General features: G+C 36.1%; 49 protein-coding genes (1 of these 49 only partly in view). 14 read left to right on the plus strand and 35 right to left on the minus strand.

What is annotated here, in order from left to right; all coding sequences use genetic code 11:
* Window positions 1–159 precede the first annotated feature (159 nt).
* Both CS937_RS04965 and fumC read right to left on the minus strand, forming a co-directional pair.
* On the minus strand, window positions 160–366 hold the full coding sequence (locus tag CS937_RS04965) for an alpha/beta-type small acid-soluble spore protein (protein ID WP_099157353.1): 207 nt from the start codon (window positions 364–366) through the stop codon (window positions 160–162).
* Between the two features lie 180 nt (window positions 367–546).
* The gene (fumC, locus tag CS937_RS04970) at window positions 547–1,932 is read right to left on the minus strand and encodes a class II fumarate hydratase (RefSeq protein WP_099157354.1); all 1,386 of its coding nucleotides are present in this window, start codon (window positions 1,930–1,932) and stop codon (window positions 547–549) included.
* Between the two features lie 308 nt (window positions 1,933–2,240).
* Here fumC and CS937_RS04975 point away from each other — a divergent pair, with 308 nt between their 5' ends.
* Window positions 2,241–3,158: a zinc dependent phospholipase C family protein gene (locus CS937_RS04975; protein WP_099157355.1), complete on the plus strand. Its 918-nt coding sequence runs from the start codon at window positions 2,241–2,243 to the stop codon at window positions 3,156–3,158.
* Between the two features lie 106 nt (window positions 3,159–3,264).
* Here CS937_RS04975 and CS937_RS04980 read toward each other — a convergent pair whose 3' ends face one another.
* Window positions 3,265–4,575, minus strand: a complete 1,311-nt coding sequence (locus CS937_RS04980; protein WP_099157356.1) for an MFS transporter — start codon at window positions 4,573–4,575, stop codon at window positions 3,265–3,267.
* Window positions 4,576–4,884: 309 nt separating this feature from the next.
* Window positions 4,885–5,118, minus strand: a complete 234-nt coding sequence (locus tag CS937_RS04985) for an IDEAL domain-containing protein (protein ID WP_099157357.1) — start codon at window positions 5,116–5,118, stop codon at window positions 4,885–4,887.
* 248 nt (window positions 5,119–5,366) lie between these two features.
* On the opposite strand from CS937_RS04985, the gene CS937_RS04990 reads away from it, so the two are divergent.
* Window positions 5,367–6,242 (plus strand): cation diffusion facilitator family transporter, encoded by an 876-nt coding sequence (locus tag CS937_RS04990; protein WP_099157358.1) that lies wholly within the window; start codon window positions 5,367–5,369, stop codon window positions 6,240–6,242.
* An 83-nt stretch (window positions 6,243–6,325) separates the two neighbouring features.
* Here the strand turns inward: CS937_RS04990 and CS937_RS04995 are convergent, their stop codons facing one another.
* From CS937_RS04995 to CS937_RS05005, 3 genes are read right to left on the minus strand one after another with little or no spacing between them, the layout of a single operon-like run.
* Window positions 6,326–6,856 (minus strand): GNAT family N-acetyltransferase, encoded by a 531-nt coding sequence (locus CS937_RS04995; RefSeq protein ID WP_099157359.1) that lies wholly within the window; start codon window positions 6,854–6,856, stop codon window positions 6,326–6,328.
* 43 nt (window positions 6,857–6,899) lie between these two features.
* On the minus strand, window positions 6,900–7,193 hold the full coding sequence (locus tag CS937_RS05000) for an AzlD domain-containing protein (RefSeq protein WP_099157360.1): 294 nt from the start codon (window positions 7,191–7,193) through the stop codon (window positions 6,900–6,902).
* A complete protein-coding gene (locus CS937_RS05005) occupies window positions 7,190–7,918 on the minus strand; it encodes an AzlC family ABC transporter permease (RefSeq protein WP_099157361.1) in 729 nt (242 codons plus the stop codon). Before CS937_RS05005 ends, CS937_RS05000 begins: the two co-directional genes overlap by 4 nt.
* Window positions 7,919–8,794: 876 nt before the next feature.
* On the opposite strand from CS937_RS05005, the gene nhaC reads away from it, so the two are divergent.
* On the plus strand, window positions 8,795–10,162 hold the full coding sequence (gene nhaC, locus CS937_RS05010) for a Na+/H+ antiporter NhaC (protein ID WP_099157362.1): 1,368 nt from the start codon (window positions 8,795–8,797) through the stop codon (window positions 10,160–10,162).
* 12 nt (window positions 10,163–10,174) lie between these two features.
* Here the strand turns inward: nhaC and CS937_RS05015 are convergent, their stop codons facing one another.
* Together CS937_RS05015 and map are read right to left on the minus strand one after the other, a co-directional pair.
* Entirely contained in the window at window positions 10,175–10,951 is a 777-nt protein-coding gene (locus CS937_RS05015) for a cobalamin-binding protein (RefSeq protein ID WP_099157363.1), read from the minus strand.
* A gap of 33 nt (window positions 10,952–10,984) precedes the next feature.
* On the minus strand, window positions 10,985–11,737 hold the full coding sequence (gene map, locus CS937_RS05020; protein WP_099157364.1) for a type I methionyl aminopeptidase: 753 nt from the start codon (window positions 11,735–11,737) through the stop codon (window positions 10,985–10,987).
* Between the two features lie 267 nt (window positions 11,738–12,004).
* Here map and CS937_RS05025 point away from each other — a divergent pair, with 267 nt between their 5' ends.
* Entirely contained in the window at window positions 12,005–12,196 is a 192-nt protein-coding gene (locus tag CS937_RS05025) for a YjcZ family sporulation protein (RefSeq protein WP_099157365.1), read from the plus strand.
* A gap of 48 nt (window positions 12,197–12,244) precedes the next feature.
* The gene (locus CS937_RS05030) at window positions 12,245–12,361 is read left to right on the plus strand and encodes a YjcZ family sporulation protein (protein WP_099157366.1); all 117 of its coding nucleotides are present in this window, start codon (window positions 12,245–12,247) and stop codon (window positions 12,359–12,361) included.
* A 101-nt stretch (window positions 12,362–12,462) separates the two neighbouring features.
* Here CS937_RS05030 and CS937_RS05035 read toward each other — a convergent pair whose 3' ends face one another.
* From CS937_RS05035 to CS937_RS05070, 8 genes are all read right to left on the minus strand, one after another.
* Window positions 12,463–13,221, minus strand: coding sequence for a (S)-benzoin forming benzil reductase (locus CS937_RS05035; RefSeq protein WP_099157367.1), 759 nt, complete (start codon window positions 13,219–13,221; stop codon window positions 12,463–12,465).
* A gap of 25 nt (window positions 13,222–13,246) precedes the next feature.
* A complete protein-coding gene (locus tag CS937_RS05040) occupies window positions 13,247–14,227 on the minus strand; it encodes a phosphotransferase enzyme family protein (protein ID WP_099157368.1) in 981 nt (326 codons plus the stop codon).
* Window positions 14,228–14,295: 68 nt separating this feature from the next.
* Window positions 14,296–15,666 (minus strand): dipeptidase, encoded by a 1,371-nt coding sequence (locus CS937_RS05045; protein ID WP_099157369.1) that lies wholly within the window; start codon window positions 15,664–15,666, stop codon window positions 14,296–14,298.
* A gap of 169 nt (window positions 15,667–15,835) precedes the next feature.
* Complete coding sequence (locus tag CS937_RS05050; RefSeq protein ID WP_099157370.1) at window positions 15,836–16,969, minus strand: bifunctional cystathionine gamma-lyase/homocysteine desulfhydrase; 1,134 nt, start codon at window positions 16,967–16,969, stop codon at window positions 15,836–15,838.
* A 23-nt stretch (window positions 16,970–16,992) separates the two neighbouring features.
* Window positions 16,993–17,913, minus strand: a complete 921-nt coding sequence (locus tag CS937_RS05055; RefSeq protein WP_099157371.1) for a PLP-dependent cysteine synthase family protein — start codon at window positions 17,911–17,913, stop codon at window positions 16,993–16,995.
* Between the two features lie 15 nt (window positions 17,914–17,928).
* Window positions 17,929–18,390: an S-ribosylhomocysteine lyase gene (locus tag CS937_RS05060; RefSeq protein WP_099157372.1), complete on the minus strand. Its 462-nt coding sequence runs from the start codon at window positions 18,388–18,390 to the stop codon at window positions 17,929–17,931.
* An 18-nt stretch (window positions 18,391–18,408) separates the two neighbouring features.
* Window positions 18,409–19,047 (minus strand): class I SAM-dependent methyltransferase, encoded by a 639-nt coding sequence (locus CS937_RS05065; RefSeq protein ID WP_099157373.1) that lies wholly within the window; start codon window positions 19,045–19,047, stop codon window positions 18,409–18,411.
* A 478-nt stretch (window positions 19,048–19,525) separates the two neighbouring features.
* Complete coding sequence (locus CS937_RS05070) at window positions 19,526–20,197, minus strand: YhcN/YlaJ family sporulation lipoprotein (protein ID WP_099157374.1); 672 nt, start codon at window positions 20,195–20,197, stop codon at window positions 19,526–19,528.
* A 169-nt stretch (window positions 20,198–20,366) separates the two neighbouring features.
* Between CS937_RS05070 and CS937_RS05075 the strand changes: the two genes are divergently transcribed.
* Window positions 20,367–20,603 carry a YhdB family protein gene (locus CS937_RS05075; RefSeq protein ID WP_099157375.1) on the plus strand — a complete coding sequence of 79 codons (237 nt, stop codon included), beginning with the start codon at window positions 20,367–20,369 and terminating at the stop codon, window positions 20,601–20,603.
* A 34-nt stretch (window positions 20,604–20,637) separates the two neighbouring features.
* On the opposite strand, the gene CS937_RS05080 is transcribed toward CS937_RS05075, so the two are convergent.
* The 6 genes from CS937_RS05080 to CS937_RS05105 all read right to left on the minus strand — a co-directional run bounded on the left by CS937_RS05080 (window position 20,638) and on the right by CS937_RS05105 (window position 28,215).
* The gene (locus CS937_RS05080) at window positions 20,638–21,741 is read right to left on the minus strand and encodes an anti-sigma factor domain-containing protein (RefSeq protein WP_099157376.1); all 1,104 of its coding nucleotides are present in this window, start codon (window positions 21,739–21,741) and stop codon (window positions 20,638–20,640) included.
* On the minus strand, window positions 21,738–22,466 hold the full coding sequence (gene sigI / locus CS937_RS05085) for an RNA polymerase sigma factor SigI (protein ID WP_176555781.1): 729 nt from the start codon (window positions 22,464–22,466) through the stop codon (window positions 21,738–21,740). Before sigI ends, CS937_RS05080 begins: the two co-directional genes overlap by 4 nt.
* Window positions 22,467–22,792: 326 nt before the next feature.
* Entirely contained in the window at window positions 22,793–23,509 is a 717-nt protein-coding gene (locus CS937_RS05090; protein ID WP_099157378.1) for a PRC-barrel domain-containing protein, read from the minus strand.
* 77 nt (window positions 23,510–23,586) lie between these two features.
* Window positions 23,587–24,423, minus strand: coding sequence for a S1C family serine protease (locus tag CS937_RS05095; protein ID WP_099157379.1), 837 nt, complete (start codon window positions 24,421–24,423; stop codon window positions 23,587–23,589).
* A 16-nt stretch (window positions 24,424–24,439) separates the two neighbouring features.
* On the minus strand, window positions 24,440–26,467 hold the full coding sequence (locus CS937_RS05100) for an ABC transporter ATP-binding protein (protein WP_099157380.1): 2,028 nt from the start codon (window positions 26,465–26,467) through the stop codon (window positions 24,440–24,442).
* Window positions 26,467–28,215: an ABC transporter ATP-binding protein gene (locus tag CS937_RS05105; RefSeq protein WP_099157381.1), complete on the minus strand. Its 1,749-nt coding sequence runs from the start codon at window positions 28,213–28,215 to the stop codon at window positions 26,467–26,469. Before CS937_RS05105 ends, CS937_RS05100 begins: the two co-directional genes overlap by 1 nt.
* Before the next feature lie 916 nt (window positions 28,216–29,131).
* Between CS937_RS05105 and CS937_RS19800 the strand changes: the two genes are divergently transcribed.
* A complete protein-coding gene (locus CS937_RS19800) occupies window positions 29,132–30,091 on the plus strand; it encodes a methyl-accepting chemotaxis protein (RefSeq protein ID WP_099157382.1) in 960 nt (319 codons plus the stop codon).
* A 412-nt stretch (window positions 30,092–30,503) separates the two neighbouring features.
* Here CS937_RS19800 and CS937_RS05115 read toward each other — a convergent pair whose 3' ends face one another.
* The 5 genes from CS937_RS05115 to CS937_RS05135 form a co-directional block, all read right to left on the minus strand.
* Window positions 30,504–30,758, minus strand: coding sequence for a hypothetical protein (locus tag CS937_RS05115; RefSeq protein ID WP_099157383.1), 255 nt, complete (start codon window positions 30,756–30,758; stop codon window positions 30,504–30,506).
* Window positions 30,759–30,994: 236 nt separating this feature from the next.
* A complete protein-coding gene (narI, locus tag CS937_RS05120; protein ID WP_425445449.1) occupies window positions 30,995–31,681 on the minus strand; it encodes a respiratory nitrate reductase subunit gamma in 687 nt (228 codons plus the stop codon).
* On the minus strand, window positions 31,678–32,232 hold the full coding sequence (gene narJ, locus CS937_RS05125) for a nitrate reductase molybdenum cofactor assembly chaperone (protein WP_176555755.1): 555 nt from the start codon (window positions 32,230–32,232) through the stop codon (window positions 31,678–31,680). Before narJ ends, narI begins: the two co-directional genes overlap by 4 nt.
* Window positions 32,233–32,262: 30 nt before the next feature.
* The gene (gene narH / locus CS937_RS05130; protein ID WP_099157385.1) at window positions 32,263–33,735 is read right to left on the minus strand and encodes a nitrate reductase subunit beta; all 1,473 of its coding nucleotides are present in this window, start codon (window positions 33,733–33,735) and stop codon (window positions 32,263–32,265) included.
* The gene (locus CS937_RS05135) at window positions 33,725–37,408 is read right to left on the minus strand and encodes a nitrate reductase subunit alpha (RefSeq protein WP_099157386.1); all 3,684 of its coding nucleotides are present in this window, start codon (window positions 37,406–37,408) and stop codon (window positions 33,725–33,727) included. The genes narH and CS937_RS05135 overlap by 11 nt, the downstream gene beginning before the upstream one ends.
* Before the next feature lie 348 nt (window positions 37,409–37,756).
* On the opposite strand from CS937_RS05135, the gene CS937_RS05140 reads away from it, so the two are divergent.
* The 4 genes from CS937_RS05140 to CS937_RS05155 all read left to right on the plus strand — a co-directional run bounded on the left by CS937_RS05140 (window position 37,757) and on the right by CS937_RS05155 (window position 42,701).
* The gene (locus tag CS937_RS05140; RefSeq protein WP_099157387.1) at window positions 37,757–38,800 is read left to right on the plus strand and encodes a TDT family transporter; all 1,044 of its coding nucleotides are present in this window, start codon (window positions 37,757–37,759) and stop codon (window positions 38,798–38,800) included.
* A gap of 125 nt (window positions 38,801–38,925) precedes the next feature.
* A complete protein-coding gene (locus CS937_RS05145) occupies window positions 38,926–40,437 on the plus strand; it encodes a spore germination protein (RefSeq protein WP_099157388.1) in 1,512 nt (503 codons plus the stop codon).
* 9 nt (window positions 40,438–40,446) lie between these two features.
* On the plus strand, window positions 40,447–41,568 hold the full coding sequence (locus tag CS937_RS05150; protein WP_099157389.1) for a GerAB/ArcD/ProY family transporter: 1,122 nt from the start codon (window positions 40,447–40,449) through the stop codon (window positions 41,566–41,568).
* A complete protein-coding gene (locus tag CS937_RS05155) occupies window positions 41,565–42,701 on the plus strand; it encodes a Ger(x)C family spore germination protein (RefSeq protein WP_176555756.1) in 1,137 nt (378 codons plus the stop codon). Before CS937_RS05150 ends, CS937_RS05155 begins: the two co-directional genes overlap by 4 nt.
* Before the next feature lie 96 nt (window positions 42,702–42,797).
* On the opposite strand, the gene CS937_RS05160 is transcribed toward CS937_RS05155, so the two are convergent.
* The 3 genes from CS937_RS05160 to CS937_RS05170 form a co-directional block, all read right to left on the minus strand.
* Window positions 42,798–44,006 (minus strand): quaternary amine ABC transporter ATP-binding protein, encoded by a 1,209-nt coding sequence (locus CS937_RS05160; protein WP_099157391.1) that lies wholly within the window; start codon window positions 44,004–44,006, stop codon window positions 42,798–42,800.
* Window positions 44,003–44,863 carry an ABC transporter permease gene (locus CS937_RS05165; RefSeq protein ID WP_099157392.1) on the minus strand — a complete coding sequence of 287 codons (861 nt, stop codon included), beginning with the start codon at window positions 44,861–44,863 and terminating at the stop codon, window positions 44,003–44,005. Before CS937_RS05165 ends, CS937_RS05160 begins: the two co-directional genes overlap by 4 nt.
* Before the next feature lie 89 nt (window positions 44,864–44,952).
* On the minus strand, window positions 44,953–45,954 hold the full coding sequence (locus CS937_RS05170) for an ABC transporter substrate-binding protein (RefSeq protein ID WP_099157393.1): 1,002 nt from the start codon (window positions 45,952–45,954) through the stop codon (window positions 44,953–44,955).
* Between the two features lie 591 nt (window positions 45,955–46,545).
* On the opposite strand from CS937_RS05170, the gene CS937_RS05175 reads away from it, so the two are divergent.
* Both CS937_RS05175 and CS937_RS05180 read left to right on the plus strand, forming a co-directional pair.
* Window positions 46,546–46,983: a MarR family winged helix-turn-helix transcriptional regulator gene (locus CS937_RS05175; protein ID WP_245835698.1), complete on the plus strand. Its 438-nt coding sequence runs from the start codon at window positions 46,546–46,548 to the stop codon at window positions 46,981–46,983.
* A gap of 13 nt (window positions 46,984–46,996) precedes the next feature.
* Window positions 46,997–50,128 (plus strand): MMPL family transporter, encoded by a 3,132-nt coding sequence (locus CS937_RS05180; protein ID WP_099157394.1) that lies wholly within the window; start codon window positions 46,997–46,999, stop codon window positions 50,126–50,128.
* 85 nt (window positions 50,129–50,213) lie between these two features.
* Here CS937_RS05180 and CS937_RS05185 read toward each other — a convergent pair whose 3' ends face one another.
* Complete coding sequence (locus tag CS937_RS05185) at window positions 50,214–51,284, minus strand: undecaprenyldiphospho-muramoylpentapeptide beta-N-acetylglucosaminyltransferase (protein WP_099157395.1); 1,071 nt, start codon at window positions 51,282–51,284, stop codon at window positions 50,214–50,216.
* Between the two features lie 118 nt (window positions 51,285–51,402).
* On the opposite strand from CS937_RS05185, the gene CS937_RS05190 reads away from it, so the two are divergent.
* Window positions 51,403–52,773 (plus strand): MATE family efflux transporter, encoded by a 1,371-nt coding sequence (locus CS937_RS05190; protein ID WP_099157396.1) that lies wholly within the window; start codon window positions 51,403–51,405, stop codon window positions 52,771–52,773.
* Window positions 52,774–53,308: 535 nt separating this feature from the next.
* Here the strand turns inward: CS937_RS05190 and CS937_RS05200 are convergent.
* From CS937_RS05200 to odhB, 3 genes are all read right to left on the minus strand, one after another.
* Window positions 53,309–54,499 carry a NupC/NupG family nucleoside CNT transporter gene (locus tag CS937_RS05200; protein WP_099157398.1) on the minus strand — a complete coding sequence of 397 codons (1,191 nt, stop codon included), beginning with the start codon at window positions 54,497–54,499 and terminating at the stop codon, window positions 53,309–53,311.
* Between the two features lie 526 nt (window positions 54,500–55,025).
* Window positions 55,026–56,315, minus strand: coding sequence for an NCS2 family permease (locus tag CS937_RS05205; RefSeq protein WP_099157399.1), 1,290 nt, complete (start codon window positions 56,313–56,315; stop codon window positions 55,026–55,028).
* Window positions 56,316–56,493: 178 nt separating this feature from the next.
* Window positions 56,494–57,671, minus strand: the 3' portion of a protein-coding gene (gene odhB, locus CS937_RS05210) for a 2-oxoglutarate dehydrogenase complex dihydrolipoyllysine-residue succinyltransferase (protein ID WP_099157400.1). The gene runs 82 nt beyond the window's last position; only the last 1,178 of its 1,260 coding nucleotides appear in the window; its start codon lies beyond the right edge, outside the window; its stop codon occupies window positions 56,494–56,496.

Below are 57,671 nucleotides of genomic sequence, written 5' to 3' on the forward strand. Positions count from 1 at the left end.
AACAGCTATTTTGTAATGATGCAAAATAGCTGTTTTTGTATAATTTTTATTTTGATGGAAATACTACCGTTAAATTATGTAAAATACAGAGGGATGTCTTAAAGACGATCCCTCTATATTTTGAATTAGGGGATGGGTCAAAACCCATCTCAAGCCATATTATTGAGGTTGTTGTCCGCCAAATTGTTGTTGTGCAGTTGCTACTAGACGTTTTGTGATTTCACCACCAACAGAACCGTTAGCACGTGAAGTAGTGTCAGCACCTAAGTTAACACCAAATTCTTGAGCAATTTCATATTTCATTTGATCAAGAGCTTGTTGAGCGCCAGGAACTACTAATTGGTTTGAATTGTTGTTGTTAGCCATGTTTATCACCTCCTGTAATCATATTGTTAGCATTTCATAAAAACTTATCACAAAATATTGTTGGTAAATTGTGCTTATAGATGAGAGCGTTTGATAGTAAGAGGATTTAAAGATATAAAAATGCTCATTACGCAATGGTAATGAGCATTTTTATATCTTATAGAATTATTGACATACTAGTTATTTAGGCTGTGTCATTTCTTTTGGATTAACATACTTATCAAACTCTTCTTCTGTTAATAATCCTAATTCAACAGCTGTTTCTTTTAACGTTGAGTTGTCACTGAATGCTTTCTTGGCAATCTTAGCAGCATTTTCATAACCAATATGTGGATTTAATGCTGTTACTAACATTAAAGAGTCATTCAAATATTTCTCAATTTGTTCATGGTTTGGCTCGATTCCCTCTACACAGCGTTCATTAAATGAAAGCATACTATCAGCAAGAAGACCACAAGATTGCAAGAAATTATAAGCAATAACTGGTTTGAATACATTTAATTCGAAATTTCCTTGACTTGCAGCAAACCCGATGGTTGCATCATTTCCCATTACCTGTGCTGCAACCATCGTAACTGCTTCACTTTGTGTTGGATTAACTTTCCCTGGCATAATGGAGCTACCTGGTTCATTTGCTGGGATTGTGATCTCACCTATCCCACAGCGCGGACCACTCGCTAACCAGCGTACATCATTTGCAATTTTCATTAGATCAGCAGCTAGTCCCTTCAATGCCCCATGAGCATAAACCGTCTCATCATGACTAGTTAAGGCATGGAATTTATTCGGTGCGGAAATAAAGCTTTTTCCTGTTTCTTCATTAACTGCCTCACAAACTTTTTCAGAAAACGCAGGATGAGCATTCAAACCTGTGCCTACTGCCGTTCCACCAATCGCAAGTTCTCTCAAATATGGTAAGCTTTCTGTGATCATGCTTTCCGACTTTTCAAGCATACGATGCCAGCCACTTATTTCTTGTCCAAGTGTTAAAGGTGTAGCATCTTGCAGGTGTGTACGACCAATTTTTACAATATCATTAAATGCTTCCATTTTTGTTCTTAACGTATCTTTAAGTGTGTGCAATGATGGAAGAACGGCATCTTCCACCTTCAAAACTGCTGCAATATGCATAGCAGTTGGGTATGTGTCATTTGAACTTTGTGATTTATTTACATCGTCATTTGGATGAAGTCTTATATTGCTTCCTTGTTCAGTCAACCATTGATTCCCAACATGTGCAATCACTTCATTAACATTCATATTTGATTGGGTCCCGCTTCCTGTTTGCCAAACAACTAAAGGAAAATGTTGGTCAAGGGTCCCTTCTACTACTTGATCTGCTGCATAGGCAATTGCTTCAGCTTTTTTTTGATCCATTAACCCTAAATCACTATTTGCTTTTGCGGCACTTTTTTTCAAAATCGCGAATGCTTTTACAATTTCTTTTGGCATTTTTTCGTTTCCAATTGGGAAGTTTTGCTTACTGCGTTGGGTTTGTGCTGCCCAATATTTATCAGCAGGTACCTTAACCTCTCCAAGTGTATCCTTTTCTATACGATAATCCATTCATGTAGCCTCCCTATGTATATGCTTGTTTTTTCCCTTCCTCTATTTTAGTACAGCCCGAATTGCAAAACAATTTTTTTGTTACAAAAACAACAATTATTCTCATGATCATCAATTCATTTAGTGTGGATTTTTGTACTTATCATAAACGAATCAGACATTCACGAGCAGTTATCTCTTATTAAAAATATCGTTTTTCAAATTAGAGGATTAAACACCAGTTAATTCGTAACGAAATTGTCTATGTTTTTTTCACCAAATTTTACGGAATATCTCGTATAATAGAAACTAACTAAGGAGGATTTCGTATGCCAAATATATGGACTCATATGCTTTTTTGTGAGGATGTTGTAGATACAATCAAAAATCCTACCCAGATTTCACAGCACGAAGCTTATATGAAATTAGGTGCTCAAGGACCAGATCCATTTTTTTATTATAATTTTTGGCCGTGGGTTAAAGAAGAACCTGTTCACAACATTGGAATGGTATTACATACAATGCGATGTGGAGCATTTTTAATGGACTTAATTGTTTCTGCAAAAGATATGGACCATCATGTTAAAGCCTATGTATTTGGATTTGTAACACATCACATTTTAGACAGAAACGCACATCCGTATATTCATTTCCGTGCGGGTTACGAAGGTAACAAACACCAAAAACTTGAAATATTAATCGATACAAAAATGATGGAAAAATACCATAATCTAAAAACATGGAAAGTACCAGTATACAAGGAAATTGATGTCGGCTATACATTGGACAAGGATATCGCCTGCTTACTTCATTCAACAATAACAAAACATTATCCGGAAGTGAAAGACGAAACAACTTTGCACAATATAAAGAAATCATACCGTGATATGAAATTGGCTTTACGACTGTTAGCTGATCCATATGGATGGAAAAATAACCTATTAGGTTCGCTTGTTTCATCTTTCTCCCATCAACCAATAAAAGATGATGTAGACTATTTGAATTTAAATGAAACAATCTGGCATCACCCTGCAACCAATGAGCCATGTTCCGAAAGCTTTATTGAACTTTATAATAGAGGTCTGGCAGAAGGAATTGAAATTATGACAGCATTATTAGAATATTGGGAAGGTCGAAACGATGCGTCCATACAGCTGCTTCATGATTTAATTGGGGATATCTCATATGATACCGGAAAATCTTTAACATTGAACTTAGAGAACAAATATAGTGCACCTATTGTATAAGGAAACCTGTGTGTTTTCCCGTAGCGGTCACAGCGAGCAAACATGATTTTGAGTTACATTACATTTCTATAAAATGAGGCTATCGTATTGACAGCCTCATTTTTTGTTAATTCGGTTTGATTTCAATTTTCTCTTCCATATTTGTATTTCTTCTAGCATCAGCTACACCCTTTTCAATATTTACAAATCGTAATAGGGTAATACCAATGATAAAGAAAATGACAAGTGACATAATACCTAATCGGCTGGAACCGGTCAGCTGCCCAACTAATCCAAATAAGAATGGACCAAAAATTGCTGCAAACTTAGAGGATATCCCGTAAAATCCAAAAAATTCAGCATGTCTATTTGCTGGAACCATACGACCATAAATCGACCTACTTAACGCTTGTGCACCACCTTGTACGAATCCTACACAAATGGCTAAAAGATAGAAATGGGTCGCTGTAGTCATAAAATACCCCAAGATAACGATTCCAACATAAATATACAATGATATTGTCAAAGCCTTTTTAGCCGAGATTTTATTAGCTAGCCATCCAAAAAAGAACGTAAAAGGGATCCCAACAAATTGTGTAATTAAGAGTGCTACAATTAACGAATTTTGCGCAAGTCCGATTTCTGTTCCATATATGGTCGCCATTTTTATAATAGTAGAAATACCATCGTTATACATCCAAAAAGCTAGTAAAAATATCAGTAATTGCTTATACTGTCTTAGTTCTTTAAATGTAGTTGTAACACGTGTATAGCCAATCTTGATATAAGATTTATCACGTTTTTGAGAAACTCTCTTCTCTTCTCTTATATTTTTCAATAATGGTAGCGAAAAGATAAACCACCATACCCCCACGGAAGCAAAGGAAATCTGACTTGCAACCGTAGAATTCGGTATACCAAACATGTCGTATTTCAGAATCATTAGAATATCTATTGCTAATAGTATTCCACCACCAATATAACCGAATGCAAAGCCACTGGATGAAATTTTATCAATATCCTCCTCAGCAGCTATTTCCGGAAGAAATGCATCATAAAAAATATTTGCACTTGAAAATCCTATCGTTCCTACAATCACCAAAAGGGAAGCAAATAGATAATCTCCCTCACCTACAAACGCTAATAGAATACTTGCAATAATACCCATGAAAGCAAAAAATTGCAGAAATTTCTTTTTTGCTGCTGAAAAATCGCTAATTGCTCCTAAAAATGGTGCTAAGATTGCAACAATTAGCACTGCAATTGATTGCGAATAACCCCAATAACTAGTTGCTACCGTATCATCTAAATTTGCAGCAGCGACATTGGAATAAAATATTGGTAATACAGCGGCCATAATTACAGTAGCAAATGCAGAATTACCAAAGTCATATAACATCCAGCTAAATACTGTCTTTTTATTTTTCACTTTTACCATGCCCCCCTCTCCTACTAAAGCATATCAGATTGCTTGAATGATTAGGACTATTTTTTTTAAAATTAAACAAAAGCATGGGCACCCATTTAACAATGTGTGAACTGGGCACTGCCAAGAGGGTGGTTAGGTATTGCAGTGTATAGCAGCGGTTTTAATCGAACGGGGAATAAAGGAAAAATCGGTTGAGTAGCGAATCGATGTAGACTTATTTTCCATATGCTCCCACCAATTGTTGTAAGTTTTATGTATAAAAAGTACTAGCTCATCCTCATAAAAAAGCCTTACCAAGCAAGGTAAGGCTGTGTCTATTTATTCCCAAATAAAATGTCTGTATTCTTTGCTTAACTTTAAAAATTCCTCTTTATTTGCATTATCAATGGAGCTGTTTATTGCAGTTTCTAACTTCGCTTTATTCCAGTTAAAGCATAATTCATCTAATATCATTTGTGAAGACAATTTTAATTCATACGGGATTTCCCGTTTTGCATGAAGAGTTTTACCATCATAACGATAATACCGATAAATTAACTTTTCCTTTTTCATGGAACACGCCCCCTTGTTCCTTTTTTCTATTATCCTAAATCTTTGGAATAATTGCAACAAAAATGCAAAAAATAGTTAAAATTAATTTAGTAGCTCAAATGTTCTTGAATTTTACCAAATGAAACTTACTTTGCTTTTGTCAATACATGTAACCAAGCGCTTGAATGTTTCTCTAGACTCACCACATACTACTTTGGTAGACTATTATAGCTGTAAGAAAAGGGCTTTATTTCACTGGAGGCATATGCATGGATCAAGCAGAAAACTTAAAAAGAGGAGAAAAAGGTGCTTGGATTAGTATCTTTGCATATTTATTCTTATCAATAATTAAATTAGTTATAGCCTATATAGGAGATTCAGAAGCATTGCGTGCAGATGGGTTAAATAATTCTACTGACGTGATAGCCTCGATAGCGGTTCTTATTGGACTGAGAATTTCTCGTAAACCACCTGATGAAGACCATCATTATGGACACTACCGTGCTGAAACAGTTGCATCATTATTCGCAGCTTTTATTATGATGTTTGTCGGAATTCAAGTTATGTATAATACATTTAAAAACCTTTTAACAGATAACTCTACACAACCAGATATGTTAACGGCTTGGACTGCTATCATGGCTGCCATTGTGATGTTTTTCGTTTATCGCTATAATCTAGCTCTTGCTCGAAAAATAAAAAGTTCATCACTTTTTGCCGCTGCTCAAGATAATCGTTCTGATGCTTTAGTAAGTATGGGGGCATTTGTCGGCATAATTGGTGCTCAATTTGGTGTATTTTGGCTCGATCCTTTAGCAGGACTTATTGTCGGCGTGATCATCTGCAAAACTGCCTGGGACATTTTCAAAGATGCTACACACACGTTAACAGACGGATTTGATGAAAAACAGTTAGCAAAAATTGAGGCAAGTATCGCAAAAGTGTCAGAGGTTAAAAAAGTAGATGATGTAAAAGGACGGGTACACGGAAATCAAGCTTTTGTGGACATTACAATACTAGTCGATCCCAAACTTAACGTAAAAGAAAGTCATGCGATTACCGAGCGGATTGAACAATTATTAGCAAAAAAGCATAACATCACATACGCGCACATTCATATTGAGCCGTATAGTAACCACAATTAAAGCACCGTTTTTGTCACCCCAATAAGCGAGTTGAGTTTTGACTCTTTGGGGTATCTTAAGCGGTGCTTTTTCATATAAATAGGTTACTTAAAAAGTTTCAACAGCTCGTCAATGTTCTCCCATCCATAAGCTGTTTCCTGATAGGTTCCTTCTCCAATTGTTGTTTCTTCCTCTCCAACAGGCAATGCTTGATAGCGTTCATAAAATCTGCTGGAAGGATTTTGCTTTAATATCCACACAAGTATCGATGCATATCCAAGCGCTTTTACTTCTTCAGCAAATACTTTCAAAAGTTTTGCCCCAAGTCCCATTCGTTGAAATTCCTCCAGCAAATAAATGGTGTATATTTCACTATCATAATTAAATCGTTTCGTTCGTTCAGGTCCCCCAGAAACAAAGCCGACAATTTTTTCATCATTATGAATAACAAATGTGCATTGTTCCTTTTTCTGCATTCGTAAAACCGTTTCCCATAATGCTTTTCGATTTTCATATGTAATATTAGATAAGTCTTTCTCTTCAAGTAAATCAGTATATGTGCTCTTCCAACTGTTAACATGAATATTTGCAATTGCCTCTGCGTCATCATAAACAGCTTTTCGAATCGAAAACATAGAAAGTCCCCCTATCGTTCCAATTACTTTTCTCGTATCTTCTTTATAGTGCAAAAAGAAAAACAGTTACTATCGCGCCAAGCACAACTAAGATAACATTTAGCCCCAAATAAGCTAAGATAATAGCTACAAATCCACCGATTAATCCTACATGTGGCTGGTCAGCTTTAACAGTCATTATGCCAGGAAAAATTAACGCTCCTAATGCTGCATACGGAATTGCGTTTAACCAACGATTTGCCCAGTCCGGAAATTTTATTTTGTCAACTATATATGCTGGAACTAATCTAGGAATCATAGTAACAAGTGACATTCCAATTATTATCGCAAAAATCATGAATGGTCCTCCTTCAGCAAATAGATTCCGCTTAATCCACCTAAAACAGTCCCAAACACAATTGCCCAGCCATCACTCATAAACATGCTGCACAACGCATTAATAAGCATAGCGATAATGGCAATTAATCCTATTTTAATTTCTTTCTTTACCGATGGAATTAATAATCCAATAAACATTGCATACAAGGCAATCCCCATGCTCTGGCTAAGATTTTCCGGGATGATTTCACCAAGAACACCACCCAAAAAGGATCCAAAAACCCATGAGAAATAAGCCGTCATAATCAATGCAGTATAGAATAATGTGCCTTTTTCCATTTTCGCTTCTTTCGTATGTAATGAGGATACCGCAAACGTTTCATCAGTCAAACCTAATGATAAAGGAACTTTCCAGTTAAGTCCAATACCTCTGAGGCGATTCATGAACGATAAACTCATTACAAAGTGACGGAAATTAAGTACAAAAGTAGCAACAATAATCTCTACCGCTCCAGCACCAACCGCTATCATATTTGCTCCCATAAATTGACTGGCACCAGCAAAAACAAGAACGCTCATCATCGTCAATTCGAGTAATGACATCCCTGCCTGTTTCGCTAAAACTCCATATGTAATAGCAATAGGTAAATACCCTACCATAATCGGAAATCCTACAGCAATTCCGCGTTGAATTATTTGTAAAGATTGTGATGCTTCGTTTTTATTTATCGCCTTTGTCACCATTTCGCATGCTCCCCTGATTAGAAAATTAAAACTATTGTAACTGATTTTTTTGAATATAGAAAGCTTTTAATCTGAAATAATTTTTGTTGACAAATATAGAAAATACAATGTATATTAGCTATTAATATTTCCAAAAAAAATGAATACGATTGTTCGGGAATGCGAAGTAGATTTTTTCTAGGCAGCAATAGAGACAGGGTGGCTGGTGTAAGCTCTGGCAGGAAAAATTTCGAATTACACATTCGGTTTAGACGAATCTTTTTATAAGAGGATAAGTTATGTACTTATCAATCAGGGTGGTACCGCGGAGTCAAAGCTTCGTCCCTACTTAGGGATGAGGCTTTTTTATTAGGCTTTTTTTGTAAACTTTGATGCTTTTTAACCTCGTAGTTTCAGTAAAATGCGACGTAAATCATTTAATTGTTAAATCTAATTCTTGATCGTCGTCCGAGATCGCTACGGGCGGATGTTTTCCGCGGGCATGGCCTCAGCCTCCTCGAGAAAAACACTCTGCGGGGTCTTCGGACTCGTACTGTTCCCGCAGGAGTCACCACCCTCCGCTCACCCGGACTAGTGATGTGGTATAATGCGGTCTTCATAACAATTTTTATTCCACCTATGGACCGTAACCGCAACACCAGCGAAGGAAATACACGGAGACTCCTGTGGGATAGCGAAGACGATGAGACCCCACAGTGAGTGGGTTTCTCACGAGGAGGATCATAGCGAGCCCACGGAAAGCGTAGTGTATTTCCGCAGCGGTAGAAGGTCACCAAACATAATTTTTCATCATGTCGCATTTTATGTATTTTGTGTAAAAAAAACAACCTTTTAGAAAACATCCTTTTATTATTACAACAACAAGGAGGAACCTACATGTTTCCAATCAATCCAAAGCATAATCCATCTATAGGGGAGTCTATATTACTTTTTATATTCATTATTGGACTCATAAGTTATTTCATCATTGAATTAGAAACCGTTCCACATGTACCGATTTTGCTTGGGATTTTTGCACTTCTTGCATACGGATTATTGAAACACATCACTTTCAAAGATCTTGAAGAAGGCATGATTGCCGGGGCTAAATCCGGAATGGGGGCCATTTTCTTATTTTTATTAATTGGTGTACTAATTAGTAGCTGGATGATTAGTGGAACGATACCAGCATTAATTAACGCCGGCTTTACAATTATTGGGGGCACATGGTTTTATGCAATTGTCTTTGCTGTTACAGCGATAGTAGGGATTTCACTTGGTAGCTCATTGACCACAACTGCAACGATTGGTGTTGCATTTATAGGGATGGCAAGTGCGCTTGATGCCTCCATGGCTATTACAGCTGGTGCAATTGTTTCCGGTGCATTTTTCGGTGATAAAATGTCACCTTTGTCAGATACAACAAACTTAGCTTCAACGATCGTGCAAGTGGATTTATTTGATCATATTAAACATATGAGCCTAACGACGATTCCAGCTTTTATTATTACCTTTATCCTGTTTACTGTACTATCGCCTAACAAAGCGGTTCCAATGCAAAATATAACTGATTACCAAGATGCATTAGCTCAAGTTAACTTAATTCATTGGACTTCATGGTTACCATTGCTCGTTTTGGTTATCTGTACAATTTTTAAAGCACCTGCCTTTATAGCGTTAGCATTAAGTAGTTCTTTAGCAACGCTTTTGGCTACTATTACAAATCATTTAGCCTGGTCTGAAATATGGGCTATTTGGTTTAACGGATACACAGGAACTACGAATTTTCAACCGGTGAATGACCTTCTGACTAAGGGAGGCATTAACAGTATGTTATTTACGGTATCATTGGTTATTTTAGCCTTGGGATTTGGTGGGCTTTTGTTTGTTACAGGTATCATTCCATCAATCTTGACCGCACTTCAGAAAAAACTTAAAAAGGTAAGATCCATTATTATTTCTACAGCTGCTACTGCAATTGGTGTAAATGTATTAATTGGTGAACAATATTTATCAATTATGTTAACAGGCGAAACGTACAAAAGCATTTACCAAAAATCTGGACTTCCTAACAAAGTTTTATCTCGAACATTAGAGGATGCTGGAACTGTCATCAATCCACTCGTTCCATGGAGTGTGTGTGGCGTATTTATAGCTGATGTATTAGGTGTTTCGGTATTAACTTATTTACCCTTTGCATTCTTTTGTTTACTAAGCCCGATCATTACCATTATCTTCGGAGGAATAGCACATACAAAAAACTGACCCTTACTCGGGTCAGTTTTTTGTATGTGCTATTATTGATTCCAGTTTCCGAAGTCCTTCTAACAATCTCGGTGATGGTCTGCAATAGAGGGACTCTTCCAAAACATGGATGTTATCATTCTGAACAGCTTTCATTTCTTGCCAACCAGGACGATTTACAACTAGCTCTGGTCTCATCTTTTCTTCCTTTACACCAACCCACACCATACAAATATGATCTGGATTTCGTTTTTTGACGTCCTCCCAATCAGTTTGAACGCTGGCAACATTTTCAGTGTCAAAAATATTCCGTGCACCAGCAAGCTGGCTGATTTCGGTTAACCAATTAACACTACCTGGAGTAAAAACAGGCTTTGGCCACCATTCCCAATACAGTAGCGGTTTCTCTTGTTTGGTAAACGATTTTCGTTTATAATGCTTTATTTCTTCAAGAAAGGCCACAGACTTTTCACGACCTAATTCATCACAGTATAAAGCACTAGCAACCGATTGAATATCTTTGGCAATCTCTTTAAGAGAATTCGGGTTTAATATAATATATGGTAGTCCTTTTTCTTCAAGAGCAGCAATATTTTTCTCCATCCCCGGTACACTTAGAGAGGCTAACACGAGATCCGGTTCTAATTCCGCTACTTTATCCATATTAATTGAAAGGTCAGGTCCTAATTTCGGAAGCTGCCTCACTTTTTTAGGCCAATCCGAAAAATTGTCTACACCTACTAGTAACTCGGTTTTTCCTAGATAAGCAATTATTTCCGTATTACTTGGACATATAGAAATAACACGCATACTTCAAGTCCCCTCCAAAAAAGAAAAGCCAAATTAACTGTCTTGTTCTGTAATAATTAATGGACCATCTTTTGTAATCACTATTGTATGTTCATACTGTGCAGAACGTCCGCCATCAACTGTTCGTGCTGTCCAGCCATTGGTATCCATCTGACTTTCCCATGTTCCTTCATTGATCATTGGTTCAATTGTGATTACCATACCTTCTTTTAAACGTAAGCCTTTATTAGGTAATCCAAAATGAGGGATGTGTGGATCTTCATGTAATGTTGGTCCTATCCCGTGCCCTGTAAAATCTCTTACAACTGAAAATCCTTCCCCCTCAGCGTAAGTTTGAATTGCATGGCCTATATCCCCAATACGACTACCAACTTGAGCATGCTCTATTCCTTTATAAAGAGATGTTTTTGTAACGTCTAACAGCTTTTCCCCTACTTGATCCACTTCACCAACTTTATAAGACCATGCTGAATCAGCTAATCCCCCATTCAAATTAACAACCATATCGATTGTTACAATATCTCCATCAACAAGTTTTTCTTCTCTCGGAAAACCGTGACAAACCTCATCATTTATTGATGCACATATTGCATACGGATAACCATTAAATCCTTTTTGCTCTGGTGTTGCACCATGTTCCCTCAAAAATGTATCCACAAATGTATCAATTTCCATTGTTGTAATTCCTGGTTTTATCATTTTTGCAATTTCTTTATGTGTTTTTACAAGCAGTTTGCCTGCTTCTTGCATCATTTCAATTTCGCGTTTACTTTTTCGTGTAATCATAACTTTCTTCCCTTCAAACCTATATTACTATAAATTATTCCCATACATTTTATTTGCACCCTCAAGTTTATCATAAATTCATCTTAAAATACGGATAGATGCATGAAAACTTTTACTAAGGTTTTTACCCATATATGAACGTATTCAAAAAGTTCCCGATTAGACGTGTCAACCTCCTCTTATATGTATTATATGTATCAACTATATTACCAAATGACTAAGCCCATTTAAACATTAGCCCTTCCAAGTTACGTATAAACGCATACATTGTTAAAAGAGGAGGTGGAGTTTTTGAGTGATCAACATGGTGGAGGCAACAACTTCGCATTTGTAGTCGTACTTTTTATCCTTTTAATAATCGTAGGTGCTAGTGGATTTACAACTGGCGGCTATGGTGGTGGATACGGTGGCACCAGTGGTGGCTTCGGATTTGGTGGCGGCTACGGTGGTTTTTATTAAACTGCTATCGCAAAAAAATTCACTTTTATTTAAGGAGGTGAGCTTATAATGAGCTACGGTCAAGGTGGCGGCTACGGCTACGGTGGTGGCTTCGCATTAATTGTCGTACTATTCATCCTGTTAATTATTGTTGGTGCAGGTGGATTTGTTGGCGGAGGATACTAATATTTATATGTCAGGTCGCTCTTAACATCATTCACAGCGACTACAACTATTCCCTGAAAATCTGCCTTATGAATAGGCAGATTTTCTTACTAATTCTTTACTTAAAGATAATCCTTCACATTGTATATTTTTCCATTTTCAATATTACCTTTGTCTCTTAAAATATCGACAAGTACACCACCTACAGCGTAGGTATCCTTTAATAAATTACTTTTTTTATATTCTTTAAATATGTCTACTTCAATAAAAGTCTCATGAGAGCTTTCGCGAATTCTTTCTTGCATAGCCGTATCCATTTTTCCAGGGTCAAATGCAATTACTTTGTTTCCTGTTTTCAGCTCATCTTGTTCAAGCGCAACAGTCTGTGTATACATATTAATACTTGCTTTCGTACTACAATAAGCACTCCAACCATAGACTGGCCTGTTTGCAGCACCAGATGTGACTGTCACACCAACCATTGATATATTCATTTCATGCGCCTTTTTTAAAAATAAATTCGTAATAACCATCGGTGCAATCGTATTTACCCGAACATGTTTGGAAAGGTCCGAGCTCTTTATATTCATGACTTGATCAATAGGTTCCAAAACTGCTGCATTATTTACTATATATAATGTGGTAGGTTCATGCGGGAAAATCTGCTGACTGATCTGTTCAATTGTTTCCTCGATGTGATCACTATTTCCTAAATCACAACTAAAATGACGGAATATAACATTATTTTGCTTTGCTATTTCATCTAGCTTCTCATTACTACTTCGAGAAATCCCTACTACATGTATTCCTAACTCTAAAAACAATGTAGCCACCGATTGACCCAAACCACGTGACACACCCGTAACAACCGCAAAATTCATTGTTTAGCCCCATTTCATAAAAATATCAAATAGCAACAATTGGTTCCCGATTTTCAATTCGTCGCTTTAATTGTTTTATTATTTCTTTAACTGTATCATTTCGCTCTTTATGATCTGTCTTTTTATTCAAAGCAACGTATAATGTGATATCTCTCATATGCAAAAAAAGAGTAAGATGATTTTTCCAATCTACCGGCGGTTTCGTCTCCTGTAGATACCCATTCATAAATTCACGTAAAAATAGTTCCGCAAATTTTTCGTTTTCATTAGGCGTTTGATCACGAGACTTTGCCATGCACGCATAATACAATGGTATTGCAATATCTGATGCATACCAATAATAACAACAATCATCGAAGTCAAATACATCAATACTTTTCCCATCATAAAAGAAATTACCATGGTGTATATCATTGTGAATTAATCCGTAATTTTCTTTTGTTTGTGGTAAGTGATCTAATTCATCAAACAATTTTTTCGATTGTTCAATGACCCGTGATTCAGTTGGAACGTACCTATCAATTTCCAACAAGTCATCGTCAAACCATTGCGATCTTTTATTTAATTTTGGCTGATATACCTTTGTCAACCGATGCATCTTACCGGTTTCTTTTCCCCAATGAAAAAATAACTTTTCGTTAAAAAGTTCATCATTTGGTTTTACTAATTTCCCATTTGCCTTTGAAAATAAACACCCATAAAAACAAGTGCCATCTTGCGCCTCTATTTTTTCAATCAGTTTTGCGTTTCGTGAAAGAAATACTTTTGGTACATTTACTCCATTTTCATGCAAATAGTTGACCCAGTCAATTTCTGATAAAATTTCTTCTTCATCACGATGCGAACTATGTGTGATGCGTAAAATGTATGGGCTTGAATCCCTTTGCACTTCAAAAACGTAATTTTCAAAGTCCCCTAATTTTGTTGTCTTACTGTCCAATTTAAAATAATGTAAAAGTTGCTCTACTACATCTGATGAAAAAACATTTTCGACTGATTTCTCCATTAGTCCACCCCTGATATGGTAAAAATTCTTCCCTAGGCTAACTTGCAAAGGGAAGATAATTTCGTTCTCTATTTACTAATTACTTCGCTCCAATAATGTACTAATGTTTCCATTCCTTTATCAAAGCTATCTAATGGAAAACTCTCATTAGGAGAATGCAAACGATCATCAGGTGTACCAAAGCCTAATAAAACGATTGGTATGTTGTAAATTGCTTCAATCCATTCAACGACAGGGATTGACCCACCCATTCGCACAAAAACCGTTTCTTTATCAAATGCTTTCGTATAGCTTTTTGCAGCTTTTTTAATCAATGGATGATCTGGTTCAACTTTATAAGCTTTTGCTGATAACTTTTCTTTTTTCACATCAACCGTAACACCTGTTGGCACTATTTTGTTTACATGCTCCTCAAGCAACATCTGTATTTTTTCTGGATCCTGTCCGGGTACAAGACGACAAGTTATTTTTGCAGTTGCTGATGATGGAATAATTGTCTTAGTTCCTTCACCTTGGTATCCACCAAAAATCCCGTTAACTTCAAAAGTTGGCCGAGCCATTGTGTGCTCTTTTGCTGTATACCCTTTTTCCGAGACGGTTTCTTTGACTCCTGTAGATGCTTCGTAGTCTTCACCCTGTACTTGTTTGATTAACTCTCTTTCTTCATCCGTTAAGGGATCAACATCGTCATAAAATCTATCAACCGTTATAACTTCTTCTTGGTTTTTCATAGAAGCCAAAATATGATTCAATGCCATGATTGGGTTTCGGACCGCTCCACCATACATTCCTGAATGCAAATCATGATCAGGACCTGTTACGGTTATTTCAATTCCAGTGAATCCTTTTAGTCCATAAAGAATTGTGGGCTGATTTTCGGCAACCATTCCCGAATCTGAAATCACTGCAAAATCAGCGTCAAATTGCGCTTTCTTATCATGCAGAATTTCATATAAATTCTCACTGCCGATTTCTTCTTCTCCTTCAATGCAAACCTTTACGTTTAACGGAAGCTTACCTTCTGTTTTCATATACGCCTCAAACACTGCTAGGTGCATGAAAACTTGTCCTTTATCATCACTTGATCCACGCGCATACAAACGACCATCACGAACTTCAGGTTTAAATGGATCACTATCCCACAAATCTATTGGATCAACTGGTTGAACATCATAATGCCCATAGAATAAAACAGTCGGTGCATCCGACCCTGCTTGATTGTATTCCGCGTAGATTAGCGGGTGTCCACCGGTTTCCTGTTGTTCCACTTTATCGAAGCCGATATCTTGCAAATAGTTTTCAAGGAAATTTGCCGCTTCTTTAATATCTTTTTTATGTACACTGTCCGTGCTTACACTTGGAATGGATAAAAATTGATTTAATTTTTCTAAAAGCTGTTCTCGATTTTCAGATAGATAATTTAATGCTTTTTCACTCATATTCAATTCCTCCAATACATTTGTTAATTTATATTCTAGCATAATCTATTTAGGTGGGACTAATCGGATGATTTTGTGGTGCTCGCTCTCGGGTTGATGTTCCGTCCTTCCTCGAGCCTTCGCCAAACAAAAAGAGAGCAGCCTAACTTGGCCACCCCCTCATAAACTATTATTTCAACGCTTGTTTCAAATCCTCAATCAAATCCTCACTATCTTCAATACCAACAGAAATACGGATTAATCCATCGGTAATTCCGAGTTCCGCTCTTCTATCAGCCGGAATTGATGCATGCGTCATTTTTGCAGGGAGAGAAATTAAGCTTTCCACTGCACCAAGACTTTCTGCTAATGTGAAATACTTGGTAGTCTCAAGCACTTGTTCAGCACGTTCTCCACTTCCAACATCAAATGAGATCATACCACCAAAACCTTTTACCTGACTCGTAGCAATATCATGACCACGATGATCCGTTAATCCAGGATAATAGATCGTAGACACTTTTTCATGCTCTAGCAAAAATTCCACTATCTTCTTTGTGTTCGCTTCAATAGCTTCCATTCGTAAAGCAAGTGTTTTAATCCCGCGCATTAATAACCAAGAATCCTGTGGTCCCAATACGCCACCAACAGAGTTTTGGATAAAATGAACACGTTCAGCTAACTCCGAAGAATTTACAACAACAAGTCCTGCTACTACATCACTATGACCACCAATATACTTGGTTGCACTGTGTAAAACAATATCTGCACCAAGATCTAACGGTTGTTGAAAGTAAGGTGTAGCAAACGTATTATCAACTATCAATAACAAATCATGCTTCTTAGCAATTTCCGCCATTTTTGCGATGTCTGTTATTTTTAGTAATGGATTTGTTGGAGTCTCCACATATAACGCCTTCGTTTTATCTGTTATTGCAGCTTCCACTTTTTCAGGATAGCTTGTATCTACATATGAATGGTTTAAATTAAATCGATTTAGTACATTCGTCATCAAACGATATGTCCCACCATAAACATCATCTGTCATAACGATATGATCTCCAGCGTCTAACAGCATCATAACTGTTGAAATTGCTGCCATACCCGAACCAAAAGCAAAGCCTGCCTCACCGTTTTCCAAATCTGTAATTACAGACTCAAGTGCAGCTCTTGTTGGATTCCCAGTTCGTGAATATTCATAACCGCTATGATTACCAACACTTTCTTGTTTATACGTACTTACTTGATAAATCGGTACCGAAACAGCACCTGTTTGCTCATCTCCAGTAACGCCACCATGTATCATTCTTGTTTTTCGTCGCATATTATTCTCCTCCATTTACACTATTAAACGTCAGGGTATATATTTTTACTTAGATACCGATCACTGCCATCCGGAAAAATTGTTACAATCGTTGTACCCGGTTTCGCTATTTTTGCTTCTTGTAATGCCGCATACATTGCCGAGCCAGACGAACTTCCTACAAGTAGACCTTCTCTTTCGGCTAATTGTGCAACCATGTCAAAAGCATTTTCATCGGAAACCGTATGAACTGCATCCATATACGAGTAATCCATATAATCTGGTAAAAATTCCATACCTATACCTTCTGTTTCGTGCGGACCTGGTTCTCCACCCGCTATAATCGATCCCTCTGGTTCAACGATTACGTTCTTGATGGTCGGATTTTGTTCTTTTAAAAACTTGGCACTCCCCATAAAAGTTCCACCAGAACCTGCGCCAGCAACAAATACATCTACATCGCCTTTTAGATCGTTCCATATTTCTGGTGCGAGTGACTTATAATACGTTCGTGGGTTTGCCGGGTTTCCAAACTGCTGTGGTGAAAAACTATTTGGAATTTCATTTACCAATTGCTTTGCTTTTTCAATAGCACCCACCATGCCAGTTTCACGTGGTGTGTGAACTATTTTTGCACCTAGAGCCTGCATGATCAATTGTTTCTCTTGACTAAAATGCTCTGGGACACAAAAAACGACAGAAAGATTTTTGTCTAATGCAGCAAGTGCCAAACCAATGCCCGTATTACCAGCAGTCGGTTCGATTATTGTGTCACCTTCTTTCAGTGCACCACTTGCTAATGCATCAGCTATTAACTCCTGTCCAAGTCGATCCTTCACACTACCACCAGGATTATAAAATTCTAGCTTCGCATAAAGTTGAACCCCTTGTGGAAGTTGAAAATTAGTTATTTCCAACAAAGGGGTTTGACCGATTAATTCCTTTATTGATCGATATACCGCCATTTTATCGCCTCTTAATTAAAAAACTTCATGCCATTCATTACGGCGTTCTAACATTTCTTTTGCAATTTCTTTAGCGCCCTCTAAGCTATGGTTTGCTGCCCATCCACATTGGACCTCGTTACAGGCAGGCACTTCATCAGCCTCTAATACATCCTGAAGTGTTTTTTCAAGCGTATCTAATACTTGATCAAAATTATCATTGTTAAGAATAGCTAAATAAAAACCTGTTTGACATCCCATTGGACCAATATCCAGTACATTATCCATATGGTTACGAATGTTTTCAGCCATTAGATGTTCAATTGAATGTAATCCTGGCATATCCATGTGTTCTTTATTTGGTTGTTTAAATCGAATATCATACTTGTATACTTTGTCACCATTTGCCCCTTCAGTTACTCCTACCAAACGGACATAGGGTGCTTTAACCTTTGTATGATCTAGATTGAAACTTTCTACATTCATTTTTTTAGCCATAACTATCGCTCCTTTATTTTATCTCTTATTAGCTATTACTAACCAGACAAAATCATTCATTTGTTTAAAACTTACGTTAAAATTATTTGCTACAAAAATACTTTCCAAAACCTCTATTGTTGGATAATATTCTCTTTCTAAATCTTCCGCCAAGTCATTAAACCCTTTTATTTTAGCGGCTTCTATAGACTTTTCCTTTGCATTCTCAGTTTCAAACATAGTATCAGCAAAAACAATCTTCCCATTTTTCGGAAGCATTTCGGCATATTTTTCAATAGCCTCTGCCTTTTCTGTGTCAGTTAAATGATGAAATGCATAACTGCTGACAATGGAATCAATTGGTTCAATTGTCTCTGGAAAATCTATAAAATCGCCATCTTTTATATCAAGATCAGGGATTTTTTGAACAGCTAATTCTCGCATCGGTTCTGACGGTTCAATGCCTAACACCTGTTTTCCATCATTCAGTAGCTTTTCCGTTAAATTACCTGTCCCCACACCAAATTCAAGGACTATTCCCTCAGCATGCTTAGATACTTCTTTTAATATTGTATCATAATTTGCAAAAACATCCTTATATTGTGGATCAAATCCCCCTACACTGTCGTCATATTTATCTGCCCAGTCTTCAAATATATTAAGAAACTCACGTCCCATATTAAGCTCAACTCCACTCACTTTTTAAAACATAGTAATTCACTATGATTACTAAGAATTATATGTATAACTATAGCATATGTTCATGATTAATTCAAAAAGACCATTTTCTAGAAGATTGTTATTTTTTCACACGCTGAATCTTATCTAATAGTTGATATAAACAGCGAGGTAACTCACCTGCTATCCACACCGCTGCGATAATACACTACGCAATTGGGCTTTCTTTAAATCCATTTCAGTTGTAAGAAATAGAAAAACATATATTTCCTCATACAAGCAGCCTGTTTACACGGAGACACCTGAGAGTATTGGCCACGAAAAGTTTAATGTATACTGGCTGTAGAAAAATGCAGATGTACCACAATACTTACGTTGCATTTTCTATGAATTGCAACAAACTATTCAGCTCCTTCAAAAACAAACAAAAAAAATGAGCACTCACAAAAAACGTGAGTACTCATTTTTTAAAGGTGATTTATTCTTTGTCTTGCGGGAAAATTCGTTCAATCATATTACCGATTTGATCAAAAAACCCTTCGACTGGCTCACCATTACCAGCATCATTAGCATAGTTATTGGTTAAATCAACAAAGTCAGGGTTTGTGGAGACATAAACATTGTCAATATCTTTATCAACCGATTTTACGATATCAGAAATTTGCTTTTTCACATCATCTGTTAGCTCGTCACTGTTATCATTGCCGTTGTTATTGTTGGCATTGTTATTATTGTTGGCATTGTTATTATTGTTGTTATTGTTGGTATTGTTATTGTTCGTATTGCCATTATTGGTTGCATTATTATTATCATCGTTAGTATCTAATTCAGCAGCAACATACGCATTATTATCAGTTGTTAATACATATGCATTATCGATTTGTTTTATTTGATTCGTAATTTTATCTGCCGCTTTCTCTGCAACTTCATAGCGATTGTTGTTATCGTTATTCATATCCTGATTATCATCGTTCTCAACATTTCTTAGAGGTTGACGATCATTCGTATCATCCGCCGTATTATTATATCGCGTCTGCTCTGTATTTAGCTCGTTATCATCCTGTTGTTGTCCCTGATCATCCCCATTATCCCCACATGCCACAAGCGTTAACATTGTTGCCATACCAATACTTAACAATTTCCACTTCATTAGTTTCATTCCTCCTTGCTAGTTTGATTTTAGTATGTAACAGCAAGATATTTTTATTCTTTTTGTATGATAAACCTTATTTTGGCAAACACACCATTTTTGTGCCAGACAATATAAATAATTATCGGGGAAACTATAGTTAATCCTTTATTTTGAAGGAGGATAAATAATGGATATTCCGGATTATGATAAAGCCCTATACTACACATTATGGGGACAATGGGATGATTTATTAGTGCTAATGGTTCGCACAAATGATGATATGCTTTCTAAGAAAATCCAGAATTTCTTACATGCTTACCATTATTCACTTGACGAAACTAAAATTCTTGAAAGCCATGACACTCTGCTTTATTACATTGACCATGCAATGAAATATACCCCAACCGCTATAATGGAAGTTTAAAAAGGGAATGCGCCTATTGGTGCATTCCCTTTGTTTAATCGTGTTTATTTTTATTGTTATGGCCGTGACGGCCGTGACCATTATTTTTTTTATGTTTCACTTTGTGTTTTCTGTTATCATGATTTTTTTCTTTATCATCATGGTTAGCTTTACTTTTATGTTCTTTTTTACCATGGCTTCGGTTACTATGTTTTTCTTTCTTTATCTTTTCCTTGGCAACGTTACTTTTTCCCTTATTAGCTTCTACCTTTTTATCTGTACTGTTTTGGTTGCCATTGATCTGACCATTTTTTTCTTTACGTCCACTCGGATGTTGTTTTTGTCTAGAAGCTTCCTTACTTGCTTCGCTAGCTTTAACTTCTGGTTCAACAGTATTCGTTTTATCAGACCTATTATTATAAAAAGAATCTATAATTGCTCTTTCCTCATCATTCATTCGGTCTTGTTCACTTGAATCCGCTTCATCCAGCATCTCTTTTTCAACAAACGATTTTGCCATCAATTTATTCATTGACGTTTCCATTTCCTTTGCATTACTCCGTATTTCTTTTGGAACTTGAAATGTTGCTGTTTTCCATTCCTTTTTATGGTCAAGGAAATAATCGTCAATTGTATCTAATACAGATATCTTATGTGTTTCACTGTCAACATAACTGACACCGACTAACACATTTTTGCCATTTTTAATTAACCCTTTTTCTTCACTTTTATCCATGATTTTTGATAAAACTTCATCCAACGGTTCACCTTTATAATCCGCTAAATCATTCACTATTTCTTTGGCATCATCATTTAGCGGTAAAATTGAGTGTACTCGTAAATCCTCATCAATCTCCAGTTCAACACTTGGATTAATATCAACATTTACATAGGCATACGTTTTGTTGTTGTTAGAAACAAAATAAAATGGCATTATAATTATTAACAACAAACAAGCCATTGCAATAAGTCGAAAGGATTTACTTACCTTACTGGGATGAAAAAAGAATAGTAAATGTTGTTCTTTTTCAAATAATTCGTAGGAAACTTCAGTACCAACAACAGCATTTTTAATTGGCTTTGCTTTTTGAAATTTCCCTTCTTTTGTCAATACAATCGTATATTGACGATGTTTTTCCATTACTATTGCTTTTTTCACTGACCCACCCCCTTGAGATAGTCCTTAAGATAAACATAATCTTCACTAAGTACAATAAATATTGCTAAAATATATTTTCGGTTGCGTTCCAACGTTTTTTTACTGACTTCAACCTTTTTCACCAATTCTTTAATAGGTAGCTTTTTCTTTCTATGCACAAATTCACGTAGGTTCACATCATTAAAAAGAATCCTGGCCGTAAGTACTGCTGAGTCACGAGCATCTCTATGCTTAGGAGAAGCTTCAGTTAGTTCGGCTAACGTTAATTTATAAGCCTTAAGCTTTTCTTTAAAATCAGCAATCTCTTCCCTACGATACCATGCTTCTTGTTCTTGTTGATAAATTTCTTTAACTGCCACAATTTCTGTTGGATTTTCCATCTGTTCTTCATCATACGTTTCGTCCAATGAAGCTGCGACTGGTGTTTTTTGTACATAGCGAATGTAATCAATAACCTTACGCTTTACGACGAGCTTAGCAAACGATAGAAAAGAACTTCCTCTTTCAGATGAATAAGACAATATTGCCTCATTAAATGCGGACAGACCAATACTGAACTCATCATCTTTCATTGGATCAATATAACGTTTACATACTTCCGATACACATTTAGCAATAAACGGTTGATACGTCTTTAAAAGATAATTTTGCGTTATTTCATCCCCTTTTTGAGCTGAGGCAATCATTTCTTCAAGGGATTTTTCTTTTAATGACTGACTGTTCATCAACCTATAACACCCCCAGCCATTATAAATTTCGTATTGTTTATATTATTTTTGGGTGTAGTTTTCAAGTTATCAAATATATTTACAATCATCAATTTATTTTTCATGATGTATCCACCATCTTTATCAATTAATTTTCATACCAATTATCTATTATTTAGTCAATATGATTCATTTTAACGCATGGCCTGTACTGTTGCTATCTCAAATCATTTACAGTTTCTTTAAAAAACCATTACCAACAGTCAAAAGGATGAAACATTCATTTATTTTGCAAAAAAAAATGCCTATGTCTCGACATAGGCAGTCTATCTACAATACGAGTTTTATAAGCTTTTTATAATACCTTCTTTTGTATCGTAACTTCGTTGTTGTCTAACTCTGTCCACTGTATAATTCACATAAAGGTCTCTTTCCAGCCAATCAACTGATTCAATTGTATCTGCTTCTAATAAATAATAATGTTCAGCAGGTACCTCAGCTGATTTTAATACGAAATAACGTATTTTCCAGTACTCATCATCAAAAATTATATCGTTGATAACACCAAGTTTACCGTCATTTGCATGTACCTTCATTTGCAGCACTTCTTCTTCACTTCTTAAATTGTAATCTTTATTTTCGTATGTCTGTAATTCATTTGTAAATTCACTTTTATCAGTAGCGTGATCAGGTAATCGTGTAAACGGCTGATCCTGTACCCCCCATAACATCGTGCCAAACCAATACTTGCTCCAACCGTAATAACCTGACAAGGTAGATTCTGTAGACCTTGTTAATGGTTCATTATCAGGTATGGAAGGGCTATTCCTAATGGTGTCTTTATCATAGTTCACTTCCACCAACTTCTCGATTTCATTAAGTTTCACAAACGAGGTAGGCGATAAATATACACTTCTACCTGGTAACCATTTTCTTGTATCAATAATCGCATACCGTATAGTCCAACAGTGATCGTCAAAATAAAGATCTTGAACCTTTCCCATTTCACCATCTGTTGCATCAATTCTGTACGATTTAAGTTCTGAAGTATAAAACAACATCGTTTTTCCTCCTAAAAAGCATTATATAAATGGATTCCCGTTTTTTATTTTTCTAAACAAAAAGGGGTTAGCAATGATTAACTATCTCCTTTTGCCCCATTATAATGCTCATAAAAATAATCAATTGGAATGAATAGTCCAACCTTACCATGTATATCATGGTCCAACGTCGCAAATACGACACCGATTACTTTACCTTGCTCATTAATAACTGGGCTGCCACTATTTCCACGATATACTGGGGCTTCAATCATGAGTACTCTTTCATTCCAATCATTTAATTGTGTATAACCAATAATAGTCCCTTTGTTAGCAATCCCGTTGAAATATAATGGATTCCCAATAAAGTAAATTGGTTCTTCAGAGCTAACCGTTGTTTTCTCAGCTAATGTTAAATGTGGTAAGTCTTTTCCTTCAACATGCAAAACCGCTATATCAACATCTGGATAATCTGCAATGACATCTGCTTGATACAAACCATTATCTGGAAATGCTACTGTAACAGAATCCTCTCCTTCAATCACGTGATGATTGGTTATAATGGTTCCATCACTGGAAATTGCAAAACCCGTTCCCTTACCATCGTTGGTCTCAACTACAACAACCGCTTTTTTATATGTACTAATATCGTCTTGAGCTGATAATTTAGCAGATGTCATTAAAAAGTCTATTGCTGCTATGGAAAATGTTTTAGGAAGTAATGCAACCAGATTAAATATCAATGCAATTGCAATTAACCAAAACGCCCACTTCGGAAAGGGACGTTTTGGTTTAGGATTTTCTTTTTCTTGTCTGGTACGAGCTAGCGATTTTTTACGTTCTTGTTCGACGAGTTCGAATAACGCTTCATCGTCAATCTCTTCATATAAATCATCATCGATAACATCATGATCATATTGATTATTATTATTCATAAAACACCTCTAGGTTTTAGACAGCTTCTCTCGCTTTCCCCTGTTGCATTTGATACATCTGATGATACAGTCCTTTTTCATTGATTAGTGCCTCATGATTACCCTTTTCTCTTATTTTACCATGTTCTAAGACGAAAATTGTATCGGCTTGCTGGATTGTTGATAATCGGTGCGCGATAACAAGTGTTGTTCTACCTTGCTTCAATACTTCTAGTGCATTTTGAATGATACTTTCCGTTTCCGTATCGATGTTAGCTGTAGCCTCATCTAAGATCAAAATAGCTGGATCAAACGCAAGAGCGCGAGCAAATGATATTAGCTGACGTTCCCCTAATGAGAATGTACTTCCACCTTCTGTTACCTTTTCATCAAATTTATTTGGTAATTTGTCGATAAAACGATCTGCTCCTACTGCTTTTAATGATTGAATTGCCATTTCTCTTGTAATACGTGGATCATTCATCGTAACATTTGAAATAATTGTTCCGGAAAACAAAAATGGATCCTGAAGTACAATACCCATATAACTTCTAACTTGCTGACGTGACCAATTCTTCGTTTTTTGACCATCAATCATAATGAATCCTTTTTGCGGGTCATAAAAACGGAATAGCAAATTCATGATTGAACTTTTTCCTGATCCTGTATGGCCTACAAACGCTGCAGTTTGACCCGATTTCACATCAAAAGACATATCATTTATTACATAGTCTTTGTCATTGTATGCAAATGAAACATGATCAAATCGGATGTTCCCACGATATTTCTGAATTTTATCGTTCATCACTTCTTCACCATCACGATCGATCAGTTCAAATACACGGCCTCCAGCTACCCTAGCTTGCTCAATTAACGGTAGCTGATTGACAATATCTGTAACGGGTTCAAATAAACGATTCAAATAATCAACGAACGCATATAGTAAGCCAACTGAAATAATACTTTCAGGTTGAAACGAAATAAAGCCAAAATACCAGACAAATCCGACAAATGCTATGTTGCGAATAACCGTTACAAGATTATACGAAGTCAGTGCGCTCAATTTAACCAATTTACGTTGATACGTAAAATTACGCTCATTTAATATTTCAAATTCCTCTTTCGTTTTCTTCTCTCTACTAAATGCTTGAATTATCGGCATACCTTGAATTGCTTCATTAATATTACCATTTATTTCACTCACTGTTTGGCGAATTACTTTATTATATTTCGTTCCAAAATGTTTATATACCTTCATCCAACCTATAATTAATGGTATAAGCAATAAACAGATCGCAGCAAGTTTAACGTCTAAGATAAACAACGCAACAAATATACCTGCCATATAAATTATACTTGTTACAATAATTGATAATACCCGTTCATATAGATCACGTATTGCTTCCGTGTCATTTGTAATACGAGCAACGATTTTTCCAGCAGGTTGATCTACATAATAATTGATCGGAATGCGCTGCGTATGTGCGAAAATATCATTACGCATTTTCTTAACAATTTGATTAGATACTTTTTGCAACAAAAATGTTTTAAAGAATTGGAAAAACGCTGCAATTAAAAGTAAAACCATATACAAACCTAACAAAAATATAATTGGTCCCTGTTCCGGTTTAAAAAACGGGTACATTTCAGCCAGTGAGAGTTTCTCCCCGGGGATTTTTATTGTTTCATCAGCAGTTTTAATGGATATGGTATTTCCATTTACACTACGTTTCCCCGAAAGTGGCACATCCTCTTTTATAAAATAATAATCTCTGTCCACTTGCAAAATAGTGGCAAGCTTATCTGTTTGATCACCCTCCGTCAATCGATCAGTCCGTTTATAATAATGATCTTGATACGAAACAGTGTATTTATCATCATCCTGCTCAACCATTTGCCAATTACCTTCCACTCCAAGAATGTGGTCATCAATCACTTTTTTAGCAATTAATGGGCCTGCAAGCTCAAGAGCAACAGCAATTACTAAACATACTAAGCCAATAATAATACTCTTCTTAAAACCCAATGCATAATGCAATAATCGTTTTTCTGTCGATGGTTTCATTAGGAGATCACCTCCTCATTTTCTAACTGCTGTTGGTGATATTGTTCCTTATACCAGCCATCAAGCCTTATTAACTCCTCATGTGTACCTTCTTCAGTAATTTTCCCTTCCTCAAGCACAATAATATGATCGGCATGTGTAACAGCTGACATCCTATGTGCTGCGATAAACGTTGTTTTATTTTTACGTTCTTTTCGTAAATGTTCAATAATTTTTGCCTCCGTTTTTCCATCAACGGCCGACATAGAATCATCTAAAATTAATATCTCCGGATCTTTAATAAATGCGCGTGCTAATGCAACCCGCTGTTTCTGTCCACCTGAAAGTGTTACACCACTTTCTCCTACTTGCGTATCTAACCCATTCGGAAGCTGTTTAATGTCATCTAAGAAATGTGCTAAATCCATTACACGAAATATCTCTTCATCGGATGCATTAGACTTACCAAATTGAATATTTTCTCGTATTGTTTTAGAAAACATAATTTGATCCTGTGGAACATAGCCAATCCAGGACCGAATTTGTTCCAAACTAATTTCGTTAAGGTCAACACCTGACATCGAGATTTCACCAAATACTCCCGGATATTGACGGAGCATCAACTTAAACAATGTCGTTTTACCTGCACCTGTTTTCCCAACTATCCCGATTGTCTGACCACGTTTTACATTTAAATTAATTGAACTCAGTTGCTTCTGATTTGTTAATGGATATGAAAATGATACATCTGTGAAATCAACCGAACTAACAAGTGATACCATTCTTGGATTTTCGATTTCCTTAACATCTGCTTCATAGTCCAACGTTTCGTTAACACGGTCCAGTGATGCATTACCACGCTGTAAAATATTGATTAATTCTCCAACGGCAAACATTGGCCAAATTAACATTCCAAGATAAACGTTAAATGTTACTAAATCACCAAGAGTAATCAAATTTTCAAAAACAAGAAATGCACCATACCCAAGTCCAATTGTGTAAGATAGACCAACAAGAATCTTCATCGTTGGCTCAAATAACGCGTCTATTTTGGCAACTTCTATATTTTTTTGATAGACATCTTCTGTCATTTTCTGAAACCGCTTTTCATCCTGCTTTTCTTGAACAAATGCCCGTATTACACGTACACCACGAATGGACTCTAAAACTTCATTATTCATATCACCAAATGCTGCTTGCGCTTTTGTAAATCTGGCATGAATAGATGCACCATATTTATTCATTACAATCGCCATAATTGGTAATGGAATTAAAGCAGCAAGGGTTAGCTTCCAACTGATTGTAAAACCCATAACAGCAACAATCATTAACATGAATATACTTGAATCGACTAAGGTCAAAACCCCAAAACCCGCTGTTAACTGAATCGAACGTAAATCATTTGTTGAACGAGCCATTAAATCCCCTGTTCGATATTTCCCAAAAAAGGTTGGCGTCATCATTAAGAAATGATCCATTAACCTACTTCTGGTCCATCGCTCTAAGATTGCAGCTCCGCTAAATAATGTATAATCCCATAAAAATGAAATTGCATAATGTACAAAGGTTAATACAAGATAACCAGCTATAAGCATAACCAATAGTTTTACTGTTAATGTTTCGAACTGTATTTCGTCGATCGCATACCCAACCAATTTAGGTGGTATTAACCCAATCGCACTAGCTACAATTAAAGCTACTATCGCAAATACATAGCGTTTCCAATAATGTTTAAAAAACCAATCTAACTTCTTAAAAACCTGAAACATTCAATCACCTACTCTGTCTTAAAATCCTATACTGTTGTTAAAATTATAGGCTATTTTCTAGAATATTGTTTTTTTACACAAAATACGTAAACTGCGACATGACGAAAAATTATGTTTGGTGACCTTCTACCGCTGCGGATATACACTACGCTTTCCGTGTATTTCCTTCGCTGGTGTTGCGTTTACGGTCCATAGGTGGAATAAAAATTGTTATAGAAGACCGCATTATACCACATCACTAGTCCGGGTGAGCGGAGGGTGGTGATTCCTGCGGGAACAGCACGAGTCCGAAGACCCCGCAGAGTGTTTTTCTCGAGGAGGCTGAGGCCATGCCCGCGGAAAACATCCGCCCGTAGCGATCCCGGACGACGATCAAGAATTAGATTTAACAATTAAATCATTTACGTCGCATTTTACTGAAACTTCGAGGTTAAAAGCAACAAAATCTACGAAAAGAGCCAAATATATAGTTTAATTATTTCATTATCGTAACCCCTCAATTCAATTTTCAAAATTTTCCCAACAAAAAAGCATACGCCTCTGACGTATGCTTCCGTAACTTTAGGGATAATCCCCTAAAAATCACAAAAGGGTCACAGACATATGTGACCCTGAAAATACAAGAATAAGAAATTATGTATTGCTAAAATACATTTCTATTACCTTTGAAGGTCACACAAAATATGAAATTGGGTTTGGCTGCTAACTGAATTCTTTTTTCCATTGTCATGACCTCCTTTCAATTCGATTCCCAATAATTATAGTATTGAGAAAATTTAAAGTCAACATATTTTTAAATTTTTTTTAATTTATCTTCAACATATTACTTTTTTATCCGAAAATAACAATGTAATGGTACAATAGAATTACGGGACTTATACTAAGTTAGGCCTATATCATCATAGGGGGAATTAATATGTTCGGCAAAAACAATAAACAAAATAGTTTACAGGAACAATTAAACCAAGCAATTGAAAAAATTAAACAATTAGAAAAAGAAAAGGCATCCATTAAACAGGAAAATAGAGTATTCTTAGATCAGTTCGAAGAGAATTTATTACATACAATTGAACAACATGAGCACGTTAACTCTCAACATCATGATATGGAAAACCTCATTGTACAAATTAAACAGCATTTTGAAGAAATTCAATCACTTGGCGAGGAATCTAGCGAGCATTCCAATCGCTTAGTTGAAAAAGGTAACGGATTAGTTGATTCATCCGATTTATTAGCTAAGCAATCAGCAGAATATCAAGAAATAGTAGAAAAAAATAAACAATTGATGGATAGTCTTGAAACGCAAATGACAAAAACTGCTGGAAGCATGCAAGAGCTTGGTGAACATTCCAATACAATCAAAGAAATTGTACAGGTAATCAGTGAAATTGCAAACCAAACAAATCTATTAGCATTAAATGCATCAATCGAAGCGGCTCGTGCAGGGGAACATGGAAAAGGTTTTGCTGTTGTGGCTGCAGAGGTTCGTAAACTTGCAGAAAATACAGCAGAGAGCACACACCATATTGACGAGGTAACAACAACTATTCAACAAAAAATACAGGAAGCAGAGCAAGATACATATGAGAACCAAAAAACATTACAATCTTCAACAGAAATCAACAATAAAACTGTAAATATGTTAATCGAAATGGCATCCATTGTCCAAACAGTAAAATCAAACACGCAGGATGTCTTAGAAAATATTAATAGTCAAAATGAACTTACTGTGGAGATGGTAAACTATATTGATAAAACGAATGAATCATTTGATATGATCAAACAAGCAATCATGCAGCACATTGATGATGCAACCATCGTGGACAAGCAATTAGCTTCTGGTGTGGAAGGAATACAAGAATTGGCTAAAAAATAACAAGTACGACAAAAAGAGAATCGCTAAAAAAGTGATTCTCTTTTATTTAGGCTCTTTTTGCATAGTTTGTCCTATTCATAGAAAATGTGACATAAAAATTATGCTTGGACTATCGTTCCAAAAATACAATGATATTGTGCTTTATAATCACATCTAGATATTTATGTCACTTGAATCACAGTGACTATTTAATTTTGGCGTTGGTTATCTTCGCTGTGGGTAGTCGACTCTTGCAGGAGGAAAGGCATCGGTGAGACTCCGGAGTTCGTTAGCACGAGGAGTCTCACCAGCCGCCTGCGGAAAGCGACTGCCCGGAGCGGAAACCACGTCCTGTTACGTCGCTTTTTTGTCAACTATTAGATTAAGATGCATCAAGTGAAAAAGCAACAATCTTCTTGAAATCAGCCTTTATTTATCTTGCTGTCTGTGTTTGTATTGTATCATTTGATCTGGTATTACCTTTACTTAATCCTAATTCTACCATTCTAAATACTTTCTCAAATGGTATTTGTGTTGCTTCAGATATTTGTTCGATTGAAACATGAGGGTGTTTCAAAATATAATTTCTTACTCTGTCGCTTTCCATTAGGCATGTAGTACACATCATAAACGGGCTAGCTTCCATTGGTTTAGCACATAATCGACAATTTCTAACAATATATCCCATTTGATCACCTCTTATGCCTTTATTGCTTCCATATTACACCATTATTAAGAAAGAAACAATATAATGTAGAAATATTTCGAAAAATAGTGCTATATGTTCAGTATGAGACAAAAGATGTGGTTTTCACTATCAACCAATAATCTATAAAGTATAGTTAAGAAAACAACGCCATAACCATGCATAAAAGAATAAATAGTAAGAGACTGACACGCAAAACTGTCAGTCTCTTACTCTAACTAAGCTTTCCTTGTTCTACTACGATAAACAACATAGTTTCTCCGCATATAACGTAACGGTAAACTAAATACGTGAACTAAACGAGTAAATGGCCAAACTACTGCAATTCCATAAAAAGCTGTTATATGAAATTTAAACCAAACTGGAACTCCTGTCATTAGTTCCGGCTGTACTTGAAACACAAAAAGACCTCTTAGCCATGGAGCAATGGTGGTTCGATAATCAAATTCATGTGCATCTATGTTGGCAAATGTAGCAGATAATCCAGAACCTATAACAATTAACAGAAAAAAGAGTACAGCCCAATCACCTTTTGATGAAGTAGCTTTTACTCGTTTTACCGTTAGTCTACGATAATAGAGTAATATTAATCCTACAAAGGCAGCAATACCTGCCGGGATACCGAACACAAGTGCAACAGTATGGTACGTATGCTGTGATATACCTAACGAGTTATATAGTTCAACAGGAACAATTAATCCAAGAAAATGGCCACCAAACACGATTAATATTCCCCAATGAAATAACTGAGAGCCGATGCGAATACTTTTCTTGTCTAAAAATTCGCTTGACTTCGTACTCCAACCAAACTGATCACGTTGATATCGATAAATGTGTCCTCCGATAAAGATTGTAAGGACAATATAGGGGAAGATTCCCCACAATAATAAATCAATCAGGTTCATTGTGTTTCGCCTCCCTCAGCAATTTCAACAAGTCCACAGTTTCTCATTACTGCTAATAATGCCTCTAACAAATATACATAATCACTATCTGCCTTTTGCAATTGGTTCCTAATCTCATCAATGTTCTTTGTATACATGCCTAAAAGCTCACTGCTTGTTGGAACAGAAACAAGAGCACAAAATTCGAGCATTAAAGGTAAATAATCTGGAAGCTCTTTCTCTGAAACATGAAAACCATTCGATTCATAATATTTCTTAAGCTTTAATAACTCCAATCCACGTTCACGTTGTTCACCTAATTTCAAATACGTAACATATAAATTAGTGATTTTACCAAAATCGAAATACTCGATATATTGATCAATCCATTCTTCATAAGATAGGCACCCTACCTGTTTAATAAACGATTGGATATTCTCTCTAACAGCTGCATCTTTTAATTCGTTAATCGTATCTTTAATTTCCAGTAATGCATTCACTTTTTCTTGATCCGGATATTGTAGTAAAAACGCGATAAGTTGGTAACTCGTTGATATTTCTTGTTCATTCATAACTATCATCCTTTCAATTAGGACTACTATTTAAGCTAATACCCCACAGCTCCCTGGTCCACCAGCAAAGTCTAAACCGCATGCACCTTGCTCACTATAAGCATCCACAGCAACCTCTTTATGGCTTTTCGGTATTACAAAACGATCACTGTATTTAGCTATAGCAAGTAAACGGAACATTGTTTCAATTGCTTGTTCGTTTAACCCTAATTGATGAATAAGGTCAATATTAAAGCGATTACCAGTTTGTTTTGCACGCATATAGTTTCGCATTACTGCCATTTTCTTCAATACAGTACGAATCTGCTCTGTGTCACCGGCAGTAAGTAAGTTAGCCAAGTACTCAATTGGTATTCGCATTTGATCAATCGCTGGGAAAATATCCTCTGTATCTGCTGTACTTCCTTTTCCCTCAATTACGTTCATAATTGGACTCAATGGTGGAATATACCAAACCATTGGCATCGTACGATATTCTGGGTGTAGTGGTAGCGCAATTTCCCAATCGATAATCATTTTATAAATTGGTGATTGTTGTGCTGCCTCAATCCAGTCTGCAGGAATACCTTGTTGTTTAGCTTCCTTAATAATTTCTGGATCATGTGGATCTAAGAAAATACCAAGCTGTGCTTTGTATAAATCGCGATCATTTTCTACTGATGCTGCCTCTTTTACACGATCTGCATCATAAAGCATGACACCAATATAGCGAATTCGGCCGACACATGTTTCAGAACAAATTGTTGGCTGTCCATTTTCAATACGTGGATAGCACAATGTACATTTTTCTGCTTTATTTGTTTTCCAGTTAAAATATACTTTTTTGTACGGACATGATGTCACACAATGACGCCAGCCACGGCATGCGTTTTGGTCGACTAACACAATACCATCCTCATCACGCTTATACATCGCACCTGATGGACATGATGACACACATGATGGGTTTATACAGTGTTCACAAATCCGTGGGAGATACATCATAAACACTTCTTCAAATTCGGTTTTTATCGATTCTTCCATTTGAACAACGTTTGGATCCCGTAGTCCTGTAATATGGCCCCCTGCAAGGTCGTCATCCCAGTTTGGTCCCCATTCTATATCCATGAATTCATTTGTAATTGTAGATTTAGCACGAGCAACTGGTTGATGCTTCTTCTCTGGACTATTTGTTAATGTTTCATAATCATATGTCCATGGTTCATAATAATCTTCTAATGTTGGTTGGTATGGATTATAAAATAAGTTTAATAGGCGATTAGCTTTACTACCAGATTTCAAGCGTAGTTCACCGTTTTCCACTTCCCATCCACCACGGTATTTCTTTTGGTCTTCCCATTGTTTTGGATAACCAACACCTGGCCTTGTTTCAACATTGTTAAAATACATATATTCTGCACCTGGACGATTTGTCCAGGTGTTCTTACACGTCACACTACACGTATGACAACCAATACATTTATCTAAATTCATTACCATTCCAACTTGCGCCTTAATTTTCAAGCCAGTCGACCTCCCCTAATTTACGAATGATAACATTTAAGTCGCGTTGATTTCCTGTTGTTCCATAGTAATTAAAGCCATAGCTTAATTGCGCATACCCACCAATCATATGGGTTGGTTTCACATGAATTCGTGTTGGGCTATTATGTGTACCACCACGATTTTGTGTTAATTTTGTGCCTGGAACATGGATATGACGATCCTGTGCATGGTGCATAAACGCAACACTTCTAGGAATCCGATGTGATACAACTGCACGAGCCACAACAACACCATTTCGGTTAAAGCATTCAATCCATTCATTATCTTCTACGTCGATTTCGGCTGCGTCATCTTTATTAAGCCAAATGGTCGGTCCACCTCTAAACAATGTCAACATTGGTTGTGAATCAAAATACATGCTGTGTATTGACCATTTATTGTGTGGTGTCAAATAGTTTAATACGATCTCTTTTCCTTCTACTTTTGGACGATCTGCTTTAAACGGTGTATGATCTAAAATCGGTTTAAATGTTGCCATGGATTCACCAAATTCATGCATCATTTCATGGTCAAGGAAATAGGATTGTCGGCCTGTTATCGTACGGAAAGGAATCATCCGTTCAATATTGGTTGTAAATGGTGAGTATCTTCTTCCACCTTTTTCTGACCCACTAAAAGCAGGTGATGTAATAACCGTTTTTGGCTGTGCTGTTATTTGATCAAATGTAAAGCATTCTTCTTCCCGCTCTTCCGCTAAATCGGTAAGCTTTAAATTTGTTTTTTCCTCCAATGCCTTCCATGCTTTTACCGCAACTTTTCCATTTGTAGTAGAAGAAAGCATTAATACTGCTTCACATGCGTCACGCGCTGAGGTAATATCAGGGCAACCATCTGCAACACTTTCATTCTGAACCGTGCCAATTGTATGTTTTACTTTTTCATATTCCTCTTTCATTTCCCAATTAATACCTTTTGTCCCATATGGTTTCGAACCAATATTAGGTCCAAGCGCAGTTAATTTACTGTAAATTTCTTTGTAATCATATTCAACTACATGAATTTGAGGCATTGTTCTTCCTGGAATCGGCTCACATTCCCCTTTAGACCAGTCTTTAATTTCACCAAACGGCTGTGCCATTTCTTGTGGTGTATCATGTAATAATGGCGTTGCAACAACCTCTTTTACTGGCTCCATCTTTAATTCTTTTGCCAAATTGGATATGCCTTTTGCAAGTTCTTTAAAAATATCCCAGTCCGACTTCGATTCCCATGGTGATGCGATTGCCGGGTTAAATGGATGAACAAATGGGTGCATGTCTGTACTTGATAAATCATGTTTTTCATACCATGTAGCAGCAGGCAAGATAACATCTGAGTATAATGCAGTACCAGCCATTCGAAAATCTAAGTTAATTAACAAGTCAAGCTTTCCTTCTGGTGTCTCATCACGCCATGTGATTTCTTCTGGACGTAGACTATCTTCATCAGTGTTCAACAATCCATGTGTTGTACCGAGTAAATGTTTCAAGAAATATTCATGTCCTTTACCAGAACTGGAAATTAAGTTTGCACGCCATACAAATAAATTACGTGGAAAACTTTCTGGTGCATCCGGATCTTCTATTGCGAATTTTAGCTTCCTTTCCTTTAATTGCTTTGCAACATAGTTTCCAATTTCCTCTGTAGTCTCACAACCATTTGCTATCGCTTCTTTATAAACATCTATTCCGTTCCGGTCAAATGTTGGATACGCTGGTAGCCAACCTAGTCTCGCTGCAAGTACATTGTAGTCGCCATAATGCTCATAGCGAGGTTTATCAACAGTTGCCGCTGTTAAGCTACTTACTGGTATCTCTTCATACCGCCATTGTCCTGTTGCGAAGTAGAAGAATGATGTTCCATTCATTAATTTTGCAGGACCATGCCAGTCCTTCGCGGTTGCAACATTCGTCCAACCTTCAGTTGGGCGTAACTTTTCTTGGCCAACATAATGTGCCCAACCACCACCATTAACACCTTGAGCTCCAACCATAATAACAAGATTTACAACTGCGCGATAAATCGTATCAGAGTTGTACCAATGGTTAATACCTGCACCAACGATGATCATAGAACGTCCATTTGTATCAACAGCGTTTTGTGCAAATTCACGAGCGATTTTAGTAACCAATTCGCGTTTAACACCAGTAATTTTCTCTTGCCATGCTGGTGTAAATGGTGTGTCATCATCATATGATTTCGCTGATTCTCCACCGATTCCACGATCAATTCCATAGTTTGCTAGCATCAAATCATATACTGTAGCCACGTACGTCTTTTCACCATCAATAGCTACTTCCTTTACTGGAACCGCACGATGAAGGATGTTACGTGTTTCGGCATCGAAATATGGCATATTAACTGTCGCAATTTCATCCTCTTGCCCTAGAAAACTTATTGTTGGGTCAATCGCTTCTTCAGTAAATTCATCAACTAAATGTAAGTTCCATTTACCTTTGTCATCCCAACGCGATCCCATTGTACCTTGTGGGATGGCAAAAGTGTTGGTAGCTTTATTAAACATTGACGGTTTCCATTCACTATTTTCTGATTCAATTCCTAAGTCTTTCGCATGTAAAAAACGATCAGCTACATAATGCCCTTTTCCTTTTTTCAACCGAACGACAAATGGAAAGTCTGTATATTGTTTTGCATAAGATTCGAAATAAGGCTGCATATTTTGATGATAAAATTCATTTAAAATAACATGCCCCATTGCCATTGCTACCGCACCATCAGTACCTTGTTTTACACTCATCCAATCATCGGCAAACTTGGTTGATTCTGCATAGTCAGGACTTACAGAAACAACCTTCGTACCTTTGTAACGTGCCTCAACCAGGAAGTGTGCATCTGGTGTCCGTGTCAGCGGAACGTTTGAGCCCCATGTCATAATATAACTAGAATTAAACCAATCTGAACTTTCGGGTACATCAGTTTGATCACCCCAGATTTGTGGTGAAGCTGGTGGTAAATCTGCATACCAATCGTAAAAGCTTAACATTGGTCCACCCATTAAGGACATGAAGCGACTACCTGCTGCATGACTGATCATTGACATAGCTGGAATTGGAGAAAAACCAACATTTCGATCTGGACCATATTTTTTAATCGTATAAAGGCTGGATGCTGCAACTAGTTTCGTAACTTCATCCCACTCTGCACGAATGAGTCCACCCTTACCTCTAGCACGCTTATATAAATTTGCTTTCTCTGAATCTTCAATAATACTTGCCCAAGCTTCTAGAGCATTACTGTGATTTTCTAATGCCTCTCTCCAAAGCAATAATAGTTTCTTGCGGATATATGGATATTTCACACGTAACGGACTATAAATATACCAGGAAAAGCTTGCTCCACGTGGACATCCACGAGGTTCAAATTCCGGCATATCCGGGCCCGTTGTAGGATAATCAAGCTGTTGCCCTTCCCAGGTAACAATTCCGTCTTTTACATAAATATTCCAGCTGCATGAACCCGTACAGTTTACACCATGAGTACTTCTGATTACTTTGTCATGCTGCCATCTTCTTCTATATACATTTTCCCACTCTCTATTTCCTTCTAGTAACTGACTGTGATTGTCAGAATATGTCTCTTTCGGTTTCATATACGTTAGTCTCTTCCATAATGGAGAATGTTTCTTTTTCACAGGGATTCCCTCCAAGTTCAAGTTATTGGATCAACTTCTCTATGGTTTTATTAAAACAGAGAATCTGATTTTTAACTGTGAAAAATATCACACTTTCAGATGGTTTCATCAAATAGACACTTTTCAACCATCAAACGTGATAATTATCACGTTAATACTACATTAACGTGCAAAATCAACATTGCTGACTAACATAGAGATTAATAAATGTGTCAGAAATGGTATAATTTACTTTGTTATTTCTCGATGAGTGTATAATTGTGATTTTTTTCACAGAACTTAATGAAAATCCATGCTATTTTTATCATAAGAAATTAACATAAGTGTATTTGATAGGATGTGGTAGTAATGTTATTGAAAGGACCTTATAAAAAAATTGAACCTGCATCAGGTGCAATTATTATGGCTAACGGAATTTTCTTAATTGGAGCGATAGATGCTTTTCCTATTCTCGATATCCAATTAGGGAGATATTTAGCTTTTATCTTACTTATTATGTGGATTGTTATCTATAAATCGCTATCTGTTCAGTTTTTGCATCGTGATTTTTTAATTCTATTTATCCAGCACCCTGTCAATTCATTTGTAATTGGTACTTGGATTGCTGGTGTTTCTGTTTTGTGTAATGTATTTATCAAATATTTTCCAGATATTTTGTTGATAACACAAGCAATTGGAATACTGAACACGTTTTTATGGCTTTTCTTTTTGATGAATTGTTTTTATAACTTCAAACAACTTTTATTTGATCATCAAGATTATCCAGTACATGGAGCTATATTATTGTCAACAGTTGGAACACAGTCGATTATTATACTACTAAATAATGTATTTTTTAGATTTCCAACATATTTTTCTGAAGCGATAATTATTTTAGGATTCATATTTTACTTGGCAGGGATGATTTTAATAGGAAACCGTTATTTAAAACAAAAGAATTGGACAATAGCTGATGATTGGTCCAATACAAATTGTATTATTCATGGTGCATTATCGATCACTGGGCTAGCAATTGTTACGACCAATACGTTTACACCAGAATTTGTGACAGTTTTTTGGTTAATTGTATTTGCATTATTAATTATCGTGGAAGTTATTGAGGTTATACGGGCAATAAAACGGATTCAATTATACGGTTGGAACAAGGGTATTTTTACTTATCAAATAACACAATGGTCACGAAACTTTACCTTTGGCATGTTCTACACGTTTTCTTTAGTGATGCATTTAAATCCGTTTTATCCAATACAAGATAGTCTCTATCGTTTTCAGGAAGGGTTCATGAAATTTTGGGCCTGGATAGTACTAGCAGCACTGATCGTGCAAATTGCTATTTCTGTAAAATCGCGTATTGAAACATCCTCTGTAGCGAGAAAAAGTCAGGTACGATAATCAGATGTTTATATGAACACTTTACTACCATATATTTTATTGTGGTAGTTTTTTTGTTGCAATTATATTTTATGCGATTTTTCACATACTAATATACAGCGATTGTTTCAGCAGGAGGTATACATATGAAAAGAACTCGTCGCCGTAAAACACATAATAATGATTCTATATTTCCAATGACAGTTGATGAACTAAAAAAACTTATTACTGGTAAATTTGAAAATAACCATGACTTTGAGTTTTCTATTTATGAACATCACGGTAAAAAAATTGCCGTCTTTTTTATATCCTATCAAGTTAAAACTGATAAAGTTGAAGATTTTTTATTAAAACCTCTGCTGAGTAAACAGGGAGAATGGACAAGCAAATCTATCCTTAATGAAGTCCCTTTAGATACCGGTTCAACAACCGAAACACTAGAAACTATTTTAGAAAAATTACTTATCGGCGAAGTTTTTGTATATGTTGAAAATGATGTTGAGATTGTATCTTATGTTTTATTGAAAAAAGAACATCGCCAACTTTCCAAACCAGAGAACGAAACAGTCGTACTCGGACCACAAGTAGCCTTTACCGAATCACTGATTACCAATCTGAATATCATACGTTGGAGTATCCGATCAACAGATCTCGTGCTAGAAAAACTCATGGTTGGTAAAAGGTCGCCTCGTGAAGTTCGGATAGTTTATATGAAATCGATAGCAAACGAAACAGATGTAAATACTATGCGCCAAAGAATAAAGGATTTGGAGATTGATCAATTGGAAGATAGCACAACGCTAATGCAATATATTGAGGATTCATCAACTACCATTTTCCCTCAATTCTATTCAACAGAGCTGCCAGATCGCGTGGCTTATACAGTAAGTCAAGGGAGAATTGCTGTATTAGTAGAAAATAGTCCGACAGCAATTTTAGCACCATCGACATTATTTAGCTTCTTTGAATCAACTGAGGATCTGTATATGCGGTGGAATGTTGGATCATTTTTAAGAATTCTTCGTTTTATCGCTATGTTTATTTCGGTAGTATTAACTCCACTTTATGTTGCAGCTGTAACCTATCATTACGAGCTCATTCCTTTAAGGGAGCTTATTACACTCGGTCAATCAAGGGCTGTAGTTCCATTTCCACCAATAATTGAAGCGATAATTCTTGAGTTCTTAATTGAACTATTACGTGAAGCTGGTGCAAGACTACCGACGAAGGTTGGACAGACAATTGGTATTGTTGGTGGTGTTATTATTGGGCAAGCCGTGGTGCAGGCAGGGTTAACAAGTAGCATCCTTATTATCGTAGTTGCTCTTAGTGCGTTGTCTTCTTTTACCGCACCAAGTTATTTAATGGGGACAACGATTCGAGTCATCCGATATCCAATGATTTTACTTGCAGGAATGCTTGGAATTATCGGGATTATGTTTGGATTGTGCTTCTTACTTATTCATTTGTTAAAGATGACTTCTTTAGGTCGCCCATATTTATCTCCTATTTATCCATTTCGTTGGGTTGATCTTAATAAAGTCCTTTTTCGATTACCAGCTAACTATCAGTACAAACGCTTCTTCTCTTTTAGACCAAAGGATTTACTTCGTTATAATAAAAGTGAGGCTGTAAAAAAGCAAGATATAGATGAGTAGGTGGGATAGATGGATGTAAACGTTAAATTAAAGGAAAATCTACAGATTCGGGCGTTCTACTTGTTTTTCATAATTGTAACAATTCAAGTTGGCGTTGGAATAATGGGTGCTCCTATGTATATTTTTGTTGAGGCACGACAGGATTCTTGGGTATCCATTATTATCGCGCTTCTATATATATTAATGGTTTTATTTGTCATGCTTCTTATATTAAACAGCTATGAAAATGCAGACATTTTTGGGATTCAAGTTGATATTTTTGGAAAATGGATTGGAAAAATACTCGGAACCATCTACATTGTCTATTTTATATTCACATTTTTTTCTGTCCTAGTTACCTATATTGAAGTAATTCAGATCTTTATTTTTCCAAAAATAAGCCCTTTTTTTCTAGGTATATTACTCTTATTACTGGTTATATACAGTATTGTGGGCGGTATTCGAGTCATTGTTGGCGTATCGTTTACTTTCTTTGTACTGTCCCATTGGCTGTTATTTTTATTATATGAACCCGCTTTAAGAATGGATTTAACCCATTTTCAACCTGTATTTGATGCTTCCATAATCGAATTGTTAAATGGCGCTAAAGCAACGTCATATACATTTATGGGATTTGAAATACTTTTCATCATTTATCCATATATACAAAATAAAAAACAGGCTAAATTCCCTGTTTATTTTGGGGTATTTTGGTCTGCAATGATTGTATTTATTGCCACAGTCGTAGCAATTGGCTATTTCAGCCCTCAACAGTTAGAACAATTAGAATGGTCTGTTTTATCATTGTTTAAAATAGTAACGTTTCCTTTTATTGAACGGTTTGATTATGTTGTTATTGCTGAATGGATGATGGTCGCACTTCCAACCCTAATCTTATTAATGTGGGGCATTACTCGTGGCGTGAAACGTGTATATAATATCCGACAAAAAACAACCCTTTATATTGTATCTGTACTATTTTTGTTTGGTTGCAGTTTCATCACTTATCACCATGTAATAATTAATTTAATTAGCAATGTGGCAGATGTAGGGTTTTGGCTTGTATACGTTTATCCATTTTTCCTTCTACCCATTATATACGTAAAAAAGAAATGGCGACAGAAACAAAAAGAAAGTGGGAAGAAATCATGATAAAGCGAATTATAATTATACTGTTCCTCGTGTTCTCCCTTTCTGGATGTGTACAATCCAAAACGATTGAAAGACTTGGCATCATAAATACACGTGGTGTTGATCTTCGTGATGACAATGAAATAGAAGCTACCATGGTAATTTACAAATTTGATTTGGAAACGAAAAACATTAGTGAAATAATAACTGGCACGGGACACACTGTGAAGGATGCTCGTGAGAATGCAAATTTGAAAACAGGCATACAACTAGCCTCTGGCCAAATTAATTTGGAATTATATGGAGTAGAAGTTGCTGAACAGGGGTTAATGCGCCAAATAGATACATTAGTCCGTGATGCAAGGGTTTCGGATACTATGCTACTCGCAGTAGGAAATCCGACAGCAAGTGAAATAATTAATACGTCAGAGAAAAACGTAGGAACAAATGTAGGTCAATATTTACACGATATCATTCAGCAAAACATAAAAACGGATGTTCTCTCACGTGTAACATTACAGGATTTTATGCATATGTATTATGATGCGGGACATGATCCATTCCTACCTACCATCACAATCACGGAACAAAAGCCGACTATAACGGCACTAGCATTATTTAAGAATGATAAACTTGTCGGTCAAATTCCGATTGAAAAGGCATATCAAATTGCTATATTTAATAAAAAAATCAAATCAGTAGCACTAGAGTTTCCCATTCCAACTAAGCCATTTGAAAAGTATATGAAAAAAGATGACTATAATGATATTGACAGTGATACTTTTTATGCATTATTTACAGCACTTAAGGGCACTAGCAAAACAAAAATGACAGATGTCAAAAACCTACACTATCAAACAGATATAACATTAAAATTAAGTTTACATGAATTAACGAAAGAAATTAATGTTAAAGGACCTGAAGTAATAAAACTTCTTGAAAAGCAGGTTGAAAAAGAAATCACACATCAATATGAAGAACTTTTGACCAAATTAAAAAAACTTAATTCAGACCCTTTTGGTTACGGAAGTATTTATCGAACTAACAAAGCAGACGGTAAGCTAAAGAAATCCGAGTGGCATGACAAATTTCCTGACATAGAGGTCGACTTTAATGTAAATGTAAAGATAATTCGACATGGAACCATTCCATAAGATGACAGGTGGATGGGAAATCAGTCCATGTACTGATTTCCTATCCTATTATCAAACCATTTATCATCAAAAACCAAAAAGGATCTCATTCTTTTTTTATCCGATATATTCAATACTCTCATTTACGTCGTCTGATACCAACCCAGACAATACATGCACACGTAAAATAAAGCCAATCAACTTTTCTTCTTCATTTACTACAGCTAAAGGAAATTTAGATTCTAACGTTTTGGCGATTAAGTCGTTCACATATTCATCTCGTTGAACAACCGAAATATCAGTACGCAATACATCTTCTAACGTTTTCTTTTCTTTAATACCAGTAATCGCGTCGTCTATCGTGACAATCCCTTTAACATGTCGCCCACGATCTACAACAAACACACTTGAAATATTGTTTTCTTCCATTTCTTTTACCGCTACATTTAATCCATCTTTCATGGAGACCAGTGCATTAGGCTTAATCATCACATGCTCTGCTTGGAATACTTTTGAACGATCAATATCCTTTATAAAATCAGATATATAATCGTTCGCTGGCTCTTCTATGATTTCTTCCGGTGTTCCAACTTGAACAACCTTTCCATCCTTCATTACCGCTACTCGATCACCAATTTTAAATGCTTCATTTACATCATGTGTAATAAAAATGATTGTTTTTTGTAAACGTTCTTGAATGTCTAGTAGCTCCAGCTGCATTTCACGACGGATTAGCGGGTCTAATGCACTAAATGGCTCATCCATTAATAAAATATCCGGATCGTTTGCAAGAGCTCTAGCTAATCCAACACGCTGTTGCATACCACCAGATAGTTGATCAGGATATTTTTCCTCATATCCCTTTAAACCAACAATCTCTATATTTTCACGGGCAATTTCTTGCCGTTTCTCTTTAGAAATATTACGTATTTCTAAACCATATTCAACATTCCCCAACACCGTACGATGATTAAACAAGCCAAAATGCTGAAATACCATAGCAATCTTTTTCTGTCTCACTTGTTTCAACTGACTACTATTATAGTTGACAATATCTTCTCCATCGATAAAAATCGATCCATGTGTTGGTTTATTTAATAGGTTAAAACAGCGAATCAAAGTAGATTTTCCACTTCCTGACAACCCCATAATTACAAAGATTTCTCCTTGCTTTATTTCCATCGATGCATCATATACCCCAACAGTATGACCAGTCTTCTCCAAAATTTCGTTTTTCTCCATACCTTCCTTAATCATAGGAATAATAGAATACGGTTTAGCCCCAAAAATTTTAGATACATTCTCAAGCTTTATTTTAGTCGTCATTCACTTACCCTCCTATGCTTTTGGAGTTTATCGGCAATTCCGTTCGTAACGCGGTCAATAATAATCGCTAAAAATACGATACTTATACCAGCTTCAAATCCCAATGAAATATCAATCCTATTAATCGAAACCAGTACTTGTTCACCCAATCCCTGTGCGCCAACCATTGAAGCAATTACGACCATTGCAAGTGCCATCATTGTTGTTTGGTTAACACCAGCCATAATGGTAGGTAATGCCTGTGGTAATTGAATTTTACGAAGCATTTGCCATTTCGATGATCCAAATGATTGAGCAGATTCTATCACTTCTTTATCAACACCACGTATGGCTAGTTCGGTTAGTCGAATTACAGGTGGTAGTGCGTAAATTAGCGTAGCAGCTATCGCTGAGATGTTTCCTAATCCAAAGAAGAAAATAGCGGGAATTAGATATACGAAACTTGGCATTGTCTGCATAGCATCAAGAATTGGGCGCATTACAGTAGAAAATCCTTTACTAAATGCCATCCATACCCCAAGCGGAATCCCTATTAAGAGCGAAATAATCACCGCAGTAAGAACCACCGCTATTGTAGTCATCATATCCTCCCATAATCCAAACGTACCAATTAAAAATATGAAAATACTATATAAAACGCCTGAAAATATAGATTTAAAATACCAACCTAGTAAAAATATTACTAGAATGAATGACCACCAAGGCATCCAAACCAATGCTGTTTCAATACTGTTAATAATTTGTGAAGAAACAATATAAATAAAATCAAAAAATCCCTCTAATGATAAATCAAGAAAATCTACAAACTGTTCAACATAATCTCCTAATTTCGTCGTTATATCCGGAAAACTTCCCATAGGCAGACTGTTACTCGAAACAGCCCATTCACCTCACTTTATATATAATTAGAAAAGCAGCCAACCTAGGCGACCGGCTGCTTAATTTCTTACTCCATTGAGTCCTTTACTTTTTTAGCTACATCTTCTGGAACCCAACTAGTCCATATATCCTCATGTTTTTTCATCCACCATAAAGCTGCTTCAGCAGCTGAAGTATCCTCATTTTCGTCCATATATTTAAGTGCTTCTTCTGTTAACTTACTAGATGTTTCATAATTACTTAAGAAATCAACAACCTCTGGTGCTTGCTCAGGTAAATCTTTATGCACGGCTATCGTTACATCATTCGGTGGAAACGCAGTAGCTTTCGTTTCTTCATATACTTCTTTGTCATATTCCGGTTCCTCGAGTAATGTCAAATCATATTTTGCTGTTACTGCTGTTGGTGACCAATAATATCCTACCCATGCTTCACCAGCGTTAATTGCATCAGTTAATGATGCAACAATCGCAGCATCAGAACCTGGTTTAAAGTTTACAAACGTATCATTTAAACCATATGCCTCCATTTTTTGTGTAATTGCTTTTTCTACTGCCCAGCCACTTGGAGCATTAATTAAGCGACCTTTATCAGGTTCTGCTGGATCAGCAAATAGCTCAGGATATTTTTTTAGATCTTCAACTGTTTTTAAGTCTGGTGCCATTGGTTCAATCCCACGTTCCTCGTCACCTTCAATGACATACGTTGGTACATACAAGCCTTGAACATTATCATCAAAATTTACCGATACTTCTTTAATATCCCCTGCATCTATCGCTTCTGAATAGGCTTCTTTTATATTGTCTGTCCATGCTTCCATGTAGACATTAATATCCCCTTCACGCAGCCCTTGGAAGGTAGCTGGTGTTGAACCTTGTGTAACTTCTGTTTCAATACCATAACCCTCTTCTATAATTTTTTGGGCGATGCTATTGTGAACTCTAATACTATCCCAGCCAGCATCGGCAAAAGTAATTTTATCAATCTCTCCACTGGATTCGTCTGAACTACTGCATGCCGAAAGTACTATTAGAATAGCAACCGATAACAATATGAATAAATTCTTCATTTTATTTCCCCTTTTCTTCTTATATTTTACTTGCTTTAAAACAAAACACATTAAACTAAATATTACCAATAACACGAATAATGAAAAAATTAATCACGTATTCATATACTTTTATTACATTAAGTATTTAATTCAATATTATGTATATGAAAATACATTTCATAACTACCAATGAGGATCATATGTCCGTAAACTTAAACTAGAGGGGTTCAAAACGGAAGTTCGATGGTAATGATGTGTTATGAACAACATTTTTAATTATATCGGACCTGAATTTTTAATACAAACGGGCTAGCACACGAAAAAACAGGATTATTGTCGATTAACCATTGTCAGATTCACTTAAACATGTCTATTAGCAATATTGAAGCAAATACTCCATATAACTATCTAATGTCCATCGTATTTCTCTCTATACTCTCCTAGAATAATAACTATATACCCCAATTCTAAATGTATAAACCATAAAATTATCTATTTAAAGGGATGAAAATTTATTGCTAAATGAAATTGAAATTGGTATTATAGAATAGTTCATGAAGTGAACTATTCACTTTGTGAACCTTTTAATGAATATAGGAGGTGTATTTTTTGCAAATAGAATTAAAAGAGCTTATTAATCGTTATCAGGATGCGATGAACAGGATATATCGTAATGTAAATATTATTATGAAGGAAAAGATTCACTCCGATATCACAACAGATCAATTCTCTACGTTACAATACATTCAAAAACATGAACAGTGCACAAGTACGGAAATTGCAAATGAATTTGGTGTAGGTAAAAGTGCTGTTACAGCCCAAGTAAATAGATTACATGAAAAAGGATTAATCGAGAGAATACGAGATGGAAAAGATCGTAGAAATGTTTATTTACATGTTACAGACAAAGGAATTGAACTTGTTAATTACACAGAAAATGAGGTTTATGCTTCTATTGGCAAGAACTTAGCACATTTTGATGACGAGGAAATCCAAACATTTATAGATTCATTAGAAAAATTAGCACATGTTATGGACAATGAATAGAGGGGAGTAAATCATGAAACACATCATACGTTTCCGCTGGCTCATAGCTATTTTATGGGTAGCAGTTGCAGCATCATTATTTATTTTTGCACCGAACCTACAGGATTTAGTAGCAGAAAAAGGGCAAATAACCGTTCCTGAGGGCTATACATCACAGAAGGCACAAGCATTACTTGACGAAATATCATCAGATGAAAGTAAAAACACAACAAGTACTGTACTCGTTTTCCATGATGATGATGGACTCGATAATGCCGAAAAAGAGGAAGTCAAAGAAGCGATCGGCAAGTTAAAGGAAAATCAGGATAGCCTTGCTATTTCTGATATTTTAGCTTTTAGTGATGACCCTGCAATTGCAGATCAAACTGTTTCTGAAGATGGTAAGACCATTTTAGTTCCGTTTCAGTTATCATTGGAAAATCAAGCTATCGAAAAATCACGTGAAAAAATAACGGAAACTGTTGAGAATAGTAATGTAGAACATTACTTGACCGGGGAACAAATCATTCAACAAGATATACTTAAAAATTCAGAAGAAGGCTTGAAGAAAACAGAGCTAATCACAGTAGCGTTAATTCTCATTATTTTATTTGTTGTATTCAAATCGTTCGTCGCACCATTTATACCATTGTTAACGGTTGGGATCAGTTACCTTGCAGCTCAAGGTATCGTTTCTATTTTAGCAGACACTACTGACTTCCCGTTATCAACATTTACACAAATATTTATGGTGGCGGTCATGTTTGGTATAGGAACTGATTATTGTATTTTGTTAATTAGTAGATTTAAAGAAGAAATTACGAAGCATGATTCCATTAAAGACGCTGTCATTACAACATATAAATCCGGTGGTAAAACAATTTTCTTTGCTGGTTTAGCAGTATTAATTGGCTTTTCTACTATTGGATTGTCAACATTTTCACTTTACCAATCAGCTGTTGCTGTTGCTGTTGGTGTAGCTGTTGTTCTAATCGCTTTAGCAACTTTAGTACCATTTTTCTTAGTTGTTTTAGGTAAGAAGCTATTCTGGCCATTTGATAAAAATGTAGCACATAAAGAAAGCCGTTTATGGGGTACTGCAGGAAAATTCGCTTGGGGAAGACCCGTAATAGCATTGCTAATTGTTGCAACTATTACCCTACCATTTTTATTAACATACGATGGCAATAAATCGTATAATTCACTAGAAGAAATCGGTGATGAATACGGTTCGGTGAAAGGGTTTAATTGGATCGCAGATAGCTTTGGACCTGGGCAATCCATGCCTACTACAGTTGCTTTCGAAACTGATGAACCGATTGATACTGTCGAGGATTACCAAGCTATTGAAAGCATTTCACAAGAAATCGCACAAATGGAAGGCGTCAATCAAGTTCGAAGCGCGACACGTCCTGCTGGCGAAATAATTGAAGACTTTTTGGCAAATAAACAAACAAATAAATTAGCTGACGGAATTGGTCAAAGCACTGACGGTCTTCAAAAAATTCAAGAGGGCTTACAGGATGCTGCATCAGAGCTAGAAAAATCATCACCACAATTGGAAGAAGCTCAGAACGGTGTAGACCAACTAATGCAAGGTACACAAGACGCTAATAATGGCGTTGGTGAAATTAGTACAGCACTGAAACAAATCCAAGAAGGCATTGAGTCTGGGTCTAAAGGTGCTGGTGAAATAAAAGCCAACTTGCAGAAAATTAAAGATAACTTAGATAAGACGATTGCAGGAAATAAGAAATTGCTTGCCGGATATCAAGGAATTGCAGATGGTTTGAAAGGATTTGGTGGGCAATCTATTGATTCGCAAGGAATTGAGGATTTGAAAAGTGCAATGCAAGGTTCATTAGAGCAATTAGAAGGATTACAAGAATCCGAACCTAAACTCAATGAGAACCAGCAAACACAACTAGCCACAGCCATTAAATATACACAAAGAGCAATTGATGGGATTAATCAGTTGCAGGAGAAATTAAAAGATTTCCAAGATGCTCAAGCAGGACTTAAAACTGTTAACGAGCAATTTAGTAAACTCAATAAGGGCTTCAGTGAGTCTATCGCCGGCCAAGAACAGCTCTCTGCTGGTATTGGTGAATTAATTGCTGGTGTTGAGAATCTTCAATCGGGATTAAATCAAGCTGCTAATGGGCAAGGTCAAGTTGTTAACAACGTTCCTAGCCTACAAGAAGGCCTGTCACAAATTTACGGTGGGCAAAAAGAACTTAAAACTGCTTTTGCCGATATGCAGGATCAATTAGGTCAACTTTCAAGTGGACTTTCAGATAGCTCCAATGGATTAAAACAGATTAACGATGGGCTAACAGAAGTTCAAGGGTATCTCGGAGAATTTAACACTGATTCAAGTAATCCAGTTGTTGTAATTCCTGAACAGGCACTTGAAAATGAAGACTTTATGGAAGGAACTAAATCGTATCTTTCTGAAGATAAAACAATTACAAAATTTGAGGTCGTTTTAACGCACAACCCTTATTCAACCAAAGCGATTAATATGGTAGAAAAGATTAAAGACACAGTAAACGATGCTAAACAAGATACCGTGTTTGCGGATAGTGAACCTCAACTTGGCGGAATTAGTAGTACAAACAACGATTTACAAAATATTTCCGATGCCGATTATTCACGAACAGTATTTCTAATGATTGCCGGTATATTTATTATTTTGGTAATTCTATTAAGATCATTAGTAATGCCACTCTATTTAATCGGATCACTAATTTTGACTTATTTCACATCGATGGGTGTTGCAGAATTAATTTTTGTTCAAATATTTGGCTTTAACGGTCTAACCTGGGCAATACCATTTTTTGCCTTTGTCATGTTAATGGCACTAGGTATCGATTACAGCATTTTCTTAATGGATCGGTTTAACGAATATAAAGAAATCAACATTAAAGATGCATTATTACACTCGATGAAAAACATGGGAACTGTAATTATTTCCGCTGCAATTATACTCGGTGGAACATTTGGTGCTATGCTTCCATCCGGTGTGCAATCATTATTACAAATAGCAACCGTCGTACTAACAGGATTGTTTTTATATGCATTTGTAATGCTACCATTATTTGTTCCTGTCATGGTAAGAGTTTTGGGCAAAGCAAATTGGTGGCCATTTAAACGAAGTAAATAAACTTAGAATAAAAGAGGGAGATCAACCTAAAATGTTGATCTCCCTCTTTTTAATTTTAAAAATTTACGTAAGAGCCTTAATTTATTTATTTATTTGTTTCTTTAATAATTTCGATTACGCGTTCTTTTGCTTTTTCACTTTGATACTTTTTCATAGTATCGGTCATAATTGGAGCCTGATCTTTTAGTTGAAAAACTTCTTTGACTAAGCTTTCTTCCGTTAATGATTCCTCTTCCATTACGCGTGCATATCTTTTTTCCGCGAACGATTTCGCATTGATAATCTGGTCTCCCCTGCTTGCCTCTTTTGATAATGGTATAAGCAGCATTGGTTTTTGTAACGCTAAAAACTCAAATATTGCATTGGATCCAGCACGTGATAATACAAAATCAGTTACTGCAAAAATATCTTTTAATTCTTCATTTACATATTCAAATTGCTTGTAGCCCTCTCGATTGATCGTTGTGTCAATTTTACCGTTTCCACAAATATGTACAATCTGAAAGGCAGGCAACAATTCATTTAAACTAGCACGAACCGTTTCATTAATTTTTTCAGAACCACCACTTCCACCCATGATAAGTAACACAGGCTTTTCTCGGTTAAACCCACATAGCATGAGTCCTTGATCCCTATGACCTTGAAACAATTCATCACGAATCACTGCTCCAACATACTCTGCTTTTGCTTCCGGTAAAAATTGCATTGTTTCTGGAAATGTTGCAAGTACCTTTTTAGCAAATGGAATTGCTAGCTTGTTGGCAAGTCCCGGTGTGTAATCTGATTCATGGATTATTGCTGGAACACGACGCATTTTTGCTGCCATAATGACTGGTACAGACACAAAGCCACCTTTTGAAAATATAATGGAAGGCTTACGCTTACCGATAATACGCCAAGCTTGCATCGTTCCTTTTACTACTTTAAATGGATCTTTAATATTTTCTTTTGAAATATATCGACGAAGCTTCCCTGTTGAAATAGGATAATATGTTACATTATCTAATTGCTCGATTAATTTACGTTCAATTCCATTTTTTGATCCTATATAATCAACTTCCCATCCTTCTCTTTGAAATGCTGGAATTAAGGCTAAATTTACAATTACGTGGCCAGCAGTGCCACCACCAGTAAAAAGAATTCGTTTCTTTTTCATTAAATGGACTTCCTTTCTATCTAAATACCAAATAAAACGGTATAATTGCTTTTATACTTCTGAGAATGAAATCATCTTCTCTATCCTAATAAAAAAATATAAAAAAAGGAAGAGTAATATGTACGAAACATCAACATTAAAAGAAAAACTAAAGCTATTTTCCGTTATCTTAATTCCTATTTTAGTTACGCAAATCAGTATGTATTTAATGAATTTTTTCGACACAGTTATGTCTGGTCAAGCAGGGGCACAGGATCTTGCTGGAGTTGCAATTGGGTCAAGTCTTTGGGTTCCGATTTTTACAGGAATTAATGGAATTCTCCTCGCGATTACCCCTATTATTGCACAATTAACTGGTGCAAAGTCGAGTGAAGAAATACCAAAAAAGGTGCAACAGGGAATTTTTTTAGCTACCGCGCTCGCATTGTTAGTTGTAGTGATTGGTTCCCTCTTGCTTAACCCTATTTTACATGCAATGGACTTAGAAACAGAAGTAAGACACACTGCAAAATTTTATCTTATATGGCTCGTAACCGGAATCGTTCCATTATTTATTTTTAATACATTGCGGTGTTTTATCGATGCGCTTGGCCAAACGCGTATATCAATGGTAATCATTTTAACTTCCTTACCATTAAATATATTTTTCAACTATGTTTTTATCTTTGGAAAGTTTGGTATACCTGCCTTTGGAGGCGTGGGATCAGGTATTGCGACAGCGATTACGTATTGGTTAGTTTGCGGAATTGCTATAGGAGTTATTTACAAAATCCGTCCGTTTAAGGAATATCTAATTTTTTCAAATTGGGTAAGGCCATCCTTAAAAGCTTGGTGGGAACAATTGAAAATCGGTATTCCTATTGGCTTTGCAATTTTCTTTGAAACAAGTATTTTTTCTGCCGTAACATTATTGATGAGTGTGTATAGCACATATACGATTGCAGCCCATCAAGCAGCAATCAATTTTGCTTCCCTTTTATACATGATTCCCCTTAGTGTAGGAATGGCATTGACGATCGCAATCGGTTTTGAGGTTGGAGCAAAACGATTTGTTGATGCTAGGACTTACGGATACATTGGAATAAGTGGAGGATTGTTTATCGCTGCATTTTCAGGTCTTGTTTTATATGTGTTCAACGACACGGTCGCGGCAATGTATAACTCGAACCCTGAAGTAATTGAGTTAACCAAACATTTCATCTACTACGCGATATTCTTCCAACTGGCAGATGCATTCGGTGCACCAATTCAAGGAGCTCTACGTGGCTATAAAGATGTAAATATAACACTGATTATGGCACTTGTTTCTTATTGGGTTATTGGCTTACCTACTGGATGGTTACTTGCAAATTATACTGCACTGGAGCCCTTTGGATATTGGGTTGGGATTATTGTCGGATTAAGCTGCGGGGCAATAGCACTGTTGTATCGACTACTCTATTTGCAGAGGAAATATATGCGGATTAGAAAAGCAGCAAAAACTCACTAGTTACATGAATACTAGTGAGTTTTCTTTTGCTCTTTAGCTTTATTTAACTCGTACTTGTAAACAAATGGCTGTAAAATAAAGATACACGCGAGTACCCAAATAATCATCATTACCCAATTGAGAGTAAATGTATTGCGCAAAGCTATTAATGGAACAATACAAATTACCGTGAAGAGTACTTTAGAAAATCCCGAGGGTCGTAAATGTGCAGAACAATGCGGACAAACAACATGATTAAAATTACCCTGCTTCACCAAGAAAGCGAAAGAAATTTTCTTTTTACAATTGCCACACCGTTTTCTTAACATGAATCACACCTCATTTCTTCATGATAGCATAATTTTGGGTTAGAGGGGCAGATTTTTAGGCTTTCCTGCCTATGTTTCTGCTCTCCTGCCTATGTTTCCGCTCTCCTGCCGATGTTTCTGCTCTCCCGCCTATGTTTCCGCTCTCCTGCCGATGTTTCTGCTCTCCCGCCTAAACTATTCTCTATAACATCAAAAAACCGCCAATAAATAGGCGGTTTTTTGCTTTTCTATAAGAATATACCTGCAACAGTTGCAGACAAAATGGATGCTAATGTTGCACCAACAAGGAGTTTCATCCCAAATTTTGATACTGCTACAGCTTTTTTACTATCAATAGCTTGTACAGATCCAGCGATAATTCCAATCGATGAAAAGTTTGCAAAGCTTGTTAAGAAAACAGATACGATTCCGATTGTTTTCTCTGACATACTTCCAAGAATTTTTTGGAATTCAAGCATAGCAACGAATTCATTTGTAACAATTTTTGTACCCATAATTCCACCAGCTTTTATTACTTCTCCTGGAGAAATCCCCATTAATATACCGATTGGAGAAAGAATATAGCCTAAGATTTCTTGCAATGTGACACCGGCAAATATAAACTGAATTAGCCAGTTAACTAGATTTAATGAAGCAATAAACGCAACTAACATAGCAGCAACAATTAATGCTATTTTACCACCATCAAGTGCACCATTTCCCATCGCTTCAAAAATACTTTTATCCTGAGAAACATCTTTTATGTCAACTTGATCTTCCTCTTTTGGAACACGTACCGGTGCAATTACCGATGCAATCATTAATGCACTAAACATGTTTAATGGTAGTGCAACTAATACATATTCAGGCGGCAATATTTGAATATATGCACCAACAATTGATGCTGATACTGATCCCATTGCTGAGGCACTTACGATATATAAACGATTTTTATCTAAATGGTGAAACTGCGTTTTAATTGCAAGTAACGCTTCTGATTGTCCAAAAAAGATACTATTTACTGCATTAAATGATTCAACTTTTGGTAATCCTGTTATTTTTGATAAAAATCCACCAAAATACTTAATAATAACTGGTAAAATTTTTAAATATGTTAATACGGATAGTATTGTCGAGAAAAATATAATCAGCAGTAACACATCAAAGAAGAATACACTCCCACCTTCTGTACGTGCCACTCCGCCAACAATAAAATCTACACCATCTGATCCAAATTCAATTAACTTATTGAAACCAGCAGAAATACCATTAATAATTTTTTTCCCTATTTCTGTACTAAACATGAACCAAGTTACTAAAAACTGCCCAACCAACATAACAATAATGCCTTTATAATTTATGCTCTTTTTATCATTAGACATTAAAAATGCCAGTCCGAGGACAACAATGATTGCAACAAGTCCTAGAAGAATATCCACGGATGAAGCCTCCCTTTAATTTTCATTTGCTTTGTAAATGCTTACAATATTATTGATTCCACAAGTGATTTTACCAGGTTGTCTGACGTCATGCAAGTGGAAATTTTTCCTCGCTGCATTTAATGTTCCCTATTACACATTGTTTTAACATAGCAAATATAAAAAAGACCCCGGTATCAGTAACCAAGGTCATAAAACACTTTATATCTAGGGTGTTTTCTAGAAGATTGTTGCATTTTCAAATGGTGAAGTTTAGTCATAATACGACGTGATTTTGTGCTTTGCCAATGTTCCAGAAATATACTTCGCTTGTGTTATACTTTTTTAAATTTAATTTCACTTATGAGAAATAAAAAACATATATCTTCTTTCAAGCAGCCCGTATAAACGTAGACTCCTGGGGGATCCAGACGCCTCCGAAAAGCGGAGAGTATACGGGCTATGCTGGGCAGAAAGCAATAAACAGCACTTACGTTACATTTTCTATGAGTTCAACAAGCTACGCGAAAAGAGCTTAAATCTATTATTAATGTGCTGGGAAAAAGATCATTTGTAATACAAAAATGATACCAAATAAATATAATATCCAATGTACGTCTTTCCCCTTACCACTAACCAGTTTAAGTAACGGGTAAGTAATAAATCCAATCGAAATACCAGTTGCAATACTTGAAGTCAATGGCATCGTTAATATAATAGCAAACGCTGGAAAGGCTTCATCAAACGATTTCCAATCAATACGAGCTAATCCTTCCATCATAAAACAACCAACGATAATAAGAACAGGTGCTGTAATTGCAGATAGATTCGAAATCGCCTCGATAATTGGCGTAAAAAAGATTGAAAGTCCGAACAATACTGCAACAACTATTGAAGTCAATCCAGTTCTTCCCCCTGCAGCTACCCCAGAGGTCGACTCGACATATGCTGTTGATGGACTTGTCCCAAACATGGACCCGACTGTTGTTGCAGCAGCATCAGCCATTAATGCTGACTTTGCACGAGGTAATTTACCATTTTTCACAAATCCTGCTTGTTCCGAAACTCCAATCAATGTTCCGGTTGTATCAAAAATGGTAACAAGTAAAAATGCAAACACAACGGTGTAAAGACCATTGCTGAATACGCCAGCAATATCGAGATCAAAAAATACTGGTGTTGGTGGTGCGGAAACAAATCCATCAAACTGTAATTGACCAGTGAAAAAACCAATAACTCCTGTTATGATCATGCCAAGAAATAATGCCCCTTTGACGTTCCAGGTCATTAATACTAATGTAATGAACAATCCAGCTAGTGTTAGCAATGTTACTGGTGCATGTAAATCCCCAAACCCAACCATGTTTGCTTCATTAGGAATAACAATACCGGACATTTTTAATCCTAAAAATGCAATAAATAATCCTATACCAGAGGTTATTCCAAACTTCAATGAAGCTGGAATTGCTTCAATTAACGTTTCACGTAAAGTGGTTAGGCTTAACAAAATAAAAGCAATACCTGCAATAAATACTGTACCAAAAATTACCTGATAGGATAATCCTTGTGTTGCAACTACACTAGCAAAATAGGCGTTCATCCCCATACCTGGTGCAATCGCTATTGGATAGTTAGCGAAAAATGCCATATAAAGTGTACCAACTACTGCAGAAATGACGGTGGCCATAAACACCTGATCAAACGGAACTCCAGCCGAATGAAGGATAACGGGGTTAACTATAATAATATAAACCATCGTTAAAAATGTAGTAGTTCCTGCTAACAATTCAGTTCGGATATTTGTATTATTTTGTTTTAAATTAAATAACTTATTCATCTATGACACCTTACTTTCCGAATCTTATAATCAACATTTACTATAATATTCGCTTTTAGATAAAATTGCAATAGAAAATACTGCTTTAAAGTGATTTACAAATGAGATTTACTCGAAAAAGAAACCTCGCATTGACAGTATCCCATCAAAGCGAGGTTTCTATTAATTCCTACTTATATTATCCTTCTAACAATAAATCATATGGATCTTCTAGCAATTGTTTAATACGTACTAAGAATTGTACAGCTTCTTTTCCGTCAACAATACGATGATCATATGACAATGCCAAGTACATCATTGGGCGAACTTCAATTGAGTCATCAGGCATTACCATCGGACGTTTTTGAATGTTATGCATACCTAGAATACCAACTTGTGGAGCATTTAAAATTGGCGTAGAAAGCATAGAACCAAATGTTCCACCATTTGTAATTGTAAACGTACCACCTTGTAGGTCTTGCATTGTTAACTGTTTATCTTTTGCTTTTACACCAAGGTTACCAATTTCACGTTCAATGCCAGCAAAATCTAGACGATCCGCATCACGGACAACTGGAACTACTAATCCATCATCAGTTGAAACTGCAATACCGATATCATAGAATTTTTTCAATACTAGCTCGTTACCTTGAATTTCTGCATTAAGTAGTGGGAATTCTTTCAAGGCACCAACAACTGCTTTTGTAAAGAATGACATAAACCCAAGTTTTACATCATGCTTTTTTATAAAGTTTTCTTTACGTTGACTGCGGAGGTTCATAACTGCTGTCATATCAACTTCATTAAAAGTAGTTAGCATTGCTGCTTCATGCTGTACTTCAACAAGACGATTAGCAATTGTTTGACGGCGACGAGTCATTTTCACACGTTCAACTGGTTTGTCAAACTCCGTTTTCTCGGCCTTCTTAGGAGTTTCTTGTTTAGCAGGTTTTTCTGCTTTTTTATCACTTCCACCTTTAGACGCTGCTTCCACATCCTCAGGACGAATTCGACCTAATGGGTCACGTGGACTTACTGTACTTAAATCAATATTTAGTTCGCGAGCACGTTTTCTAGCTGCAGGTGATGCGATAACATCTTGTTTGTTATCTTCTTTAGCTTCTTGTTGTTTTTCTTCTTTTTTAGGTGCTTCTTTCTTCTCTTCTTTTGGAGCTTCTTTTTCTTCTGCTTTTGGCTCTTCCGTAACATCGCCACCAGCTTCACCGTTCTCATCTACTTTTGCAATGACGTCGCCTACTTCAACATCATCGCCTTCTTGTGCAACAATTTCCACAATAACACCAGCGTGGTCAGCATTAACTTCAACATTTACCTTATCAGTTTCAAGTTCTACTACTGGGGCACCTTTTTCGATTT

Source organism: Virgibacillus ndiopensis, assembly GCF_900187325.1.
Lineage (GTDB): Bacteria > Bacillota > Bacilli > Bacillales > Amphibacillaceae > Virgibacillus_E > Virgibacillus_E ndiopensis.

Excerpts from the sequence above, each read along its gene's own strand:
- CS937_RS05045 (WP_099157369.1), bottom strand. The coding sequence starts at position 15,666 with ATGAGTGAAAAAGCATTAAATTATCTATCTGAAAATCGAGAACAGCTT.
- CS937_RS05170 (WP_099157393.1), bottom strand. The coding sequence starts at position 45,954 with ATGAAGAATTTATTCATATTGTTATCGGTTGCTATTCTAATAGTACTT.
- CS937_RS05160 (WP_099157391.1), bottom strand. The coding sequence starts at position 44,006 with ATGACGACTAAAATAAAGCTTGAGAATGTATCTAAAATTTTTGGGGCT.
- CS937_RS05005 (WP_099157361.1), bottom strand. The coding sequence starts at position 7,918 with ATGGTGACAAAGGCGATAAATAAAAACGAAGCATCACAATCTTTACAA.
- CS937_RS05000 (WP_099157360.1), bottom strand. The coding sequence starts at position 7,193 with ATGATTTTTGCGATAATAATTGGAATGTCACTTGTTACTATGATTCCT.
- CS937_RS05070 (WP_099157374.1), bottom strand. The coding sequence starts at position 20,197 with ATGAAGTGGAAATTGTTAAGTATTGGTATGGCAACAATGTTAACGCTT.
- fumC (WP_099157354.1), bottom strand. The coding sequence starts at position 1,932 with ATGGATTATCGTATAGAAAAGGATACACTTGGAGAGGTTAAGGTACCT.
- CS937_RS05035 (WP_099157367.1), bottom strand. The coding sequence starts at position 13,221 with ATGAATTTTGCGGTTGTTACGGGTGTGTCACGTGGTTTGGGTCAATCG.
- CS937_RS04995 (WP_099157359.1), bottom strand. The coding sequence starts at position 6,856 with ATGTTTTCGATTCGAAAAGCTGTTTATGATGACGCAGAGGCAATTGCA.
- narI (WP_425445449.1), bottom strand. The coding sequence starts at position 31,681 with ATGAACCTGATTGATTTATTATTGTGGGGAATCTTCCCCTATATTGTC.
- CS937_RS05015 (WP_099157363.1), bottom strand. The coding sequence starts at position 10,951 with ATGCGTGTTATTTCTATATGTCCAAGTAATACGGAAATAATTGCTTAT.
- CS937_RS05140 (WP_099157387.1), top strand. The coding sequence starts at position 37,757 with ATGTTATTGAAAGGACCTTATAAAAAAATTGAACCTGCATCAGGTGCA.
- CS937_RS04985 (WP_099157357.1), bottom strand. The coding sequence starts at position 5,118 with ATGAAAAAGGAAAAGTTAATTTATCGGTATTATCGTTATGATGGTAAA.
- CS937_RS04980 (WP_099157356.1), bottom strand. The coding sequence starts at position 4,575 with ATGGTAAAAGTGAAAAATAAAAAGACAGTATTTAGCTGGATGTTATAT.
- CS937_RS05055 (WP_099157371.1), bottom strand. The coding sequence starts at position 17,913 with ATGGCGGTATATCGATCAATAAAGGAATTAATCGGTCAAACCCCTTTG.
- CS937_RS05150 (WP_099157389.1), top strand. The coding sequence starts at position 40,447 with ATGGATGTAAACGTTAAATTAAAGGAAAATCTACAGATTCGGGCGTTC.
- CS937_RS05030 (WP_099157366.1), top strand. The coding sequence starts at position 12,245 with ATGAGCTACGGTCAAGGTGGCGGCTACGGCTACGGTGGTGGCTTCGCA.
- map (WP_099157364.1), bottom strand. The coding sequence starts at position 11,737 with ATGATTACACGAAAAAGTAAACGCGAAATTGAAATGATGCAAGAAGCA.
- sigI (WP_176555781.1), bottom strand. The coding sequence starts at position 22,466 with ATGAACAGTCAGTCATTAAAAGAAAAATCCCTTGAAGAAATGATTGCC.
- CS937_RS05165 (WP_099157392.1), bottom strand. The coding sequence starts at position 44,863 with ATGGGAAGTTTTCCGGATATAACGACGAAATTAGGAGATTATGTTGAA.
- CS937_RS05050 (WP_099157370.1), bottom strand. The coding sequence starts at position 16,969 with ATGCGACGAAAAACAAGAATGATACATGGTGGCGTTACTGGAGATGAG.
- CS937_RS05190 (WP_099157396.1), top strand. The coding sequence starts at position 51,403 with ATGTACGAAACATCAACATTAAAAGAAAAACTAAAGCTATTTTCCGTT.
- CS937_RS05155 (WP_176555756.1), top strand. The coding sequence starts at position 41,565 with ATGATAAAGCGAATTATAATTATACTGTTCCTCGTGTTCTCCCTTTCT.
- CS937_RS05115 (WP_099157383.1), bottom strand. The coding sequence starts at position 30,758 with ATGGGATATATTGTTAGAAATTGTCGATTATGTGCTAAACCAATGGAA.
- CS937_RS05075 (WP_099157375.1), top strand. The coding sequence starts at position 20,367 with ATGGATATTCCGGATTATGATAAAGCCCTATACTACACATTATGGGGA.
- CS937_RS19800 (WP_099157382.1), top strand. The coding sequence starts at position 29,132 with ATGTTCGGCAAAAACAATAAACAAAATAGTTTACAGGAACAATTAAAC.
- CS937_RS05090 (WP_099157378.1), bottom strand. The coding sequence starts at position 23,509 with ATGTTGTTTTATACTTCAGAACTTAAATCGTACAGAATTGATGCAACA.
- CS937_RS05180 (WP_099157394.1), top strand. The coding sequence starts at position 46,997 with ATGAAACACATCATACGTTTCCGCTGGCTCATAGCTATTTTATGGGTA.
- CS937_RS05095 (WP_099157379.1), bottom strand. The coding sequence starts at position 24,423 with ATGAATAATAATAATCAATATGATCATGATGTTATCGATGATGATTTA.
- CS937_RS05145 (WP_099157388.1), top strand. The coding sequence starts at position 38,926 with ATGAAAAGAACTCGTCGCCGTAAAACACATAATAATGATTCTATATTT.
- CS937_RS04975 (WP_099157355.1), top strand. The coding sequence starts at position 2,241 with ATGCCAAATATATGGACTCATATGCTTTTTTGTGAGGATGTTGTAGAT.
- CS937_RS05105 (WP_099157381.1), bottom strand. The coding sequence starts at position 28,215 with ATGTTTCAGGTTTTTAAGAAGTTAGATTGGTTTTTTAAACATTATTGG.
- CS937_RS05060 (WP_099157372.1), bottom strand. The coding sequence starts at position 18,390 with ATGGCTAAAAAAATGAATGTAGAAAGTTTCAATCTAGATCATACAAAG.
- CS937_RS04965 (WP_099157353.1), bottom strand. The coding sequence starts at position 366 with ATGGCTAACAACAACAATTCAAACCAATTAGTAGTTCCTGGCGCTCAA.
- CS937_RS05185 (WP_099157395.1), bottom strand. The coding sequence starts at position 51,284 with ATGAAAAAGAAACGAATTCTTTTTACTGGTGGTGGCACTGCTGGCCAC.
- narJ (WP_176555755.1), bottom strand. The coding sequence starts at position 32,232 with ATGAATGAACAAGAAATATCAACGAGTTACCAACTTATCGCGTTTTTA.
- CS937_RS04990 (WP_099157358.1), top strand. The coding sequence starts at position 5,367 with ATGGATCAAGCAGAAAACTTAAAAAGAGGAGAAAAAGGTGCTTGGATT.
- nhaC (WP_099157362.1), top strand. The coding sequence starts at position 8,795 with ATGTTTCCAATCAATCCAAAGCATAATCCATCTATAGGGGAGTCTATA.
- CS937_RS05040 (WP_099157368.1), bottom strand. The coding sequence starts at position 14,227 with ATGGAGAAATCAGTCGAAAATGTTTTTTCATCAGATGTAGTAGAGCAA.
- CS937_RS05205 (WP_099157399.1), bottom strand. The coding sequence starts at position 56,315 with ATGAATAAGTTATTTAATTTAAAACAAAATAATACAAATATCCGAACT.
- CS937_RS05100 (WP_099157380.1), bottom strand. The coding sequence starts at position 26,467 with ATGAAACCATCGACAGAAAAACGATTATTGCATTATGCATTGGGTTTT.
- CS937_RS05065 (WP_099157373.1), bottom strand. The coding sequence starts at position 19,047 with ATGGGACGTGAGTTTCTTAATATATTTGAAGACTGGGCAGATAAATAT.